Origin of the sequence: Diaphorobacter sp. LR2014-1, assembly GCF_002916785.1 — a bacterium.
In the GTDB taxonomy this organism is placed as follows: domain Bacteria; phylum Pseudomonadota; class Gammaproteobacteria; order Burkholderiales; family Burkholderiaceae_C; genus Diaphorobacter; species Diaphorobacter nitroreducens.
In genome coordinates, this window is sequence record NZ_MTBE01000004.1 from 167,447 (window position 1) to 221,499 (window position 54,053).

59 protein-coding genes and 1 riboswitch (2 of these 60 running past the window's edge) are annotated in these 54,053 nt (G+C 66.1%); of the genes, 32 read left to right on the forward strand and 27 right to left on the reverse strand.

Translation table 11 applies throughout. The features are described from left to right. From BV908_RS05550 to grpE, 5 genes are all read right to left on the reverse strand, one after another. On the reverse strand, positions 1–734 hold the 5' portion of the coding sequence (locus BV908_RS05550) for a U32 family peptidase (RefSeq protein WP_011806342.1). 169 nt of this gene lie to the left of the window's left edge; the window shows 734 of its 903 coding nt (coding positions 1–734); the start codon lies at positions 732–734; the stop codon falls past the left edge of the window. Between the two features lie 107 nt (positions 735–841). Further along, on the reverse strand, positions 842–1,888 hold the full coding sequence (locus tag BV908_RS05555) for a peptidase U32 family protein (protein ID WP_011806341.1): 1,047 nt from the start codon (positions 1,886–1,888) through the stop codon (positions 842–844). A gap of 190 nt (positions 1,889–2,078) precedes the next feature. Then, a complete protein-coding gene (gene dnaJ, locus BV908_RS05560; RefSeq protein WP_015913930.1) occupies positions 2,079–3,209 on the reverse strand; it encodes a molecular chaperone DnaJ in 1,131 nt (376 codons plus the stop codon). A gap of 95 nt (positions 3,210–3,304) precedes the next feature. Continuing rightward, complete coding sequence (dnaK, locus tag BV908_RS05565; protein WP_103737462.1) at positions 3,305–5,245, reverse strand: molecular chaperone DnaK; 1,941 nt, start codon at positions 5,243–5,245, stop codon at positions 3,305–3,307. 87 nt (positions 5,246–5,332) lie between these two features. Continuing rightward, positions 5,333–5,869: a nucleotide exchange factor GrpE gene (gene grpE, locus BV908_RS05570; RefSeq protein ID WP_011806338.1), complete on the reverse strand. Its 537-nt coding sequence runs from the start codon at positions 5,867–5,869 to the stop codon at positions 5,333–5,335. A 239-nt stretch (positions 5,870–6,108) separates the two neighbouring features. Between grpE and rpsF the strand changes: the two genes are divergently transcribed. From rpsF to dnaB, 5 genes are all read left to right on the forward strand, one after another. Next, entirely contained in the window at positions 6,109–6,486 is a 378-nt protein-coding gene (gene rpsF, locus BV908_RS05575; protein WP_011806337.1) for a 30S ribosomal protein S6, read from the forward strand. Positions 6,487–6,511: 25 nt separating this feature from the next. Next, positions 6,512–6,802, forward strand: coding sequence for a primosomal replication protein N (priB, locus tag BV908_RS05580; protein WP_047349450.1), 291 nt, complete (start codon positions 6,512–6,514; stop codon positions 6,800–6,802). An 18-nt stretch (positions 6,803–6,820) separates the two neighbouring features. Further along, positions 6,821–7,102 carry a 30S ribosomal protein S18 gene (gene rpsR, locus BV908_RS05585; RefSeq protein ID WP_011806335.1) on the forward strand — a complete coding sequence of 94 codons (282 nt, stop codon included), beginning with the start codon at positions 6,821–6,823 and terminating at the stop codon, positions 7,100–7,102. A gap of 14 nt (positions 7,103–7,116) precedes the next feature. After that, a complete protein-coding gene (gene rplI / locus BV908_RS05590) occupies positions 7,117–7,569 on the forward strand; it encodes a 50S ribosomal protein L9 (RefSeq protein WP_011806334.1) in 453 nt (150 codons plus the stop codon). A gap of 182 nt (positions 7,570–7,751) precedes the next feature. Beyond that, positions 7,752–9,170: a replicative DNA helicase gene (gene dnaB / locus BV908_RS05595; protein WP_047349451.1), complete on the forward strand. Its 1,419-nt coding sequence runs from the start codon at positions 7,752–7,754 to the stop codon at positions 9,168–9,170. A gap of 71 nt (positions 9,171–9,241) precedes the next feature. On the opposite strand, the gene BV908_RS05600 is transcribed toward dnaB, so the two are convergent. The 4 genes from BV908_RS05600 to BV908_RS05615 all read right to left on the reverse strand — a co-directional run bounded on the left by BV908_RS05600 (position 9,242) and on the right by BV908_RS05615 (position 12,554). Further along, the gene (locus tag BV908_RS05600; RefSeq protein WP_011806332.1) at positions 9,242–9,607 is read right to left on the reverse strand and encodes a hypothetical protein; all 366 of its coding nucleotides are present in this window, start codon (positions 9,605–9,607) and stop codon (positions 9,242–9,244) included. Continuing rightward, the gene (locus tag BV908_RS05605) at positions 9,607–11,370 is read right to left on the reverse strand and encodes a PhoH family protein (protein ID WP_011806331.1); all 1,764 of its coding nucleotides are present in this window, start codon (positions 11,368–11,370) and stop codon (positions 9,607–9,609) included. The genes BV908_RS05600 and BV908_RS05605 overlap by 1 nt, the downstream gene beginning before the upstream one ends. A 155-nt stretch (positions 11,371–11,525) precedes the next feature. Next, positions 11,526–12,014: a peroxiredoxin gene (locus tag BV908_RS05610; RefSeq protein ID WP_011806330.1), complete on the reverse strand. Its 489-nt coding sequence runs from the start codon at positions 12,012–12,014 to the stop codon at positions 11,526–11,528. Positions 12,015–12,179: 165 nt separating this feature from the next. Further along, positions 12,180–12,554 carry an Mth938-like domain-containing protein gene (locus tag BV908_RS05615; RefSeq protein ID WP_015913925.1) on the reverse strand — a complete coding sequence of 125 codons (375 nt, stop codon included), beginning with the start codon at positions 12,552–12,554 and terminating at the stop codon, positions 12,180–12,182. A gap of 152 nt (positions 12,555–12,706) precedes the next feature. Between BV908_RS05615 and BV908_RS05620 the strand changes: the two genes are divergently transcribed. The 6 genes from BV908_RS05620 to moaD all read left to right on the forward strand — a co-directional run bounded on the left by BV908_RS05620 (position 12,707) and on the right by moaD (position 18,949). Beyond that, positions 12,707–13,939, forward strand: a complete 1,233-nt coding sequence (locus tag BV908_RS05620; protein ID WP_011806328.1) for a pyridoxal phosphate-dependent aminotransferase — start codon at positions 12,707–12,709, stop codon at positions 13,937–13,939. A gap of 70 nt (positions 13,940–14,009) precedes the next feature. Beyond that, complete coding sequence (locus BV908_RS05625) at positions 14,010–15,371, forward strand: homoserine dehydrogenase (RefSeq protein WP_103737463.1); 1,362 nt, start codon at positions 14,010–14,012, stop codon at positions 15,369–15,371. Positions 15,372–15,386: 15 nt separating this feature from the next. Beyond that, positions 15,387–16,817 (forward strand): threonine synthase, encoded by a 1,431-nt coding sequence (gene thrC / locus BV908_RS05630; RefSeq protein ID WP_011806326.1) that lies wholly within the window; start codon positions 15,387–15,389, stop codon positions 16,815–16,817. Between the two features lie 79 nt (positions 16,818–16,896). Beyond that, positions 16,897–17,448, forward strand: a complete 552-nt coding sequence (mobB, locus tag BV908_RS05635) for a molybdopterin-guanine dinucleotide biosynthesis protein B (protein ID WP_103737464.1) — start codon at positions 16,897–16,899, stop codon at positions 17,446–17,448. Beyond that, positions 17,445–18,689 carry a gephyrin-like molybdotransferase Glp gene (gene glp, locus BV908_RS05640; protein ID WP_103737465.1) on the forward strand — a complete coding sequence of 415 codons (1,245 nt, stop codon included), beginning with the start codon at positions 17,445–17,447 and terminating at the stop codon, positions 18,687–18,689. Before mobB ends, glp begins: the two co-directional genes overlap by 4 nt. Further along, positions 18,686–18,949, forward strand: coding sequence for a molybdopterin converting factor subunit 1 (gene moaD, locus BV908_RS05645; RefSeq protein WP_047349457.1), 264 nt, complete (start codon positions 18,686–18,688; stop codon positions 18,947–18,949). The genes glp and moaD overlap by 4 nt, the downstream gene beginning before the upstream one ends. Positions 18,950–18,955: 6 nt before the next feature. Here the strand turns inward: moaD and BV908_RS05650 are convergent, their stop codons facing one another. The 3 genes from BV908_RS05650 to BV908_RS05660 form a co-directional block, all read right to left on the reverse strand. Further along, positions 18,956–19,285: a hypothetical protein gene (locus BV908_RS05650; RefSeq protein WP_103737466.1), complete on the reverse strand. Its 330-nt coding sequence runs from the start codon at positions 19,283–19,285 to the stop codon at positions 18,956–18,958. A 78-nt stretch (positions 19,286–19,363) separates the two neighbouring features. Next, on the reverse strand, positions 19,364–19,504 hold the full coding sequence (locus tag BV908_RS05655; RefSeq protein WP_088886288.1) for a DUF3149 domain-containing protein: 141 nt from the start codon (positions 19,502–19,504) through the stop codon (positions 19,364–19,366). A 112-nt stretch (positions 19,505–19,616) separates the two neighbouring features. After that, the gene (locus BV908_RS05660; protein ID WP_011806321.1) at positions 19,617–19,871 is read right to left on the reverse strand and encodes a hypothetical protein; all 255 of its coding nucleotides are present in this window, start codon (positions 19,869–19,871) and stop codon (positions 19,617–19,619) included. Between the two features lie 66 nt (positions 19,872–19,937). Here BV908_RS05660 and moaE point away from each other — a divergent pair, with 66 nt between their 5' ends. From moaE to BV908_RS05675, 3 genes are all read left to right on the forward strand, one after another. Then, entirely contained in the window at positions 19,938–20,414 is a 477-nt protein-coding gene (gene moaE, locus BV908_RS05665; RefSeq protein ID WP_015913919.1) for a molybdopterin synthase catalytic subunit MoaE, read from the forward strand. A 68-nt stretch (positions 20,415–20,482) separates the two neighbouring features. Then, positions 20,483–23,086 carry an ATP-dependent chaperone ClpB gene (clpB, locus tag BV908_RS05670; protein ID WP_103737467.1) on the forward strand — a complete coding sequence of 868 codons (2,604 nt, stop codon included), beginning with the start codon at positions 20,483–20,485 and terminating at the stop codon, positions 23,084–23,086. 64 nt (positions 23,087–23,150) lie between these two features. Further along, on the forward strand, positions 23,151–23,456 hold the full coding sequence (locus BV908_RS05675; protein ID WP_088886291.1) for a hypothetical protein: 306 nt from the start codon (positions 23,151–23,153) through the stop codon (positions 23,454–23,456). Positions 23,457–23,539: 83 nt separating this feature from the next. On the opposite strand, the gene BV908_RS05680 is transcribed toward BV908_RS05675, so the two are convergent. After that, positions 23,540–23,944 carry a GFA family protein gene (locus BV908_RS05680; protein WP_015913916.1) on the reverse strand — a complete coding sequence of 135 codons (405 nt, stop codon included), beginning with the start codon at positions 23,942–23,944 and terminating at the stop codon, positions 23,540–23,542. A gap of 115 nt (positions 23,945–24,059) precedes the next feature. Between BV908_RS05680 and BV908_RS05685 the strand changes: the two genes are divergently transcribed. The 4 genes from BV908_RS05685 (at position 24,060) to BV908_RS05700 (ending at position 28,460) form a co-directional block, all read left to right on the forward strand. After that, positions 24,060–25,496: a coniferyl aldehyde dehydrogenase gene (locus BV908_RS05685; RefSeq protein WP_103737468.1), complete on the forward strand. Its 1,437-nt coding sequence runs from the start codon at positions 24,060–24,062 to the stop codon at positions 25,494–25,496. A gap of 155 nt (positions 25,497–25,651) precedes the next feature. After that, positions 25,652–26,173: a GNAT family N-acetyltransferase gene (locus BV908_RS05690; protein ID WP_047349507.1), complete on the forward strand. Its 522-nt coding sequence runs from the start codon at positions 25,652–25,654 to the stop codon at positions 26,171–26,173. An 8-nt stretch (positions 26,174–26,181) separates the two neighbouring features. Then, positions 26,182–27,354 (forward strand): class I SAM-dependent methyltransferase, encoded by a 1,173-nt coding sequence (locus BV908_RS05695; RefSeq protein ID WP_103737469.1) that lies wholly within the window; start codon positions 26,182–26,184, stop codon positions 27,352–27,354. Between the two features lie 95 nt (positions 27,355–27,449). Then, a complete protein-coding gene (locus BV908_RS05700; protein ID WP_199856192.1) occupies positions 27,450–28,460 on the forward strand; it encodes a tRNA-dihydrouridine synthase in 1,011 nt (336 codons plus the stop codon). On the opposite strand, the gene BV908_RS05705 is transcribed toward BV908_RS05700, so the two are convergent. From BV908_RS05705 to BV908_RS22715, 8 genes are all read right to left on the reverse strand, one after another. Continuing rightward, positions 28,420–29,997, reverse strand: a complete 1,578-nt coding sequence (locus BV908_RS05705) for a phospholipase D family protein (RefSeq protein WP_246867449.1) — start codon at positions 29,995–29,997, stop codon at positions 28,420–28,422. The two genes, BV908_RS05700 and BV908_RS05705, sit on opposite strands and share 41 nt — an antisense overlap. Positions 29,998–30,024: 27 nt before the next feature. Beyond that, positions 30,025–31,137, reverse strand: a complete 1,113-nt coding sequence (gene ribD / locus BV908_RS05710; protein WP_103737471.1) for a bifunctional diaminohydroxyphosphoribosylaminopyrimidine deaminase/5-amino-6-(5-phosphoribosylamino)uracil reductase RibD — start codon at positions 31,135–31,137, stop codon at positions 30,025–30,027. Between the two features lie 40 nt (positions 31,138–31,177). Continuing rightward, positions 31,178–31,660, reverse strand: a complete 483-nt coding sequence (locus BV908_RS05715) for a type IV pilin protein (protein ID WP_103737472.1) — start codon at positions 31,658–31,660, stop codon at positions 31,178–31,180. Between the two features lie 21 nt (positions 31,661–31,681). After that, positions 31,682–35,245: a PilC/PilY family type IV pilus protein gene (locus BV908_RS05720; RefSeq protein ID WP_103737473.1), complete on the reverse strand. Its 3,564-nt coding sequence runs from the start codon at positions 35,243–35,245 to the stop codon at positions 31,682–31,684. Between the two features lie 13 nt (positions 35,246–35,258). Then, a complete protein-coding gene (locus BV908_RS05725) occupies positions 35,259–35,759 on the reverse strand; it encodes a PilX N-terminal domain-containing pilus assembly protein (RefSeq protein WP_172751352.1) in 501 nt (166 codons plus the stop codon). 67 nt (positions 35,760–35,826) lie between these two features. Continuing rightward, positions 35,827–36,855 (reverse strand): PilW family protein, encoded by a 1,029-nt coding sequence (locus BV908_RS05730; RefSeq protein WP_348639062.1) that lies wholly within the window; start codon positions 36,853–36,855, stop codon positions 35,827–35,829. Beyond that, positions 36,783–37,352, reverse strand: a complete 570-nt coding sequence (gene pilV, locus BV908_RS05735) for a type IV pilus modification protein PilV (RefSeq protein ID WP_172751354.1) — start codon at positions 37,350–37,352, stop codon at positions 36,783–36,785. Before pilV ends, BV908_RS05730 begins: the two co-directional genes overlap by 73 nt. Positions 37,353–37,363: 11 nt before the next feature. Beyond that, the gene (locus BV908_RS22715) at positions 37,364–37,918 is read right to left on the reverse strand and encodes a GspH/FimT family pseudopilin (RefSeq protein ID WP_103737477.1); all 555 of its coding nucleotides are present in this window, start codon (positions 37,916–37,918) and stop codon (positions 37,364–37,366) included. A gap of 118 nt (positions 37,919–38,036) precedes the next feature. Here BV908_RS22715 and cbiB point away from each other — a divergent pair, with 118 nt between their 5' ends. The 7 genes from cbiB to BV908_RS05775 all read left to right on the forward strand — a co-directional run bounded on the left by cbiB (position 38,037) and on the right by BV908_RS05775 (position 45,070). Further along, positions 38,037–39,023: an adenosylcobinamide-phosphate synthase CbiB gene (gene cbiB, locus BV908_RS05745; protein ID WP_103737478.1), complete on the forward strand. Its 987-nt coding sequence runs from the start codon at positions 38,037–38,039 to the stop codon at positions 39,021–39,023. After that, positions 39,016–40,020: an aminotransferase class I/II-fold pyridoxal phosphate-dependent enzyme gene (locus tag BV908_RS05750; protein ID WP_103737479.1), complete on the forward strand. Its 1,005-nt coding sequence runs from the start codon at positions 39,016–39,018 to the stop codon at positions 40,018–40,020. Before cbiB ends, BV908_RS05750 begins: the two co-directional genes overlap by 8 nt. Continuing rightward, positions 40,017–41,498, forward strand: coding sequence for a cobyric acid synthase (locus BV908_RS05755; protein WP_103737480.1), 1,482 nt, complete (start codon positions 40,017–40,019; stop codon positions 41,496–41,498). Before BV908_RS05750 ends, BV908_RS05755 begins: the two co-directional genes overlap by 4 nt. Positions 41,499–41,517: 19 nt before the next feature. After that, positions 41,518–41,711, forward strand: a riboswitch (cobalamin riboswitch). A 44-nt stretch (positions 41,712–41,755) separates the two neighbouring features. Continuing rightward, a complete protein-coding gene (gene bluB, locus BV908_RS05760; protein WP_103737481.1) occupies positions 41,756–42,517 on the forward strand; it encodes a 5,6-dimethylbenzimidazole synthase in 762 nt (253 codons plus the stop codon). A gap of 105 nt (positions 42,518–42,622) precedes the next feature. Continuing rightward, on the forward strand, positions 42,623–43,681 hold the full coding sequence (cobT, locus tag BV908_RS05765) for a nicotinate-nucleotide--dimethylbenzimidazole phosphoribosyltransferase (protein ID WP_103737482.1): 1,059 nt from the start codon (positions 42,623–42,625) through the stop codon (positions 43,679–43,681). Positions 43,682–43,847: 166 nt separating this feature from the next. Then, positions 43,848–44,222 (forward strand): DUF2334 domain-containing protein, encoded by a 375-nt coding sequence (locus tag BV908_RS05770; protein WP_246867450.1) that lies wholly within the window; start codon positions 43,848–43,850, stop codon positions 44,220–44,222. A 20-nt stretch (positions 44,223–44,242) separates the two neighbouring features. Next, on the forward strand, positions 44,243–45,070 hold the full coding sequence (locus tag BV908_RS05775) for a hypothetical protein (protein WP_103737514.1): 828 nt from the start codon (positions 44,243–44,245) through the stop codon (positions 45,068–45,070). Between the two features lie 37 nt (positions 45,071–45,107). On the opposite strand, the gene nth is transcribed toward BV908_RS05775, so the two are convergent. Further along, entirely contained in the window at positions 45,108–45,758 is a 651-nt protein-coding gene (gene nth, locus BV908_RS05780; protein ID WP_047349476.1) for an endonuclease III, read from the reverse strand. A 104-nt stretch (positions 45,759–45,862) separates the two neighbouring features. Between nth and BV908_RS05785 the strand changes: the two genes are divergently transcribed. The 5 genes from BV908_RS05785 (at position 45,863) to BV908_RS05805 (ending at position 49,080) form a co-directional block, all read left to right on the forward strand. Then, complete coding sequence (locus tag BV908_RS05785) at positions 45,863–47,065, forward strand: PLP-dependent aminotransferase family protein (protein WP_103737483.1); 1,203 nt, start codon at positions 45,863–45,865, stop codon at positions 47,063–47,065. A 5-nt stretch (positions 47,066–47,070) separates the two neighbouring features. Further along, entirely contained in the window at positions 47,071–47,286 is a 216-nt protein-coding gene (locus tag BV908_RS05790) for a SlyX family protein (protein WP_103737484.1), read from the forward strand. A gap of 76 nt (positions 47,287–47,362) precedes the next feature. Continuing rightward, entirely contained in the window at positions 47,363–48,364 is a 1,002-nt protein-coding gene (locus BV908_RS05795; RefSeq protein WP_103737485.1) for an aldo/keto reductase, read from the forward strand. A gap of 18 nt (positions 48,365–48,382) precedes the next feature. After that, complete coding sequence (locus tag BV908_RS05800; protein ID WP_011806290.1) at positions 48,383–48,829, forward strand: CopD family protein; 447 nt, start codon at positions 48,383–48,385, stop codon at positions 48,827–48,829. After that, a complete protein-coding gene (locus BV908_RS05805) occupies positions 48,829–49,080 on the forward strand; it encodes a DUF3820 family protein (RefSeq protein ID WP_103737486.1) in 252 nt (83 codons plus the stop codon). Before BV908_RS05800 ends, BV908_RS05805 begins: the two co-directional genes overlap by 1 nt. 113 nt (positions 49,081–49,193) lie before the next feature. Here BV908_RS05805 and ytfE read toward each other — a convergent pair whose 3' ends face one another. After that, entirely contained in the window at positions 49,194–49,916 is a 723-nt protein-coding gene (ytfE, locus tag BV908_RS05810; RefSeq protein ID WP_015913884.1) for an iron-sulfur cluster repair protein YtfE, read from the reverse strand. Between the two features lie 89 nt (positions 49,917–50,005). Here ytfE and BV908_RS05815 point away from each other — a divergent pair, with 89 nt between their 5' ends. Then, positions 50,006–50,506, forward strand: coding sequence for an Rrf2 family transcriptional regulator (locus BV908_RS05815; protein WP_103737487.1), 501 nt, complete (start codon positions 50,006–50,008; stop codon positions 50,504–50,506). Positions 50,507–50,560: 54 nt separating this feature from the next. On the opposite strand, the gene BV908_RS05820 is transcribed toward BV908_RS05815, so the two are convergent. Then, complete coding sequence (locus BV908_RS05820; protein ID WP_103737488.1) at positions 50,561–51,472, reverse strand: HTH-type transcriptional regulator ArgP; 912 nt, start codon at positions 51,470–51,472, stop codon at positions 50,561–50,563. A 70-nt stretch (positions 51,473–51,542) separates the two neighbouring features. On the opposite strand from BV908_RS05820, the gene BV908_RS05825 reads away from it, so the two are divergent. After that, positions 51,543–52,178, forward strand: a complete 636-nt coding sequence (locus tag BV908_RS05825; RefSeq protein WP_015913881.1) for a LysE family transporter — start codon at positions 51,543–51,545, stop codon at positions 52,176–52,178. An 80-nt stretch (positions 52,179–52,258) separates the two neighbouring features. On the opposite strand, the gene BV908_RS05830 is transcribed toward BV908_RS05825, so the two are convergent. The 3 genes from BV908_RS05830 to BV908_RS05840 all read right to left on the reverse strand — a co-directional run. Further along, positions 52,259–53,044 carry a MetQ/NlpA family ABC transporter substrate-binding protein gene (locus tag BV908_RS05830; protein ID WP_103737489.1) on the reverse strand — a complete coding sequence of 262 codons (786 nt, stop codon included), beginning with the start codon at positions 53,042–53,044 and terminating at the stop codon, positions 52,259–52,261. A 237-nt stretch (positions 53,045–53,281) separates the two neighbouring features. Beyond that, positions 53,282–53,998, reverse strand: coding sequence for a phosphoserine phosphatase SerB (gene serB, locus BV908_RS05835; RefSeq protein ID WP_103737490.1), 717 nt, complete (start codon positions 53,996–53,998; stop codon positions 53,282–53,284). 41 nt (positions 53,999–54,039) lie between these two features. Beyond that, a protein-coding gene (locus BV908_RS05840) for a hypothetical protein (protein WP_103737491.1) crosses the window boundary here: on the reverse strand, positions 54,040–54,053 show its 3' end. 661 nt of this gene lie beyond the right edge of the window; 14 of the gene's 675 nt are visible here — the last part of the coding sequence; its start codon lies beyond the right edge, outside the window; it ends in the stop codon at positions 54,040–54,042.

Here is a 54,053-nt window from a genome sequence, read left to right on the forward strand (position 1 = left end):
GATTGGGGGGACAGGCGCAGCAGTTCCACGCCCAGCGCGCGCAGCGCAGGTACGTCCTGGATGAGGTTGTGCACGCGCGCCGACTGGGTCTGGATGCCGTTGAGCACCAGGAAGCCCTCGCCTTCGCGGGTGGCCAGCAGCTGGCCGTCCGGGTGCTCGATGCAGCGAAAACCGCAGTCGTCCTTGGGCAGGTTGTGGTGGCGTGCCGTGAAGCAGCGCGCCGAGAACGCCAAGGGCATGCGGCCGTAGGCGAAGACTTCGGTCTCCAGCCCCGCGGGCTTGTGCTGCTGCAGCACGGCCAGGTCGGCCTGGCGCATCTCCAATGGCATGACCCAGCGGCTGGCGCCCAGGCCGACCATCCAGTTCAGCGAATCGGCATTGAACAGGTTGAGCTGGGGGCCGGCGACGAAGGCGCGCTTGCCTGCGAGCTGGTGCACGGCGCCCATGTCGTTCGCCTCGATGAGGAATTCCTCGTCCTGGGCGATCTTGTGCATGGCAGATACGTCGGAGGTGGACTCCAGCAGCACCATGGTGGAGAGCACCGCCTGCTTGCCGGCGTCGCGCAGCATGCGTGCGATGTCGATCCAGTCGCTCTGGCGCAGCTCGCGGCGGCGCGAGCACACGGCTTCGCCAAGGTAGACGACGTCCACCGGCGTCTCGGCCATGGCCTGGTAAAAATCAAAAACGGTATCGCGCGGCCAGTAGTACTGCAGCGGGCCCAGGGCTAGTTTCATCTTGATGCTCTCAGTTCTTCAGGGGGCCAAGCGCAGTCCCCGCCGCATAAATCGGCGTGACCCAGGCCCAGGCTGCCAGGCAACGGCACAGGGGTGTTCTTCGCACTTCATTTCCAGGGGCGGTGGTAGGCGCCCAGCGTGTGCTGCTGGCCCTCGGCCACCTGGTCCAGGCTGGCCATCCAGGCGGTCTTGGGGCTGTACAGGTGGCCTTGCGCCATGCAGTGGTCGATGGCCTCGCGCCAGACCTTGGTCACCTGGGCCACGTACGCGGGGCTGCGCTGACGGCCCTCGATCTTGAAGGCACGCACGCCCATCTTCACAAGCTTGGGCAGCAGTTCCAGCGTGTTGAGGCTGGTGGGTTCCTCCAGCGCGTAGTAGTTGCTCTCGTCGCCCACGTCGAAGCGGCCCTTGCACAGCGTGGGGTAGCCGGCGTTCTCGCCGTTGCCGTAGCGGTCGATGAGCACGCCATTCAGGCGCGACTCCAGGCCCTTGGGCGTTTCCTGCCAGCGCACGAACTTCGCGGGTGAGCACACGCCGTGCGTGTTGGGCGACTCACCGGTGGCATAGGACGACAGCGCGCAGCGCCCTTCGACCATCACGCACAGGCTGCCGAAGGCGAACACCTCGATCTCCACCGGCGTGCGGTCAATCACCTGGCGCACCTGCTCCAGCGAGAGCACGCGCGGCAGCACGGCGCGCTGGATGCCGAACTGCTGGTGGTAGAAGTTGATGGCGTCGTGGTTGGTGGCCGAGCCCTGCACCGACAGGTGCAACCGCAGCTGCGGATGGTGGCGCATGGCGTATTGCATGAGGCCGGGATCGGCCATGATCACGGCGTCGATCCCCCAGGCGGCCGCGCGGTCCAGGGCGGCGCGCCAGGGGGCGGGGTTGGCGGCCTGCGGGTAGGTGTTGAGTGCCAGCAGCACCTTGCGCCCGCGCGCATGGGCGTAGGCAATGCCGTTCTGGATGGCCGCCTCGTCAAAGTTCAGACCCGCGAAATTGCGTGCATTCGTCGCGTCGCGCAGTCCGAGGTAGACGCAGTCGGCTCCGCCGTCAACGGCCGCCTTGAGTGCAGGCAGGCTGCCGGCGGGGCAGACCAGTTCGGGTGCGGAAGGGATGTCGGGGGAAGTCGGTTGGCGGGCTGGGTCGGTCACGGGGGCGCTCTTTCGGCTGGCTTGTGCGCGGATCGTCTGATCCTGCGCAGGCTGCGTACCTTAGGTCGCGGTGAATACCCATAACCTGATTTTTGTCAACGATGGGCCGGTCGTTCCTGAATAAACAGATCGGGATTGACCAAAGCCCAGGCAAAAAAAGGCCCGCTGTCCGCGGGCCTTGTCCAGGGGGTCAGCTGAAGAAGCTCTTGAGCCGGTCGGTCCAGCTCTCGGTGGACGGCGAATGCTTGGCGCCGCCCTTCTTGAGCGACTCGTCCAGTTCCTTGAGCAGCTTGCGCTGGTGCTCGGTGAGCTTGACCGGGGTTTCCACGATGATGTGGCAGTACAGATCGCCGGGGTAGCTGGCGCGCACCCCCTTGATGCCCTTGCCCCGCAGGCGAAACTGTTTGCCGGCCTGTGTGCCTTCGGGGATATCGATGGCCGCCTTGCCCTGCAGCGTGGGCACCTCGATCTCTCCACCCAGCGCCGCGGTGATGAAGCTCACCGGAACCTGGCAGTGCAGATCGTCGCCGTCGCGCTCGAAGATGTCGTGCTTCCTGATGCGGATCTCGATGTACAGGTCGCCCGGCGGTCCGCCATTGGTGCCCGGTTCCCCGTTGCCGGTGGAGCGGATGCGCATGCCGTCGTCGATGCCGGCGGGGATCTTCACCTCCAGCGTCTTTTGTTTCTTGACCCGGCCCTGGCCGTGGCAGGCCGTGCAGGGCTCGGGAATGATCTTGCCCGTGCCGCGGCAGTGGGGGCAGGTCTGCTGCACGCTGAAGAAACCCTGGCGCATCTGCACCGTGCCAGAGCCCTGGCAGGTGCCGCAGGTCTTGGCGCTGGTGCCGGGTTTGGCGCCGCTGCCGTGGCAGGTCTCGCAGCTTTCCCAACTGGGAATGCGGATCTGCGCCTCCTTGCCCTTGGCAGCCTCTTCGAGCGTGACGTCCATGGCGTAGGACAGGTCGTTGCCGCGGTACACCTGCCGGCCGCCGCGCCCGCGCGCGCCGCCGAACATGTCGCCGAAGATGTCTCCGAAGGCTTCGGCAAAGCCACCAAAGCCCTCGGCGCCACCCATGCCGCCACGCATGTTGGGGTCTACGCCCGCGTGGCCGTACTGGTCGTAGGCGGCGCGTTTCTGTGCGTCGGACAGGATCTCGTAGGCCTCCTTGGCCTCCTTGAACTTCTCCTCGGCGGGCTTGGCAGCGTCACCCTGGTTGCGGTCAGGGTGGTACTTCATGGCGAGCTTGCGATAGGCTTTCTTGAGCTCGTCGTCCGAGGCGTTCTTGGGAACGCCAAGGACCTCGTAAAAATCTCTCTTGGACATGGGCAATCTTCAGGCCGGTTGGGAGCACGAACGCCGCGCGAACCCCGGCTGGCGGGGCCCGACGCGGCGGCTAGGCACGGGATGCGCTGGCGCGATCAGCCCTTCTTGACTTCCTTGACCTCGGCATCCACCACGTTGTCGTCCTGCGCGGCGGCGCCGGCGGAGCCACTGGCGGCAGCTTGCGCACCGGCAGCCTCGGCCCCTTGAGCGGCCTGCGCATCGCCGTACATCTTCTCGCCGAGCTTCTGGCTGGCAGCCATCAGTGCGGTGGTCTTCTCGTCGATGGCGGCCTTGTCCTCGGTCTTGAGGGCAGCTTCCAGGTCCTTCACGGCGGCCTCGATCTTTTCCTTCTCACCGGCGTCCAGCTTGTCGCCGTGCTCGGACAGGCTCTTGTTCACCGTGTGCACGGCGGCCTCACCCTGGTTGCGGGCCTGCACCAGCTCCAGCTTCTTCTTGTCGTCGGCGGCGTTGAGCTCGGCGTCCTTCACCATCTTCTGGATCTCGTCCTCGGACAGGCCGGAGTTGGCCTTGATGGTGATCTTGTTCTCCTTGCCCGTGCCCTTGTCCTTGGCGCCCACGTGCAGGATGCCGTTGGCGTCGATGTCAAAGGTCACTTCGATCTGGGGCGTGCCGCGCGACGCCGGGGGAATGCCTTCCAGGTTGAACTCGCCCAGCAGCTTGTTGGCGCTGGCAATCTCGCGCTCGCCCTGGAACACCTTGATCGTCACGGCGGGCTGGTTGTCCTCGGCCGTCGAGAAGGTCTGCGCGAACTTTGTCGGGATCGTGGTGTTCTTCGTGATCATCTTGGTCATCACGCCGCCCAGGGTCTCGATGCCCAGCGACAGCGGCGTCACGTCCAGCAGCAGCACGTCCTTGCGGTCGCCCGACAGCACCTGGCCCTGGATGGCTGCGCCCACGGCCACGGCTTCGTCGGGGTTCACGTCCTTGCGGGGTTCCTTGCCGAAGAATTCCTTGACCTTTTCCTGCACCTTGGGCATGCGGGTCATGCCGCCGACCAGGATCACGTCGTCGATGTCGGACACGGAGATGCCGGCGTCCTTGATGGCCGTGCGGCAGGGCGCGATGGTGCGCTCAATCAGGTCTTCTACCAGCGATTCCAGCTTGGCGCGGGTCAGCTTGATGTTCAGGTGCTTGGGACCCGAGGCATCGGCCGTGATGTAGGGCAGGTTGATGTCGGTCTGCGAGGAGTTCGACAGCTCGATCTTGGCCTTCTCGGCGGCTTCCTTCAGGCGCTGCAAGGCCAGCACGTCCTTGGACAGGTCCACGCCCTGTTCCTTTTTGAACTCGCCGATGATGTAATCGATGATGCGCTGGTCGAAGTCCTCGCCGCCCAGGAAAGTGTCGCCGTTGGTGGACAGCACTTCGAACTGCTTTTCGCCATCGACGTCGGCGATCTCGATGATGGACACGTCGAACGTGCCACCACCCAGGTCATACACGGCGATCTTGCGGTCGCCCTTGTCCTGCTTGTCCAGGCCGAAAGCCAGCGCGGCGGCGGTAGGCTCATTGATGATGCGCTTCACATCCAGGCCCGCGATACGGCCGGCGTCCTTGGTGGCCTGACGCTGAGCGTCGTTGAAGTATGCGGGAACCGTGATCACGGCCTCGGTCACCGGCTCGCCCAGGAAGTCCTCGGCGGTCTTCTTCATCTTGCGCAGCACTTCCGCGGAGATCTGCGGGGGGGCCAGCTTCTGGCCGCGCACTTCCACCCAGGCATCGCCGTTGTCGGCGCGGGTGATGGTGAAGGGCATCAGGTCGATGTCCTTCTGCACTTCCTTTTCCTCGAACTTGCGGCCGATCAGGCGCTTGGCGGCGTAGATCGTGTTCTTGGGGTTGGTCACGGCCTGGCGCTTGGCCGAGGCGCCGACCAGAATCTCGCCGTCTTCCTGGTACGCGACGATGGACGGCGTGGTGCGCGCGCCTTCGCTGTTCTCGATCACGCGCGTGTTGTTGCCTTCCATGATGGCCACGCAGCTGTTGGTGGTGCCCAGGTCAATACCGATGATTTTTCCCATGTTTTTCTCCGTGATGTCTGAAATGGCTGGATAGCCAGTAACTTGTGGATAACTTGCCCGTCTTCAAGCGGCGGTGCTGAGATTTATTTACTTGGGCGCGGCCACCGTGACCAGCGCAGGGCGCAGGACGCGGTCAAAGATCAGATAGCCCTTTTGCAGCACGCTCACGACGGTGTTGGCTTCCTGGTCGGCGGGCACCATGCTGATGGCCTGGTGCTGGTGCGGGTCGAACTTGGTGCCGGCCTCGGGGTTCACGATGACCACCTTGTTGCGCTCCAGCGCCGACATCAGTTGGCGCAGGGTGGCGTCCGAACCCTCGCGCAGTTGCTCGGCCGTGGCGTTCTCGATGGCCAGGGCGGCGTCCAGGCTGTCGCAGACAGGCAGCAGGCTTTCGGCGAAGCTCTCAATGCCGAACTTGCGGGCCTTGGCTACCTCATCCTCCGCACGCCGGCGGGCATTCTCGGCCTCGGCCTTGGCGCGCAAAAATTGATCGGCCAAGTCGGCGCTCTTGGCTTTGAGCTCGGCCAGTTCGCCCTGCAGGCGGTTCAGTTCGTCGGCGGCATTGGCGGACATCGCCGCTTCAATCTCTTCAGGAGAGGGAGGGGGATTCTGGTTCTCGGACATGTCGACTCGGGTTGAATTGGAATGCTTGTGCGCGCCAGTTAGGGGCGCATCCGCGGTTTTCAAGCGCGAATGGTGCAAATGGCGTTCTTTGCGTGCAACGCGGGGGCGTTGGCGTGCCGCGTGCGGGAGTGTGGACGGTGCGCAGTGTACAAAGTGAGCGCGCGTTGCTATAATCTCGCGCTTTGCCTTGCCACACCGCTACACGACGCGGCGGGTGGTGTCATCCAAAAGGAGTTTGCATGCGTCACTACGAAATCATTTTGTTGATCCATCCGGATCAGAGCGAACAGGTTCCGGCCATGCTGGAGCGCTACAAGGGCATGATCGTCGCCGGCGGCGGCCAGGTGCACCGTGTGGAAGATTGGGGTCGCCGTCAACTGGCTTACCTGATCAACAAGCTGGCCAAGGCCCACTACCTGTGCCTGAACATCGAAGCCGACCAGGCTGTGATGGCCGAACTCGAGCACGCCTTCAAGTTCAACGACGCCGTGCTGCGTCACCTGACGGTGCAGAAGAAGAAGGCCGAAACGGGCGCGTCCTCCATGATGAAGACCGTCGAGCGCGAAGAAGCACGCAAGGCCAGCCAGGCCGAGTTTGCCGCTTCGAACGAGCGCTGATCGACCAGCCTGTCAGCCAGGAGGTGTGAACAACCATTGGGTCCTGACAGCCTGTATCGCCGAGGTCCAGCCTCTGCGCTACACGCCCGCCGGCCTGCCGGCGCTGGATATACGACTCGAGCACGAGTCGCTCCAGCGGGAAGCCGGGGCGGATCGGCAGGTCAAGGCCAGCGTGAAAGCCCTCGCATTTGGCGCTCTTGCGGAGCGCCTGGCCCGGCAAGCACTGGGAAGCGTCTGGAGGTTCCAGGGCTTCTTGGCCACGGGGCGCAGCGGCAAGGGATTGGTGTTCCACATCCAGGATATTCAACAAGATTAATTTTCAAGAGGTCCGAAAATGGCCACGTTCAAGAAATTCAACAAGGACAAGCGCCCGAAGCGCAACACCCAGTCGCTGCTGTTCAAGCGCAAGCGCTTCTGCCGCTTCACGGTCGCAGGCGTCGAAGAAATCGACTACAAGGATGTCGACACCCTGCGTGACTTCATCGCCGAGAACGGCAAGATCATCCCCGCGCGCCTGACCGGCACGCGCGCGATCTACCAGCGCCAGCTCAACACCGCCATCAAGCGCGCCCGCTTCCTGGCCCTGTTGCCCTACAGCGACCAGCACAAGATCTAAGGAGCACGATTACCATGCAAATCATCCTGCTCGACAAGGTCGTGAACCTCGGTAACCTCGGCGAGATCGTCAAGGTCAAGGACGGTTACGCCCGCAACTTCCTGATCCCTACGGGCCGCGCCCGCCGCGCCACCGAAGCCGCCAAGGCCGAGTTCGAGGCCAAGCGCGCCGAACTTGAAAAGGCCGCCGCCGAGAAGCTGGCTGCCGCCCAGGCACAAGGCGAAAAGCTGGCCGGCACCACCGTCAAGCTGACGCAGAAGGCTGGCGTGGACGGCCGTCTGTTCGGCTCCGTGACCAACCATGACATCGCCGAAGAGCTGAACAAGCAAGGCTACAACGTGGTGAAGTCGCAAGTCCGCCTGCCCAACGGCCCGATCAAGGTCGTGGGCGACAACACCGTCACGGTGGCCCTGCACACCGACGTGGCCGTTGAAGTCACCGTGTCCGTCTACGGCGAAACGGCCTGATCGGTTCGCACCCCTGGCTCTGCCATACAAAGCCGCCCTTGGGCGGCTTTTGTTTTTTCACCCGCACCTGTGCACCTGCTGCCCACTGTCTTTGCACGCCTTATCCACAGAGTTGTGCAATGACGGGCGTGGCACCGCCCGCTAGCATCGTCTGCTTGCCCTCCTGAAAGCCCCTGAGTCCCATGTCTGCCGTTGTGCCCACCCTTCCTGACGGTTATACCGTCCCATCGCTGGATCGCGAGGTGGCCCAGTTGCGTGTTCCGCCCCATTCCATCGAGGCAGAGTCCAGCGTGCTGGGCGGCCTGTTGCTGGACAACATGGCGTGGGACCGCGTGGGTGACCTGCTGGTGGATGGCGATTTCTACCGCCACGAGCACCAGCAGATCTACGCCGCCATCGGCGCGCTGATCAACGCCAGCAAGCCCGCGGACGTAATCACGGTCTACGAGCATCTGCAGGGCATGGGCAAGGCCGAGGAGATCGGCGGGCTGGCCTATCTGAACAGCCTGGCGCAGTACGTGCCCAGCGCCAGCAACATCCGCCGCTACGCAGAGATCGTGCGCGAGCGCGCCATCCTGCGCAAGCTGGTGACCGCCAGCGACGACATCGCCACCAACGCCTTCAATCCCCAGGGCCGGCCGGTGGAGCGCATCCTGGACGAGGCTGAGCAGAAGATCTTCGCCATCGGCGAAGAGGGCTCGCGGATGAAGCAGGGCTTCCAGTCGCTTGACTCGCTCGTGATCGACCTGCTGGACCGCGTACAGGAGATGGCCGACAACCCCATGGACGTGACCGGCGTGCCCACGGGCTTCGCCGACCTGGACCGCATGACCAGCGGTCTGCAGGCAGGCGACCTGGTGGTGCTCGCGGCGCGCCCTTCCATGGGCAAGACCTCGTTCGCGGTGAACATTGCCGAGCATGTGGCGCTCAACGAGGGCCTGCCGGTGGCCATCTTCTCGATGGAAATGGGCGCCGCCCAGCTGGCGGTGCGTATCGTGGGCTCGATCGGGCGCGTGAACCAGGGCAACCTGCGCACCGGCAAGCTCAGCGACGAGGAGTGGCCGCGCCTGACCGAAGCCATCGAGCGGCTGCGCACCGTGAGCCTGCACATCGACGAGACGCCGGGCCTGACCCCATCCGAGCTGCGCGCCAACGCGCGCCGCCTGGCGCGCCAGTGCGGCAAGCTCGGCCTGATCGTGGTGGACTATCTGCAGCTCATGAGCGGCTCGGGCAGCAACAGCTCCGACAACCGCGCCACTGAGCTGGGCGAGATCTCGCGGGGCCTGAAGATGCTGGCCAAGGAGCTGCAGTGCCCGGTGATCGCGCTGTCGCAGCTCAACCGTTCGGTGGAGCAGCGCACCGACAAGCGTCCCATGATGAGTGACCTGCGCGAATCGGGCGCCATCGAACAGGACGCGGACATCATCATGTTCATCTACCGCGACGACTACTACAACAAGGAGTCCAAGGAGCCGAACATTGCCGAAGTCATCATCGGCAAGCAGCGTAACGGCCCCACGGGCACGGTGAAGCTGTTCTTCCAGAAGAACCAGACGCGCTTTGAGAACCTGGCGGTGGGCGCAGGTGATGATTACTATTAAGAGTCAAAAATGGCTCTGGCGCTTACTGGGTAAGCGCTAGCAGCTATTTATTTAATAGTGATTGAGCGGTCTCAACGCGACAGTGCCCAGGCGAGCAGCGCCAGCGTGCATACGCCGAGCCCGCAGACGGCGAGCAGCAGGTGCAGGCTGCGCCGGCGCAACCCATCGACGGCGCGCACCAGTTGGGCGTTCTGCTCGGCCAGCGATTTGATCAGCGCGGCGGACGCGCGCTGGTCTTCCTCCAGCTGGGCCATCCGCGCTTGCAGTACTGCCAGTTGATCGGGCGTGCTGTCGATCCGCTGCGCGGGCGCCTCGGGCGGCGGCGCCTTGCGCGTGTTGCTGATGAGTTTGCGCGCGGCCTGCATGATCTGGGGCGTGGCCTCGATCACGTCGCCCCAGGGCACAAGCTTCAGCGCGGACATCCAGCCCACGGCCATCAGAGCACCTCGCTGGCGAAGTCGGCCAGGCGCGAGCGCTCGCCGCGCGCGAGCAGGATATGCCCGCTGTGCGGCCAGCCCTTGAACCGGTCCACCGCATAGGTCAGGCCGGAGGAGCCTTCCGTGAGATAGGGCGTGTCGATCTGTGCCAGGTTGCCCATGCAGATGATTTTGGTGCCGGGGCCCGCGCGGGTGACCAGCGTCTTCATCTGCTTGGGCGTCAGATTCTGCGCCTCGTCGATGATGACGTACTTGTTCAGAAAGGTACGCCCGCGCATGAAGTTCATGCTCTTGATCTTGATGCGGCTGCGGATCAGCTCATTGGTGGCCGCGCGGCCCCACTCGCCAGCATTGCCCCCGTCGCCCTTGGCAAGAAATTCCAGGTTGTCGTCCAGCGCGCCCATCCAGGGGCCCATCTTTTCTTCCTCCGTACCGGGCAGGAAGCCGATGTCCTCGCCCACGCTCACCGTGGCGCGGGTCATGATGATCTCGGTATAGCGGCGCTCGTCCAGCACCTGGGTCAGGCCCGCGGCCAGCGCCATCAGCGTTTTGCCGGTGCCGGCCGTGCCGGTCAGCGTCACGAAGTCCACGTCGGGGTCCATGAGCAGGTTCATGGCGAAGTTCTGCTCGCGGTTGCGGGTGTTCACACCCCAGACCGTATTCTTGGACGAGCCATAGTCCTTGAGCGTCTCCAGCACCGCCGTCTTGTCCCGGATCTCGGTCACGCGCGCATACAGGCTGGGTTCGCCCGGCGCCTCGAAATACACAAACTGGTTGATCATCAGCTGCGCCACCACGGGGCCGCTGATGCGGTAGTACATGTGCACGCCGCTCTGCCAGCTTTCGACGTTCTTGCCGGCCTTGGTCCAGAAGTCCGTTGGCAGCGCAAGGCTGCCCGAATAGAGCAGGTCGCCGTCTTCCAGCGTCTTGTCGTTCTGGTAATCCTCCGCGACCAGGCCCAGGGCGCGCGCCTTCACGCGCATGTTGATGTCCTTGGACACCAGCACCACCTCGCGCGGCGCATGCAGCTTGCGCAGCGCTTCCACCACGCCCAGGATCTGGTTGTCGGCCTTGCCCTGGGGCAGGCTGGAGGGCAACTGGTAGTTCAGGGGGGCGGTCTGGAAGTACAGGCAACCGCCGGCGGCGCGCTGGCCCGTGGAATCCAGGCGCAGGCCCAAGGCCATGTCGGCGCTGCCATGGGCTGCCGCCAGCGCATCCAGCGTACGGCTGGCCTGGCGGCCGTTGCGGGCCACCTCGGTCATGCCCTTCTTGTGGCCGTCGAGTTCCTCCAGCACGATCATTGGCAGGAAGATGTCGTGTTCTTCGAAGCGGAACAGGCTCGTGGGATCGTGCAGCAGCACGTTGGTGTCGAGCACGAACATCTTCTTCGGCCCGGCAGCACGCTTCTTGCGAGGTGCAGCGTCCGGTGCGGCGCGCGGCGGGGCAGCCGGGGGCACTGCGGTGACAGGGGGTCTCATGCGCACTGCGCCCTCATCCGCAGGGCGTGCGCGCGAATGGGCGGATGCAGCAGATACCCCTGCTTTGGTCGAGCGGCCTGCACCGGATGGGATGGCGGTATCAGGTGCGGCGGCTTTCTTGGCGGCGCTGGTCTTGGTGGCCGCGCGCTTGCGAGTGGGAGCGGCCGCTGTAGCGGGCGGGGCCGCGGAAGCCTCCGCGGCCTCGTCATCCTCGAAAACCGTCATGCGATAGGCGTCTGGTTTGAGCAGGGCGGCGCGCTGGGTCGGGGCGGGGGGCAGGGGCATTGCAGGGAGCCTTGAGGAAAGTAACGTTCAAAAAGCACAAAGCCGCCTAGGAGACCGAGGCGGCTTTGGATTGCGGGGAGCGTGTTGCGTTTCTCAGCAGCATTGACCCATTATGCATGCTCCCCGTGGCGGCCCACGGTAGAGCCGTCAGGTGTTCAGGCGGCTTTCTTGACAGGGGCTTTGATCGCCTTCACGGCCTTCAATACCTCGTCCACATGGCCGGGTACCTTCAGGCCGCGCCATTCCTGCACCAGAATGCCTTCGGGATTGACGAGGAAGGTGCTGCGCTCGATGCCCTTGACCTTCTTGCCGTACATGATCTTGTTCTTCACTACGCCGAACATGTGGCACATCTTCTCTTCGGTGTCGGCGATCAGCTCGAAGGGCAGCTCCAGCTTTTCCTTGAAGTCGTCATGCGACTTCATGTTGTCGCGCGACACGCCGAAGACCACGGCACCGGCCTTCTCGAAATCCTTGAACTTGTCGCGGAACTGCATGGCCTCAGTGGTGCAGCCCGGGGTGTTGTCCTTCGGGTAGAAATACAGAATCAGAATCTGGCCCTGGTGCGAGACGTTGGAAACCTTGATTCCGCCAGTCGCGTTGGCTTCAAATTCAGGAAGGGGTTTGTTGACAACGATCGCCATGGCACTTCTATCTCTCACGAATTAGTCGAAGAAAAGCCGGGGGAGTGGGGGTGTACTCTTTTTTGGGTGGTGCCCCCGACCGCAACAGGCTATTTTACCCCGAAACCCCCTCCAGGAGAACCGGCCGCACTGGCACCCGGATACAGCGACAGGGGAAATCTGCCGTTACTCGGTTTCCAACAGCAGGGCTGCGACCACGTTGCGCCCTTCGCCTGCCAGGACGTTGTAGGTCCGGCAGGCGGCCTGGGTGTCCATGGTTTCCAGGCCGATGCGCCGCGCCATTAGTGGCTGCAACCAGGCGGGCGGTGGAAAGCGGTTGCGCAGGCCGCTGCCGAAGATCACCACCTCGGCGTCCAGTTCAGCGAGTTGCGCGAAGTGCGCGGCAGTCAGGTCCTCGAAGCGGCGGCAGTTCCAGGCGATGCGCTGGCCGCGCGCACCGATGATGACGCTCTCGGTCACCCGATCGGCGTCCACGCCGATCCAGTCCGGCCCGTAGGCGGTGATGGACTGGGTATCGGGGCGTTCGGGCTGGAATTTCATGGGCGTTGCGGAGGCTGCCCGCACCCTGCGCGGTTGTGCGGTGGCCGGGGCCTTGGGTGGAACTGTGGTCAAATTATAGGTTTGACCGAGGCGCCCTGCGCCCGGCGGGGCCGCAGCCCCACTTGCGCCCCTCTCCTCACGCCTGCCCGCACATGAAGCCCATCCGCAAATCCGCCAAACTCAACAATGTTCTCTACGATGTCCGGGGCCCCATCGTGGACGCGGCCAAGCAGATGGAGGACGAGGGCCAGAAGATCATCAAGCTGAACATCGGCAACCTGGCGCCGTTCGGCTTTGACGCGCCCGAGGAGATCCAGCAGGACATGATCCGCAACCTGCCCAACTCGGCGGGCTACTCGGACAGCAAGGGCATCTTTGCGGCACGCAAGGCCGTGATGCACTACAGCCAGCAGCAGGGCGTGGCCGGCGTGACGCTGGACGATATTTACCTGGGCAACGGCGCGAGCGACCTGATCACCATGGCCACCAACGCGCTGCTGGACGACGGCGACGAGCTGCTGGTGCCCGCACCCGACTATCCGCTGTGGACGGCGGCGGCCAGCCTGTCGGGCGGTCGGCCTGTGCACTACCTGTGCGATGAAGACAACGGCTGGATGCCGAGCCTGACGGACATCCGCGCCAAGATCACCCCGCGCACGCGCGGCATCGTGGTCATCAACCCCAACAACCCCACGGGCGCGCTGTACTCGGACGAGCTGCTCAAGGGCATCGTGCAGATCGCGCGCGAGCACAACCTGGTGCTGTTTGCCGACGAGGTGTACGACAAGGTGCTGTACGACGGCGTCAAGCACACGGCCATGGCCAGCCTGTCGACCGACGTGGTCACGCTCACGTTCAACTCGCTCTCCAAGGCCTACCGCTCCTGCGGCTACCGCGCCGGGTGGATGGTGATCTCGGGCGACAAGACGGCCGCGCGCGACTACATCGAGGGCATCAACATGCTGGCCAACATCAAGCTCGGCTCCAACGTGCCGGGCCAGTGGGCCATCCAGACCGCGCTGGGCGGCTACCAGAGCATCAACGACCTGGTCAAACCCGGCGGGCGCCTGTGCCGCCAGCGCGACCTGGCCTACGAGCTGATCACCGCCATCCCCGGCGTCACCTGCGTCAAGCCGCAGGCGGCGCTGTACATGTTCCCCCGCCTGGACCCCGAGATGTACCCCATCGCGGACGACCGCCAGTTCTTTATGGAAGTGCTGCGCGCCACGCGGGTCATGCTGGTGCAGGGCTCGGGCTTCAATTACCCCGACAACCAGCACTTTCGCATCGTGTTCTTGCCGCACGAAGACGACCTGCGCGAGGCCATCGGCCGGCTGGCGGGCTTCCTGGCCGCCTACCGGCAGCGCCACGCCAAGGCGGCGTGAACTTCATTTTTGATAGCTGCTGGCGCCCGTCAATAGGGCGCTGGGGCCTTTTTTGACGGGTAACCCTGATATGAAACCGATCCAAGTGGGCCTGCTGGGCATTGGCACCGTGGGCAGCGGCGTGTTCAACGTCCTGTCGCGCAACCAGGAAGAAATCCGCCGCCGCGCCGGCCGCGGCATCGAGATTGCTTGTGTGGCCGACCTGGACACCGCCCGCGCCCGCGCCATCGTGGGCGAGAACGCCCGCGTGGTGGGCGACGCGCGCGAAGTGATCGCCAACCCTGAGATCGACATCGTGGTCGAGCTGATCGGCGGCTACGGCATCGCCAAGCAGCTGGTGCTGGAGGCGATCGCCGCCGGCAAGCATGTCGTGACGGCCAACAAGGCCCTGCTGGCCGTGCATGGCACGGAGATCTTCAAGGCCGCGGCCGAGAAGGGTGTGGTGGTCGCCTACGAGGCGGCGGTGGCCGGCGGCATTCCGATCATCAAGGCGCTGCGCGAAGGCCTGGCGGCCAACCAGATCCAGTGGGTGGCCGGCATCATCAACGGCACCACCAACTTCATCCTGTCCGAGATGCGCGACAAGGGCCTGGACTTCGACGTGGTGCTCAAGGAAGCGCAAGCGTTGGGCTACGCCGAGGCCGACCCCACCTTCGACATCGAGGGCGTGGACGCCGCGCACAAGGCCACCATCATGAGCGCCATCGCCTTCGGCATTCCGGTGCAGTTCGACAAGGCCTACGTGGAGGGCATCACCAAGTTGTCTGCCGTCGACATCCGCTATGCCGAGCAACTGGGCTACCGCATCAAGCTGCTGGGGATCGCCAAGCGCCGCCAGGGCGACGCGACCAAGCGCACGCCCGATGGCGTGGAGCTGCGCGTGCACCCCGCGCTGGTGCCGGCCAAGCGCCTGATCGCCAATGTCGAAGGCGCGATGAACGCCGTGGTGGTGCACGGGGACGCCGTGGGCACCACGCTGTACTACGGCAAAGGCGCGGGTAGCGAGCCCACCGCCAGCGCCGTGATCGCCGACCTGGTGGACATCACCCGCCTGATCGAGGCCGACCCCGCGCACCGCGTGCCGCCGCTGGCCTTCCAAAGCCACACGCTGCGCGAGGCGGGGCAGGAGCTGCCCGTGCTGCCCATGGCCGACGTGGTCACAAGCTACTACCTGCGCATCCGCGTGGCCGACGAGGCCGGCGTGCTGGCCAAGATCACCGGCATCCTGGCCGGCGCGGGCATCAGCATCGACGCCGTGCTGCAGCGCGAGGCCGACGAAGTGGGCGGCGAAGGCAGCACGCAGACCGACCTGATCATCCTCACGCACGACACGCGCGAGGGCGACATGGACGCTGCGCTCGCCCGAATCCAGGGCCTGCCCACGGTGCTGGCCAGCATCACGCGCATCCGCAAGGAAGAGCTCAACAACTAAGAGGGGCTGCACGCCATGCTGTACCTGTCCACCCGCGGCCACGCGGACCGCAAGCATTTCTGCGACATCCTGCTCGAAGGCCTGGCGCCCGACGGCGGCCTGTACCTGCCCGAGCGCTACCCGCAGATCAGCGACGCCGAGCTGACCGCGCTGCGCACCGCCTATCACACGCAAGGCTATGCCGAGCTGGCCTTCCGCATCCTGTCGCTGTACATCGACGACATCCCGCCCGCGGACCTGAAGCGCCTGTGCGAGAAGACGTACACCGCCGAAGTGTTCGGCACGGGTGAGATCGTGCCGCTGCGCCACCTGGAAGACGGCCTGTGGATCGAGGCCCTGTCCAACGGCCCCACGCTGGCCTTCAAGGACATGGCCATGCAACTGCTGGGCAACCTGTTCGAGTACGAACTGGCCCGCCGTGGCGAGCAGCTCAACATCCTGGGCGCCACCAGCGGCGACACCGGCAGCGCGGCCGAGTACGCCATGCGCGGCAAGCAGGGCGTGCGCGTGTTCATGACCAGCCCGCACGGTCGCATGAGCCCGTTCCAGCAGGCGCAGATGTTCAGCCTGCAGGACGCGAACATCCACAACCTGGCCATCGAAGGCGTATTCGACGACTGCCAGGACATCGTCAAGGCGGTGAGCAACGACCACGCGTTCAAGGCCCAATACAAGATCGGCACCGTCAACTCGATCAACTGGGCGCGCCTGCTGGCGCAGGTGGTGTACTACTTCGCGGGCTACATCCAGGCGACGGAGACGAACGGCCAAAAGGTCAGCTTCACCGTGCCCAGCGGCAACTTCGGCAACATCTGCGCCGGCCACGTGGCGCGCCAGATGGGCCTGCCGATCGACCGCCTGATCGTTGCCACCAACGAAAACGACGTGCTCGACGAGTTCTTCCGCACAGGCGCCTACCGCGTGCGCGGCGCGGCCGACACGCACGAGACCAGCAGCCCCAGCATGGACATCAGCAAGGCCAGCAACTTCGAGCGTTTCGTGTTCGACCTGCTGGGGCGCAATGCGGAGCGCACGCGCGAGCTGTTCGCCGAGGGCGTGGCCAAACAGGGCTTCTTCGACCTGGGGAGCGACCCCGTGTTTCGAGACGCACGCGCCAAGTACGGTTTCGAGAGCGGCAAGAGCACGCACGCCGACCGCCTGGCCACCATCCGCGACACGTACGAGCGATTCGGCCAGATCATCGACACCCACACCGCCGACGGCGTGAAGGTGGCGCGCGAGCACCGTGGCGATCCCGCCGTGCCCATGATCGTGCTGGAGACGGCCCTGCCCATCAAGTTCGCCGAGACCATCCAGGAAGCCCTGGGCCGCGCGCCCGAGCGCCCGGCCAGGTTCGAGGGCATCGAGCAATTGCCCAAGCGCCTGCAGGTGCTGGCGGCCGATGCCGAGCAGGTCAAGGCCTATATCGCAGCCCATTGCGATTAGGGATCAAATCGGCCTCTGGCGCTTATCCATCAAGCGCTGGTAGCTATTAATAGATGAGTGAAACTGAAGGAGTGTCGGGATGAAGGTGGTTGGCTTTGCCGGCTATTCAGGCAGCGGCAAGACCACGCTGGTGGAGCAGCTGATTCCCGAACTGCGCCTGCATGGCCTGCGCGTGTCGGTGGTCAAGCATGCGCACCACAAGTTCGACATCGACCATGTGGGCAAGGACACCTGGCGCCACCGCGAGGCCGGCGCCTACGAAGTGGCCGTGGCCTCCGACCGGCGCATGGCGCTGATGCGCGAATTCGAGCAGGAGCACACGCCCAGCGTGCACGAACTGCTGGCCGAGCTGGATCCGCGCGTGGACTGGGTGCTGGTGGAAGGCTTCAAGGAAAGCGACCTGCCCAAGATCGAGATCTGGCGCGCCGCATCACCCGATTACCGCGAACGGCCCGCACTCTATCCGCACGATCCCTGCATCGTCGCCGTGGCCACCGACGCGCCGCTGCCGCCGGTGGCCACCGCGCTGCCGGTGCTCAACCTGGACGACCCTCACGCCGTGGTGCAATGGCTGCTGGCACAGGGCGCGCGTTTTGACTATGTGCCCGACCGGGCGGAGGCCTGCGAATGAAACCCCAAGCGCGTGCACCCCTCAAGCCACTGGACGAAGCCCTGGCCGAACTGCTGGCGCAGGCCGCCCCGCTGGCAGGCACCGACACCGTCAACACCTTCGACGCCGACGGTCGCGTGCTCGCGCAGGCCGCCACCTCGCCGCTGCAGGTGCCGCCCAACGACAACAGCTCGATGGACGGCTACGCCGTGCGCTGCGCCGACGTGCCGGCAGCGGGGGTGGAGTTGCCGGTGGCGCAGCGTATTCCCGCGGGCGCCTTCGGCGTGCCGCTGGCGGCGGGTACGGCGGCGCGCATCTTCACGGGCGCGCCGGTGCCCGAGGGGGCCGATGCCATCGTGATGCAGGAAGACTGCGAGGCGCTCGACGGGGATCGCGTGCGCGTGAATGCCGTACCGGCCCAGGGTCAGTGGATTCGGCGCGCGGGCGAGGACATCACCCGGGGTGCTGAGGTGCTGGCCGCTGGCACGCGCCTCACCCCCGCAGAGCTGGGCCTGGCTGCCAGTATCGGCTTGGGCACCCTGCAGGTGGCGCGCCGGCCCCGCGTGGCGCTTTTTTCCACGGGCGACGAACTCGTCATGCCGGGTGATGTGCCGCCCGCGCAGATGAAGCCCGGCGCCATCTACAACAGCAACCGTTTCTTCCTGCGCGCCATGCTGCTGCGCCTGGGCTGCGAGGTGAGCGACTTAGGCATCGTGCCCGACCGGCGCGAGGCCACCGTGGCCGCGCTGCGCGAGGCTGCCCAGGGACATGACCTGATCCTGACCAGCGGCGGCGTGAGTGTGGGCGAGGAAGACCACATCAAGCCGGCGGTGGAGCGCTTGGGCACGCTGCAGCTCTGGCAGATCGCCATGAAGCCGGGCAAGCCCTTCGCCTACGGCCAGATTCCCCACGCGGGCGGCAGTGCACACTTCATGGGCCTGCCGGGTAACCCCGTGTCCAGCTTCGTCACCTTCGGCCTGCTGGTGCGCCCCTTCCTGTTGCGCCTGCAGGGCGTGCGTGATATTGCTCCTAAAGCGATAGCTGCTACGGCTGGATTCGACTGGCCCCGGGCCGATAAACGCCGTGAATTCCTGCGCGTGCGCCAGGGTACCGACGGCACGCTGGAGCTGTTTCCCAACCAAAGCTCGGGCGTGCTTACCTCGGCCGCCTGGGCGGACGGCGTGGTAGACAACCCCGCCGGCCAGACCATTGCGCGCGGCGACACCGTGCGCTTCCTGCCATTTGCGGAGTTGCTGTCATGACCACGCCCTTCACGATCACGGTGCGCTACTTCGCCTCCATCCGCGAGGCCGTGGGCACGGGGCAGGAGACGGTGCAGACCGGCGCCACCACGCTGGGCGCCTTGCGCGATGAACTCATCGCCCGTGGCGAGCCCTGGGCCACCTGCCTCTCGCGCGGGCGCGCCGTGCGCGTGGCCCTCGACCAGACCATGGCGCATGACGCCACGCCGCTGGCGGCAGGCGCCGAGGCGGCGTTCTTTCCGCCCGTCACGGGCGGCTGACGGCGTTCAAGGCTGCTCCACCGCCAGGGCGGGCAGCTCGGGGCTGCGCCACCCCAGCAACTCGGCCAGGCGCAGTGTGATCCAGCGCGCCTCGGCCGGGGTCACGCCCGCGTCCGGACCGGCCAGGCCGGCGTGGATGCCCAGCAGCACCCCTTCTTCCGACCGCGCACCGCCGTGGTACAGCTGCTGCGCCTGTTCCACCAAGTGGCAGGCCAGGTCCTCGCACCACTCGTAGCGCGCCCGCACCTCGGCGGCAGGCGCCTGCAGGCGTGCGCGTGTGTCGCTGTACAGCGCGATGAAGGAGGGCGGGACCAGGATCTGGTTGTCGTCGTGCATCCGCCTATTGTCTGGCACGGCGAAAAAACACAGGCGCCGCTCTTGCCGGAGACGGCGCCCGCGCGGGTCTGGAGCGGATCAGCGCTTTTGCTGTGCCGGGGGCGCATCGTTGCGCGTGAACAGCCAGATGAAAAAGCCCCCCATGCACAGCATGAAACCGATGCCTATGGCGCTGAACAGACCCACCTCGGTGGTGAAGAGTTGCTTGAGCAGTTGCATGGCATTTTTCCTCCGTCGTTATGTGATGGAGCCATTGCAGCGCAGCCCGGCGGGAGCCCCTTTGAGACAAGTCAAAAATCCGGGTATACCCCACTATTGTCGTCAAGTACCTTCAATCAGGCACGAACAGGCGCTCAAAGCGCTGCTGGTCGCCTTCCAGCTCGAAGGTCACGAGCTGGCCCATCTTCGCGTCAGCCTTGCGGTGGGCGGAGAACAGGCTGTAGCGGCCCGCCAGGTCGAAGCTGGGCAGATCGATCAAGGCATAGGGGTGGGGCACGAAAGTCTGGAACTCAAACACCACACGGTGCGCATTGCGCGGCGAGGGGTAGAGCAGGTAGTCGTCGGTGGTGATGGTCTGCAGGGCCATGGTGTGCAAGTGTGGGGTGGGCGTTAAAGTGCCGTCAATTCCGCAATTCTGCCGCTGACCACTGCCATGCACCGCGTTTCCATCCAGACCCATGACTTCGACGTTTCCACCGAGCTGGCGGCGCTGCGTGCGCGGGACGCGCGCGTGGGGGCGGTGTGCTGCTTCGTGGGCACGGTGCGCGACCGCAACGAAGGGGACAGCGTGGCCTCCATGGAGCTGGAGCACTACCCGGGCATGACCGAGAAATCCATCGAGGCCATGGTGGATGCGGCGTTTGCACGTTTTAACCTCTATGGCGTGCGCGTGATCCACCGCGTGGGGCTGCTCGCGCCCATGGACCAGATCGTGATGGTGGCCGTGACCTCGGCGCACCGCGGCGAGAGCTTTCAGGCCTGCGAGTTCGTCATGGACTACCTCAAGACCCAGGCGCCGTTCTGGAAGAAGGAGCAGACGCCAGATGGTGCGCGCTGGGTGGATGCGCGCGTGAGCGACGATGCGGCGCTGGCGCGCTGGGGCATCGCCGCGCCGCCCCAGGTGGGCTGACTTTTATCGTCCGGCGGCTTGAAATCGAGGCCCCGGAGCCCTAGCTAGTGACAAGTTGGAGGTTTCACATGCGTCTCGATAAATTCACCACGAAGTTCCAAGAAGCGCTGTCTGATGCACAGTCGCTGGCCCTGGGACATGACAACGCCTACATAGAGCCCGTGCACATGCTGGTGGCCATGCTGCGCCAGGATGAAGGCCCGCGCGCGCTGCTGCAGCGTGCCGGCGCCAATGTGCCGGGCCTGCTGGCCGCGGCCGAGGCCGCCGTCAAGCGCCTGCCCCAGGTGCAGGGCCAGGACCAGGTGCAGGGCAGCCCCGAGCTGGGCCGTGTGCTGCAGGCCACCGAGAAGGAGGCCATCAAGCGCGGCGACCAGTTCATCGCCAGCGAATTGTTTTTGCTGGCGCTGGTCGACAGCAAGGGCGAGGCCGCGCAGCTGGCCAAGGACAACGGCGTGACCCGCAAGAGCCTGGAGGCGGCCATCGACGCCGTGCGTGGCGGCCAGAAGGTGGACAGCGCCGAAGCCGAGGGCCAGCGCGAGGCGCTGAAGAAATACACGCTGGACCTGACCGAGCGCGCCCGCCAGGGCAAGCTGGACCCGGTGATCGGCCGCGACGACGAGATCCGCCGCGTCATCCAGGTGCTGCAGCGGCGCAGCAAGAACAACCCCGTGCTGATCGGCGAGCCCGGCGTGGGCAAGACCGCCATCGTCGAGGGGCTGGCCCAGCGCATCGTCGAGGGCGAGGTGCCCGAGACGCTGAAGAACAAGCGCGTGCTGGTGCTGGACATGGCCGGCCTGCTGGCGGGTGCCAAGTACCGCGGCGAGTTCGAGGAGCGTCTGAAGTCCGTGCTGAAGGAAGTGGCGCACGAGGAAGGCCGCATCATCCTTTTCATCGACGAGATCCACACCATGGTCGGCGCCGGCAAGGCCGAAGGCGCCATGGACGCGGGCAACATGCTGAAACCCGCACTGGCGCGCGGCGAGCTGCACTGCATCGGCGCGACCACGCTGGATGAATACCGCAAGTACATCGAGAAGGATGCGGCGCTGGAGCGGCGCTTTCAGAAGGTGCTGGTGGACGAGCCCAGCGTGGAAGACACCATCGCCATCCTGCGCGGCCTGCAGGTGCGCTACGAGGCGCACCACGGCGTGGACATCACCGACCCGGCCATCGTGGCCGCGGCCGAGCTGTCGCACCGCTACATCACCGACCGTTTTTTGCCTGACAAGGCCATCGACCTGATCGACGAGGCCGCGGCCAAGATCAAGATCGAGATCGACTCCAAGCCCGAGTCGATGGACAAGCTCGAGCGGCGCATGATCCAGCTCAAGATCGAGCGCGAGGCGATGAAGAAAGAGACCGATGAGGCCTCGCAAAAACGCCTGCAGCTCATCGAGGAAGAGTTGGGCAATGTGGAGCGCGAGTACGCCGACCTGGAAGAGGTCTGGAAAGCCGAGAAGGCCAGCGCGCAGGGCTCCGAACAGATCCGCAAGGACATCGATGCCATCCGCACGCAGATCGACGACCTGAAGCGCAAGGGCGATTTCAACAAGGTCGCCGAGCTGCAGTACGGCACGCTGCCAGAACTGGAAAAGCGCCTGAAGGAAGCGCAGGACAGCGAGGCCGGCGGGACCGGCACCAAGCACAAGCTGCTGCGCACCCAGGTGGGTGCCGAGGAAATCGCCGAGGTGGTCAGCCGCGCCACCGGCATTCCCGTGGCCAAGATGATGCAGGGCGAGAAGGACAAGCTGCTGCACATGGAGGAAAAGCTGCACGAGCGCGTGGTGGGCCAGGACGAGGCGATCTCCGCCGTGGCCAATGCCATCCGCCGCTCGCGCTCGGGCCTGTCGGACCCCAACCGGCCGCTGGGCAGCTTCCTGTTCCTCGGGCCCACGGGCGTGGGCAAGACCGAGCTGTGCAAGGCGCTGGCCGGGTTCCTCTTCGACAGTGAAGAGCATCTGGTGCGCATCGACATGAGCGAGTTCATGGAAAAGCATAGCGTCGCGCGCTTGATTGGCGCGCCTCCCGGCTATGTGGGCTATGAAGAGGGCGGCTACCTGACCGAGGCCGTGCGCCGCAAGCCCTACAGCGTGCTGCTGCTGGATGAGGTGGAAAAGGCCCACCCCGACGTGTTCAACGTGCTGCTGCAGGTGCTTGACGACGGCCGCCTGACCGATGGCCAGGGGCGCACCGTGGATTTCAAGAACACGGTGATCGTGATGACCAGCAACATTGGCTCGCACCTGATCCAGGCCATGGTGGGCCAGGATGCCGAGGACATCAAGGAAGCCGTGTGGGGGGAACTCAAGGGCCATTTCCGTCCCGAATTCCTCAACCGCATCGACGAGACGGTGGTGTTCCACGGGCTGGATGCCAAGCACATCGAAGCGATTGCACGCATTCAGTTGCGTCTGCTGGAGGCGCGGCTGGCCAAAATGGACCTGACCCTGCAGGTGTCGCCGGCCGCGATGGGCGAACTGGCCAAGGTGGGGTTCGACCCGGTGTTCGGGGCGCGTCCGCTCAAGCGGGCCATCCAGCAGCGCATCGGGAACCCGCTGTCCAAGCTGCTGCTGGAGGGCCGCTACCCGCCCAAGAGCGTGATTCCGGTGGATGTCGATCCTGTGACAGACCCAGGGGTATTCCACTTCGGCGAGGCCCGCCCCGCGGGGTGAGGTCTACCATTGAACGAGGGCGCGGGCCTTTCCCGCGCTCTCATCTGCCAGAAAGGGGCATGGTTTGAACGAAATTGTGGCCGGCGCGATCCGGTGGACGTTGCGGCTCGTGGTCGTCGCCATGGGTGCGCTTTTTTTCCTGAGTCTGCTGGCCGCGGCCGCCGTTCTGGCACTCGTGTGGGGCGCACGCGCCGTGTGGGCGCGCCTCACGGGCCGCCCGGTCATGCCCTGGGCGATGCGCATGAACCCGCGCGAGGGGTGGAGCACCGTGTACCGCAGCACGGCGCGCTGGACGGCGCCCGGCCCGACGGCGCATGCCCCGCAGCGCAGCACGGACGTCACCGACGTCGTGCCGCGCGAAGTGCATTAGTTGCTATTGAAACATGAGCTGCTTGCGCTTGCTGGATGAGCGCTGGAGGCTTAAAAGGCTATAACACTCTCCACCCCGTGCATTCAGCCGTTGGGCGGCCCGTATTGCGCGATCACCTGTTGCTCGGTGAGCGTCGGCGTCTGGTTCGCGAAGGCGTAGTACGCGGGCTTCTTGTCGATGTAGATCTGGCTGGCCAGTTCGAAGTCCTGCGTCTCGAAGGCCCCGGCGGGAATGAAATACTCGCCCGTCGCCAGCAGCTTGTAGTACAGGTGCGTTCCGCAGCGCGTGCAGAAGGCCCGCTGTGCCCAATCAGAGGACGCATACACGCCGATATGCTCCTCACCCGTGAACTCCACCTCCGGCCCGCAATGCACGGCCAGCAGCGGCCCGCCACCCCAGCGGCGGCAGAAGCCGCAATGGCAGGCGCCGATTTCCTTGGCCACGGGGGACGTGAAGTGGACTGCGCCGCAAAGACAATGACCGTTCATCTCGTGTTCCTTTCAAGCGGAAGGGCAGGGGCGCATCTTACGGGGGCAGGGCGGCAACACAATGTCACGCGCGGCTCGGTCTGGCGGTGGGGTGGCGAGCCCTATCATGCACGGCATGAGCCCTGATGACATCCGCCACCTGTTCGACCTCCAGCGCCAAGCCAGCCGCGCCCACCCCGATGTGCCCTTGATGGTGCGTCGAGAGCGCTTGCTGCGGCTGTCCAAGATGCTGGACGAACATGGGCCGGTGCTGGCAGCGGCGGTGCAAGCGGACTTTGGCATGCGCTCACAGCGCCTGACGGAGGTGGCCGACCTTTTCGTGCTGCGCGCGGAACTGGGGCACACGCTCAGGCATCTGGCGCGTTGGAGTCGGCGCACCAAGGTGCGCACGCCGCTGTTCCTGCAGCCAGCGCGTGGCTGGATAGAGCGTCAGCCGCTGGGCGTGGTGGGCATCATCTCGCCGTGGAACTACCCGGTGCAGCTGGCGCTGGGGCCGGCCATTGGTGCGCTGGCCGCGGGCAACCGGGTGATGCTCAAGCCGAGTGAGCTCACGCCCCACACGTCGGCCCAACTGGCCGCGCTGGTGGCACAGTTCTTCGCGCCCGAAGAGTTCTGCGTGGTGCAGGGCGACGCGGCCAAGGCCGCGCTCGTGGCATCGCTGCCGTTCGACCATCTGGTGTTCACCGGCTCCACCGCCGTGGGCCGCAAGGTTGCGCAGGCTGCGGCCGCCAATCTCACGCCGACCACGCTGGAGCTGGGCGGCAAGTCGCCGTGCATCATCGATGCGGACTGCGACATGCAGGAGGCAGCGCTCAAGATCGCCCATGGCAAGCTGCTCAACGCGGGCCAGACCTGCATCGCACCCGACTACGTGCTGCTGCCGCGTGGCAACGAGGCGGCCTTTGCCGAGGCGTTCCGCGTGGCGGTGGCGCGGCTGTTTCCGTACTTCGAGGGCAACCCGGATTACGCCTCCATCATCAGCACGCGCCACCTCGCGCGGCTGCGCACCATGCTGCAGCAGGCCCAGACGCAAGGGGCGGAGGTACACGTGCTGCAACCCGTGCCGGGCGCACCCCCGCCACCGCCTCCGGGTATCGGCGACGGGGTAGGGCGGCAGATGGCGCCAACGCTGGTGTTCGGTGCCAGCCCGAACATGCAGCTCATGCAGGAAGAGATCTTCGGGCCCGTGCTGCCCGTGCTCAGCTACGAGCGCCTGGACGATGCCATTGCCCACATCAACGCGCACCCGCGTCCGTTGGCGCTGTATTGGTTCGGGCGCAGCGAGGCGGTGCGCGACGATGTGCTGCGGCGCACCGTGAGCGGCGGCGTCTCGGTGAACGACACGCTGATGCACATCGCGCACGACGCGCTGCCTTTTGGCGGCGTGGGTGACAGCGGCTGGGGCGCCTACCATGGCGAGGCGGGCTTTCTGCGCTTTTGCCACCAGAAGTCGGTGCTGGCGCAGTCGCGCTGGTCGCTGGGACATCTGCTATACCCGCCCTATGGCGCGCGTTTCGACCAGGTGATGGCGCTGCTGCGCCGCCTGATGTAGCGCGGCGTGGCCGTGGCATGTGCGCTATGCCACAGATGGCCGCGTTTGCGTGCAATGGTGGGGTTGGCAAGGTGGAAACTGCGGGGCATGAGAGGCGAAGCGGCATTTGCGCGAAAATGCTGGGTTTTTCGCTTTTCACCTGCTTTCGTTTTCCCATGTCCAGTATCCAGGTTCGTCCCGCCACCCTTCGCGATGCCAAAGCCATTGCCCAGGTTCATACCTCCGCCGCGTTGGAAGCTTACCGAGGGCTGCTGCCTGACGATCAGTTGAAGTCCATGTCGTCCGTCGAGAAGCGCCAAGCCTACTGGCGCGAGGCGATCGAGTATTGCGAGCCCCAGGTCCAGGTGGCCGTGGACGGCGACAAGATCGTTGGTTTCGTCGGCTTCGACCGCTCGCGTGATGAAAAGACGCGCAACACCACCGGTGAAATCTGGGCCATCTACGCGGCCCCCTCGCATTGGAACAAGGGTGTGGGCGTGGCCCTGTGGGACGCCGCGCGCGAGGGCCTGCACGAAGAGGGCTGCACCACCGTGACGGCCTGGGTGCCGCTGCGCAATGAGCGTGCCCTGCGCTTTCATGAACTTGCCGGCTTCAAGCGCGAGATGACGACCGCCAAGACCGCTGTGGTCGGCGGCGTGAAGATCGAGGAAGTGCGCCTCAAGCGCCCGATCAACTGAGCCCCGCCATGATCCACTGGAGCGAACACGGCGAGGACCGCAGCGCGCCGTGGCGCTCCGAAAGCGGCGCCAGCGCGCCGCGCCGGGTGGTGTTGGCTGACGACACGCTGGCTGCCGATGCGGCCTATCGCCTGGTATGCGAAGGCACGGGCCTGCTGTGGCGCGGCGACTTTCAGAACGCGCGCCATCTGCTGGACGCGCTCAAGCGCCGTATCGAACGTCCGCGCAAGAGCGGCAAAGGCGGTCGGAACAGCGCCGTGCCCGCGGCGGAGTTCCCGCACGCCTTTCATCTACATCGCCAGGCGCAGGCACAGCGCGCCCGCCTGCTGGGGCTGCTGCTGATCGAGCTGCAGCCCGACTGGGGCATCGCCCTGCGCCGCGCGCCCGACTGGCGCGCGGCCTGCGCCGAGGCCTGGGGCCCGGCGCTGCATGAGCCCACCGTTGTCTCGCTGCGCGAGTTGCTGGGCGCCGTGGGGGCGCACGAATGGCGCCGCAAGGGCGTGGATGTGCCCGCTCTGGGTGCACGCATTTACCCGCATTACGGCGTGTTTTCGCCCGTGCGGGGCGAGTATGTGGACCTGGTCGCCCAGGCCCCGCTGCCGCCGGGCGCGGATGCGCTCGCTTTCGAGATTGGCACCGGCACCGGCGTGCTGGCCGCGGTGCTGGCACGGCGTGGCGTGGCCCGCGTGGTGGCGACCGAGTTGGACCCGCGTGCCCTGGCCTGCGCGCGGGACAACCTGACGCGGCTGGGCCTGGAGGACCGCGTGCAGCTGCTGCAGACCGATCTGTTCCCGCCCGCGACCACCTTCGGGCGGGCGCCACTCATCGTCTGCAACCCGCCCTGGCTGCCGGCCAAGGCCAGCGCGCCCATCGAGCGCGCGGTGTATGACGAAGACAGTCGCATGCTGCGTGGTTTTCTGACGGGGCTGCCTGCGCACCTGGCGCCGCACGGCGAGGGATGGCTCATCCTGTCGGATCTGGCGGAGCATTTGCGCCTGCGCACCCGCGACGCACTGCTGGGCTGGATTGGCGCCGCGGGGTTGCGGGTGCTGGGCCGCCACGACATCCGCCCGCGCCACGCCAAGGCCACCGCCGGTGGCGATGCACTGGCCGACGCGCGCGCGGCCGAGGTCACGTCGCTGTGGCGCCTGGGTTTGGCAAGCCCGACGCAACAGTCCTGAATCGCATGCGCTCGGGCGATATGATGCTCCTGTTTTTATAGCTTACAGCGCTTGAATAGTAAGCGCTAGAGGCTTGTTTGACCCATAAACTGCTGATGAGCACGCCCGCACCACTGCTGCTCGCCCCCATGGAAGGGCTGCTCGACTTCGTGCTGCGCGACGTGCTCACACGGGTGGGCGGGGTGGACCGCTGTGTGTCCGAGTTCATCCGCGTCACCGGCAGCCTGCTGCCGGACAAGGTGTTCCTGCGTTACATACCCGAGCTGAACCACGGCGGCCGCACGCTGGCAGGGGTGCCCGTGCGGGCGCAGCTGCTGGGATCGGACCCGGTCAGCATGGCCGAGAACGCGGCCCGGCTGGCAGAGCTGGGTCCGGAAGGCATTGACCTGAATTTCGGTTGCCCCGCCAAGACGGTGAACCGCCATGGGGGTGGCGCGGCCCTGTTGCGCGAGCCCGAGCGCATCGCGGCGGTGGTGGAGGCGGTGCGCCGCGCCGTGCCCGCGCATGTACCGGTGTCCGCCAAGATGCGCCTGGGCTACGACGATGCAGCCCTGGCGCGTGAATGCGCGCAGGCCATGGCACGCGGCGGCGCCTGCGAGCTGGTGGTGCATGCGCGCACGAAGGCCGACGGCTACCGCCCGCCCGCGTACTGGGAGCAGATCCCCGCGATTCGCGAGGCGGTGGGCATTCCGGTGGTGGCCAACGGCGAGATCTGGACCGTGCAGGACGCACTGCGGTGCCGCAGCGTGTCGGGCTGCGACGCTCTCATGCTGGGCCGCGGCATCGTGGCAGACCCGGGCCTGGCACTGTCTATCCGCGCTCACGACCGCGGTGCGCCTGCACTGGGCCTGCCCTGGGAAGACCTGCTGCCGCACATGGCGCGCTTCTGGCATCTGGTGTGCGAAGACCTGGAGCCGCGCCAGCGCGCCGGCCGGCTCAAGCAGTGGCTGAACCTGCTGCGCCGCCGTTACCCGCAGGCGCAGGCCGCGTTCGACGAGGTGCGCGTGATGACCGACCAGCAGGCCATTACCGCGTGGGTGGCGCGCGTCTGCGCTGGGGCATCTGTCACAGCAGGTGGTCGGGCGCCAGCGGCCCCAGCAGCTTGAGCAACAGCCGCAAGGCCAGGCTGCTGTCGGGGTCGGTGTGCGCATCCTCCAGGCCGCTGCCCTGCGGCGCGCGCCAGACCAGGTCACCGTCGGCGCTGCGTTGCAGGTGCCACGCCCCCTCGCGCATGGCGGTGTCGATTTGCTGCGCAGCTTCGGCGGCCAGGGCGCGGCTGCGAATCAGCAGGGCGATCTCGGTGTTGTGCAACTGGGAGCGCAGATCCAGGTTCATGGAGCCGACCACCACCATGCGGCCGTCCACGACCATGACCTTCGAATGCAGCATGGAGCGCGAAGCCCCCGCCGCGCTGGCGCCCGAACTGCCAAAGGCCGAGCGCAGGCCGGCCTGCTCGCTGCGCAGCTCGTAGAGCTCCACGCCCATGGCCAGCAGCGCCTCGCGGTGGCGCGCGTAGCCCACATGGGCGATAGGCGCGTCGTTGGAGGCCAGCGAGTTGGTCAGCACGCGCACGCGCACGCCGCGCGCGCGTGCCGCCGCGAAGGCGCGCAGCATGTCGCCGCCCGGCACGAAGTAGGGCGAGATGACGAGCAGCTCGCGCCGCGTGCCCGCCATGAGGCCGAGCAGGCCGTCGATCACTGTGTCGCCGGCCCCCTGCGCCTCGTCGCCGTCCAGCGGTATCTTGGCGGGCTTGTCCGCCAGCATCGCCGCCGGCGCCCAGGTGAACCGCGCGGCGCGCAGGTCCATGGGCCGTGAGTCCCACGCATGGGCCGGCCGCTCGGGCGCGTCGTCTTCTTCGGGCAGCACCTGCGCGCGCAGGCGCTCGAGTTCCTCGCGGGTGATGAGCGACTGCACGGGGTAGGCGCGCGGGTTGTTCCAGTAGCTGTCGAAGCTGCGCGACATGTCGGCCACGATGGGGCCGGCGGCCAGCACGTCGAGGTCCACGAAGTTCTCGGCCCGCGACCTGCCGAAGTAGGCGTCGCCCAGGTTGCGTCCGCCCGTCACGCCCATCATGTTGTCGGCGACGAACAGCTTGTTGTGCATGCGCTGCTGCACGCGCGAGAAGTCGGCGACCGACCCCCACAGCCGCCCCAGGGCGGAGGCGCGCGGCCCCGCCACCGGGTTGAACATGCGCATCTCGACGTTCGGCACGAACGCCATGCCCATGACCAGGGCGTTGCGCCCGGTGCTGTGGAAGTCGTCCAGCAGGATGCGCACCCGCACCCCTCGCCGCGCGGCCGCCGCCACGGCGCGCAGCAGGTGCGCGGAGCTCTCGTCGGCATGGATCGCGTAGTACTGCAGGTCCAGCGTCTTCTGCGCCGCGTGCACCAGGGCCAGCCGGCTGCCGTAGGCCTCCTGCGGGCTGCCGAGCAGCATGAAGCCCGAGGGCGCGCGGGCGTTTGCCGCCTGGCGCAGCTCCTGGACCCATTGCGCCAATGCCGTGGGCTGCGCCGTGGTGTCGAGGGCGGTGGAGACGGGCCTGTCCACCTCCTGGGGCAGGCCGGCGCAGCCCGCGCAGAGCAACGCCAGCCACGCGATGGCGCACCAGCGCCGCAGGGCGCCTGCGGCGGGGCTGCGAGGCATGGCGGCGGCGTGCATGGGGCGGCTGCGTCAGAAATCGGCCCGCCCGGCCACGCGGGCGACCAGCCGCAGGTCCGGCCCCATCTGCTGCACGCCGTGGAACTCCATGCGCAGGCCGTCCGCGAGGGCCTGCAGCGGCCCCCAGCTCGCCAGCCCGTGCGCGCCGCTGCCCAGCAGCAGGGGGGCCTGGTACAGCAGTAGTTCGTCGACCAGACCCTCGCGCAGGAAGGAGCCGTTGAGCTTGTGGCCAGCCTCCAGGTGCAGCTCGTTCACGCCGCCCGCGCCCAGGTCGCGCAGCATGGCGGGCAGGTCCACCTTGCCGTGCGCGTTGGGCAGCACGGTGACCGTGGCGCCGCGCGAGCGCAGCGCCTGCGCCCTGTCGGGGAAGCCGTCGGCGGTGTAGACGAGCACGCGCCGCCCGGGCACGTCGAACAGGCGCGCGCCGGGCGGCGTCTGCAGCCGGCTGTCCACGACCACCAGGTGCGGCTGGCGCGGCGTGGCCACCTCGCGCACGTTCAGCAGCGGGTCGTCCTCCAGCACCGTGCCGATGCCGGTCAGCACCGCGCAGGCGCGCGCGCGCCAGGCATGGCCGTCGGCGCGCGCGGCGGGCCCGGTGATCCACTGGCTGGCGCCATTGGCCAGCGCCGTCACCCCGTCCAGCGAGGCCGCGGCCTTCATGCGCACCCAGGGCGTGCCGCGCACCATGCGGCTGAAGAAGCCGATGTTGAGCTCGCGCGACTGCTGCGCGCCCGGCCCCACCTGCACGTCGACGCCCGCGGCCCGCAGCCGCGCGAAGCCCTGGCCCGCCACCAGCGGGTTGGGGTCCGCGATGGACGCCACCACGCGCCCTATGCCGGCCTGGACCAGCGCGTCGCAGCACGGCCCCGTGCGCCCCTGGTGCGCGCAGGGCTCCAGCGTCACGTAGGCCGTCGCGCCGCGCACGTCATGGCCGCGTGCTTGCGCGTCGCGCAGCGCCATCACCTCGGCATGCGGGCCGCCGGCCTGCTGGGTGAAGCCCTGGCCCAGCACGGCGCCACCATCGTCGGCGATGACGCAGCCCACGCGCGGATTGGGGTTGGAAAGAAAAAGCGCCTGGGCGGCGAGCCCAAGCGCCTGGGTGATGAAGGGGGAGGCGTCTGTCATGGCGCTGGCGATGGTAGCGCGCCGGTGCGCCCACGTAGCCTCAGCGCCAGCAGGTGGCTGCAGTCATGCCGGCTGCGCCGCCGCCAATGGTGCGTCGCCCCACGTTGCTGATGCGCAAGGTGCCGCATTTGTCACCTGCCATGGCACCTCCGGCACGCGGAACGGCTTCCAAGGTGAAGCTGCGGGCTTGCAAGGTGTCGGCTTGAAAACGGATCGTGTAGTCCTCCTGGCCGGAGGCGGTGCCCTTGGGTACGGTGGTCAATGCTGCGGGGAGGGTGATGGCTGTGCCAGCAGCGTCATTTGCTTTGTCGTAACGGTCGTTTTGTGAATAAAACCGCTGCATATACTGCGATACCTCCATTAGTTGAGCACGTGCTTCTGCACGTTTGGATTTTCGGATCGACTCTTGATAGCTTGGAAGTGCAATTGCTGAGAGAATGGCCACGATAGCCACCACGATCATGATTTCTATTAAAGTGAAGCCGTGGATGTTTTTTCGTGAATATATTATCGTGATTTTCATTTTGATCGATGATGTGTAGGGTCACTTGGGTGGGGAAACAAGGCTCCGCCATTGGCGGCGGATGGCATCGGCACCAAGATTCACCTTGATGCCGCCGGTGGCCTCTGCGCCAATAATAACGGCCGTCCTTTGCTTGTCCACCGGCGTCTGCATGACTACCTTGTTGGCGCCCGTACCTTCGAGGTCAACAATATGACTGTCCATGGTGCCGTCGATATTTGCATCGAAGGGCGGCGGTGTTGAACTGGACATAAATGGGTCGAGCATGTATCCTCGGCGAACCATCAAGGCGGCCTGGCAGGAGTCACTGATATTCGAGAGCGTCACCGTTTGCATGAGGATGCGGTCATAAAGTATTTGAGGATCGTCTACCACACGCTCGCCGCTACCAATGATCAGGGGCAGTCTCCAACCGCGCTTTTCCTTGTAATCAACGCTAGTGATGTTGATTTTCCGGTAGACGTAAACGTTCGAACCTGGCATGGGTGTGGTTTCTACGTTCTGTGTAACGAGTAGTGCAGAATCGGCCAGCGCATCGGCTGCAGTTCCAGGGCCACTGCCGATGGTGACCTTGTCCCATATTCCGTACATGGTTCGTTTGTCGTTGTCGGTCTGGTCCTTTTGGTCGAACAGCTTTCCCGTTCCAAAAAGCACCATGACCCCGCCTTTGGGAAAGGCACGGAAACCTGGCTTAGCAGTAATGGGTTCTGGCTTGCCATCCGCGTTGGTTGCCTTGAAAAGGGGTTTGCCTGCAAATGCAACTTTCCAATCACCTGTGGGATTGGTGGAGGACAGATCGAATTTCCAGAGATTGCCTTGTAGGTCGCCCGCATAGGCGGCCACGATGCGTTGCTGCCCGTCGCGCACCACGCCTACGCCCCCAAGGCCGTTGGGCGCCGTGGTGGAGCCTGCCCCTGTGTCGATGACCTTGATCAGAGCGCCGGTCAGAGCATTGACGATGAACAGCTGAGCCTTGCCGCTCGCGCTTTCGTAGCCGTTGCCAAAAATGGTGACCCAGGTGCCATCGCGTGTCACGCCGGTTTCAGGCTTACTGAGTACATAGCCCATTTCGCTGAAGCCGGTGGTCTGATCGTTAACTTCCCAAAGGATGTCGCCAGCGCCAGGGGCTGAAGCTGTATCGGATAAGGTTGCGGGCGGGGTGTCGCCGCTGATCCAGTCCGCTGTGGGCATGCGAATGGTATAGAGGTATTTGCCCCCTGCGCCGCCAAAGCCTTGTACCAGATTGCGCCAGCGCGCGGCGGATCGGTCGTACACATCGGATTCGTAGGCGGGGCCATCCACATAATAGCGGTGGGTATAGTCGGTATTGGCGAGCTGTTTCACGACGCCCAGCAGCGAACGCGGCATGAACGCAAAAGACTCTACGCCACTGGTTTCGTTGAACATGTGGAGCATGCCATCATTGGCGCCGACCACCAACTGGCCGCTGCGCAGTTGTTTGGTTTTTATGAAGCGGCGGTAGGTTTCGGCGCCGTAATCAGTTCCGCCCGATATTGGAGGGAGATAGTCGTAATAAGAATTGACGAGATCATGCACCAGGGCAGGTGTGGAGTTGACAATATCTCCCAATGGCGTCTTGCGTTGACGGTAGACGCTGCCCTCGCCGCTGCTGCTGCCACGTAGGTAATCCACCAATGCCTCTCCACCCGTGGTGGAGCCCCAGAGTGCAGTTTTCATGTTGCTGCTCAATGAGATCCACCTGAACGGAACGCCCTTGGTGGCTGCGGCTTCTGGGTCGTAGGTATAGATATTGCGGTTGCCATACGATGGCAAGACGCTGGATGCGGTCCATGCGATGCCTGTTTCCTTGCCGTTTTGATCAATACTGATTGCCTTGATATCGCCACTCCATCCGGGTGTGGAGAAGAACGGGACGTACATCTTTGTGCTGCTGCCTGTTGCGGGCAGTTCGGTGGTGGATAGGCCCACGCCAGCCTCGCTGCCGCTCATCGCGGCAATATCGTCCAAAATAGATTTAATTGCAGCGGCGTACTCTTGCGAATTGCGGGCGCTCAGGGCACGCCCGCGGCTGTTGATGGCTGCGTGCCATAGGTCGTCCACGGCGGCTGAGGTACCACCAGAGGTGCCGGGGCTGGGCCAGGATTTGCTGCCGCTACTCAACGCATCCAGATCGCCAGGGTTATTGAGGGTCCCGTTTACGCCGAAGGCAATCGTGAAGTTGACCATGTGCTGCCAGAAGGCAGGGTTTTCACGGCCCGCTACCGTGATCGGCTTGACGGTGTTTTCAAGATCGGTGCGCAGATCACGGTTCCAGTAATACATGGCCACGTCGGCCAGAGTATTTGACGAACTGTCCTTGTAGGGGGGCATGGGGCTATAGGTATAGGTCTGGCCTGATCCTGCCGGACCGTTGATCGTGGGTCCTTTCGTGCCGTCCACGTTTTGGGTGGCGCCAGAAGTGGATGCAGCGGCGCCGTTCCACATGCCGTCGGTCATCAGCAGGTGGATCGAGCGGCGGCAACTGGCATGTGCGGTTTTGTCGTCCGTTCCAGGGTCGGCGCCCCAGGGGCCTCTGTTGTCGGCGCGGGAGAAATACTTGCCCACATCGTCCATGGCTTGGCGCAGGGGCGTGCCGCCCGAGGGTTGGGTGCGCTTGGCGAGCCAGTCGTAGAAAGCGGTCTTGTTCGCGTCGGAGAAACCGCGCACCCCGCTTTCCAGAGTGGTGGTGCTGACGCCGTCGATCAACGAGGCACTGGAAGTGTTGATACGACCGTAACCGACCCGGTAATTCTTGGGTACAGCGGCAAAGGCCTCAGCGGTACCGCCGATGGCGGTCAGGGCACGGGTGCGGTAGTAGGTGTACCAGTTGGCGAAGTTCTGAATCTCCTCCATATACGTGCAGTTGGGTCCCGTGCAGTCCGTACGGCCTTCCGCCTTGGGGTAAGCGTTGTTGCCGCTCTCGATTTTCACCAGCGTGAAGTCGGTCGTCTTGCTGCCCGTGCCCGTCATGGTGTAGTAGCGGGCGAGGTGTGCAGTCTGGTCGCCGTTATAGCAAGTGGTGAGGCTGATGCACCAGTTAGAGGTGACGGTCTGTACCCCTTCCAGGTTCTGTGTCGGGGCTGCGCCGGCTAGCACGGGCGCGGCATTGGTTGGGGCGTTCGGATAGCGTGTTCCGTCACCCTTCAGCCAGGGCTTGTACTGGATGGTTGGGTTGTAATAGAGCGGGTTATAGGCGCTGGAGCGCATCTGGCGCGACAGCAAGTTGGCACTGGCCGTCCACGATGTTTTCTTACTCGCGACGACGTTGACATCGTCATACACGGCGGTGCCTTGTCGGTTGGCCGTGCTGACTGCGTCGCGCTTCGGTATGGCTTCCAGCGCATTGGAGCCGTTTGTGCAGAGGCTGTCAGGTAGGCATTCCCACCACATGGAGCCGGAATCGTCCAGGGTGAACACCATGTTCGGCGGTACGCCGCCCCCGCCGACTTGCAAGGGCTGGGTGAGCATTTGCGCCGAGGCGTTCGGTGCCAGCAGCAGGCTTACGGCCATGCCGATGGCGGCCATGAACGCTTGACGGAGATGAGGGGGCAGGGCGGTGGTCATGACTCGTGGCCTCTTATCGGATCAAAAAGGATTGCAACCACACTTCGCCACCTGAGATGGCTCGGTTGCTGCTGTCGCGCTCGTAGTCGGCGCTGAAGCCGACGGCGGTTACCAAGTGGGGGCGCATGAAGCTGACGGCGCGCGGGTCTTCGCCGGGGGCGGGTGGCAAAGACATGCGTTCGATGATGCAGCGGGGCAGCACGGGCAATGGGCGCATCCCTGTGGCCGCCAGTTGGCTGGCCGGGACCTCTACCGAGATGCTGTTGTTGAACCAGTTGGCGCGTGTCTGCCAGGCTGTGGGCATGCCGCTTTGGTCGAGGGATTCGGGCAGGATGGTGATGGCTTGGTTGGTCCTGACCTGGTCTTCGCAATAGCGCAGAGCCGTTTCGGCTGCCTGGGCGGCAATTTCGTTGGATCGAATATTCTTGGAAACCTGTTCCCCGAGGATGCTGGAGCGCATGGCGTACAGCCCGACCAGCGACAGGATGGCCAGAAAGATCAGTGAAATCGCCAAGACGGCGCCTTGCTGGTGCCGGGATGGACGGATGGGGCGGTGGTGGCGCATGGTGCTCAGGGAGGCGTCAGGGGGCAGGAGGGGTGGGCACGGGCGGCGTCAGAAAGCCGCTGCGATTGCGCAGTGCGTAAAACGAGGTGAAGGCGCGGCGGGCAAAACCGTTGGCAGAGGCCACGGAATTGCCATCGCAGTCGATGTAGTTGCCTGCTCCGGCCTGGTCCTTGCCCTGGCTGAGCATCACGGTGCACAGCCGGACATTGACCACGCGGGACCAGCGCTCGTCCACCGAGCCGGCGAGGGCATCGACCTGCGCGGCCGTGGCGTAGTGCGTCACTTCGCGGGTGGTGCTGTCGAGGGCGACGCCATAGCGTAGTTGTACGTCTTCGACCCACTGAATGAGTGGCTGCGGGGTGAAACTGTTGCCATTACCGCTGCAGAACAGCTCTGGAGTTCCACTGCCCCCCACCTTGGCCGTGAAGCGCGACTCAATGAGCCGGTAGTTGCGGCTGGGGTCGATAGCCGACGGAGTGCCGGTGGTGACGGCGCTTTGCAAGCAGTCGGATGGATCGTTGTCCGCGCCGATGGGTACCGTATTGGATGCATCGCCGTCAAAGCGGATGGCGAAAGCGGCTGGAAGGCTGGTGTCGGCAGTCTGACATGCGAGTGCGTCGAAGGGCTGTTTCTCGTCCATAAAGCCATGGTCGCAACCGCGGATGCCGGCGCCCGTGAAATCGCGGTCTGGTGCCGTCGCCCGGATACCGCCATAAATGGCCCCGCCCGGCAGCGTCAAGGCCCGTGGCGTGCTGTAGCCAGCCATGCGCAGGTTGCCGCCCAGCAGGCCGAAGGTGATGGCGGCATCTTCGCTCATGCGCGAAATGGCAGAGGTCTGGCGTCCGGTGCGGGTGGTGCCCTGGTATACGGTGGCCAGCGCGAGCAGGATGACCAGCCCTATGGTGATGGAAATCAATAGTTCCACCAGGGTTCGGCCGTGCTGACCACGGGGCGTTGAACGGCAGGCGTGGCTCATATGCTGACCCGGTAGTAAATGCAGATGGGTGCGTCGCCGGCGTAGCCTGCCAGGGCCGCGTCGGGGCATGGGCTTCCTCCGGTGGCGGCGACGGAGAGGGTGGAGGCGTTGTCGAAGTCCAGGCCGGGTTCTTGCCACATGATCCAGATGTCCACGGACAGGCCATTGGCATCGAGCGCTACGTAGGAGCCGCCGCCAGGCAGGCGGCGGCGCAGGCTGTTGGTCCATTCGGCACGATCTATGCTGGCCAGTTCCGCAGGTGTGCAGGCCTGCGGCGCCGCGCAGGAAGGTACGGTGACGCTGGCGCTGGCGCCGCTGTAGGCGTCGGTCATGTCGTAGGCCTTGCTGGCGACGCCGGACACGTTGCCACGCATGCGGTCGGCGTATTCGTTGACCAGTTGCAGGGCTGTGCTCTGGAACTGCGACATCTTGACCGCCTGCAGCGAAGCGGCCGTCAGGCCCGCGACGCCCAGCAGACCGAAGGACATGATGAGAATCGTGACCAGCACTTCCAGCAAGGACGAACCGTGCTGGCTGCGCAGGGGCGTGGAACGTTGGTGGTTCATCAAATGGCTCATTACTGGCACAGGTCGGTGTCGTTGTCGATCAAGCGGGCACGGCCGGTCATCGCGACGCATACGCGCCGCTGCTGGTTGGAGGTCAGGGAGGCGGAATTGAACGTGAATTGAGAGTTGCCCGTACTCAGCAAGCCTGTGCTGCGGAACTGGAGCTTGATAAATTTGTTCTGCTCGATGCCGCCGCTGTCCGTCAGCGCGCCCTGCACCCGCAGCAGCACGTCGCCTTGGCTGGGCTGGTACTGTGTGCCGGTGCCACTGCGCTCCATGAAGACGATCCAGCCGCTTTGCCAGCCGGTGCCGCTGCTGGCGCATGTGGGAGGATCGGCGGTTTCGGCGTTGGTGCTGCGGCATATGACGACGGGCGTGTTGCGTTTGATGGCCTCGGCGCGCGCCAGGGTGATGCTGCCGACGAGCGCGTTGACATGGCCGGCGACCGCGTTGCGTTCGGCCATGGCTCTCATCGACGGGATACCTATGAGCAACAGGATGGCGGTGATGGCAATGACCACCATGATCTCGATGAGCGTGAAACCTGCATTGCCTGCTTTTTTCATGGATTGCAGGATAGGGGGTAGTAGAAATATGTGTGACTATTGGTTACCGAGTGGTTGGGCCTGGCGGATGAACGGTGGCCTGGGGGATATGTGCCTCGCATCGCCCTAGGCTTCGTACATGCCCGTCTGGTCATTCGATAGCGCCGATTCGGCCGCCACGGCCGCTGCCCTGCTGCTGGCCCTGGCCATCGACCGCTGGTGGGGCGAGCCGCCCGCCGCCCTGCACCCCGTGGTGTGGATGGGGCGGGCGCTGGGCGCGTGCGGCGCGCGCGTGGCGCCGGAGCGGGCCACGGGGCGCGATCTATGGTCTTTTTGGCTTGCGGCCCTTGCCTGGTGCTCGCTGGCAGCTATTGTTTTGGTAGCATCCTGCGCGCTGCAATGGGCCGCCCTGGCTCATCTGCCGGCCTGGGGCGCGGCGCTGGCGCTGGGGCTGCTGCTCAAGCCGCTGCTGGCCTGGCGCATGCTGCGCGCCGAGGTGCTGGCGGTGGAGGCGGCGCTGGGCGAGTCGCTGCAGGCCGGGCGCGAGCGCCTGTCCTGGCTGGTGAGCCGCGACGTGCAACGGCTCGACGCGACGGCCGTGCGCGAGAGCGCCATCGAGTCGCTGGCCGAGAACCTCAGCGACTCGGTGGTCGCACCCCTGTTCTGGTTCGTGCTGCTGGGCCTGCCGGGCGCGGCGCTGTACCGCTTCGCCAACACGGCCGACGCGATGTGGGGATACCCCGGCATGCGCGGTGGGCGCTACTGGAAATGGGCGGGCAAGTGGGCGGCGCGTGCGGACGATGTGCTGTCCTGGCTGCCCGCGCGCATCACGGCGGTGCTGTTGTGGGGTGTGTCGCGTGGCAACGGCGCCCGCTTGACTGATCTGCGCGCGCAGTCGCGTCTCACGCCGTCGCCCAACGGCGGGTGGCCCATGGGGGCGATGGCGCTGGCGTTGGGGGTGCGCCTGTCCAAACCAGGTGTGTACGTGTTGAACGCCCCCGGGCGTGCGCCCCAGGCCGCGGACACGCAGCGTGCGGTGCGTTTGGCATCAAAAACACTGCTAGCGCTTGTGGTGCTTGCGGTAGCAGCTCTGTTATTGATAGCTATAGTGCACACCCATGTCTGACCATGCGCCACAGCACGGCGGCCCGGATGCGCTGGGCGTGCCGCTGCATGACTTCTCCACCAACGCCAACGCCTGCGGTCCTTGTCCGCAGGCCATCGCGGCACTCCGGCAGAGTGACTTCACCCACTACCCCGACCCGGCCTACACCGCGCTGCGCGCGCAGATCGCCACGTTCCACGGCGTGGCGGTGCAGCGCGTGGTGCTCGCCGCCAGCGCCAGCGAGTTCATTCATCGCATCACCGCGCACGCGGCACGCAGCGGCGTGCGCCAGGTCGTTGTGCCCGCGCATGGCTACGGCGACTACACCTGCGCGGCCCAGGTGTGGGAGCTGGACTGCCGCCACACACCTTCTTCTGAGCCGGCGCTGCACTGGGCGTGCGAACCCGCCAGCCCGTTGGGAACGACCGATGCTGCACTGACGGCGTGGTGCGCCCCGGCCCCTGTCGGCGTGTTGCGCATACTGGACTGCGCCTATGCACCCCTGCGCCTGGAGGGAGCCGCCACCGTAGCGCCTGATGCCGCCTGGCAGATGTGGACGCCCAACAAGGCGCTGGGCCTGACCGGCGTGCGCGCGGCCTATGCCATTGCGCCGAGTGCCGCGGTCGCCGATGGCAATGTCGCCGCTGTGCAGGCGCTGGCGGCCTCCTGGCCAGTCGGTACCGACGGTGTTGCCCTGTTGGCGGCCTGGGTCCGGCCGGATACGCAGGCATGGCTCGCGCAATCGCTGGCGACCCTGCGCGAATGGAAGGCCGCGCAACTGGCGCTGTGCGCGGCCCTGGGCTGGGCCGTTGCGCCGGGCAGTCTCGCCAACTTCTTCACGGCATGTCCGCCGGTGCAGGATGTGGGGACCTTCCTGCAATGGCTGCGCGCGCGTGGCGTCAAGCTGCGCGACTGCACCTCGTTTGGCCTGCCCGGGCATGTGCGCCTGGGCGTGCTGCCACCGCAGTCGCAGCGGGCGCTGGAGGTATCGTGGCGCCTCTACAAGGAATCGCAATGAACAAGACCCGACCCGGGCCGGCGCGCTGCGTCATGGTGCTGGGCACCACCAGCGGCGCGGGCAAGAGCTGGCTGGCCACCGCGCTGTGCCGCTACTACAGCAACCAGGGCCTGAAGGTGGCGCCTTTCAAGGCGCAGAACATGAGCAACAACGCGCGCGTGGTGGCTGCACCGGGCGAGCAGTTCGGCGAGATTGGCAGCGCCCAGTATTTCCAGGCGCTGGCAGCGCGGGCCGTGCCCGACGTGCGCATGAACCCGCTGCTGCTCAAGCCCGAAGCGGACACGAAGAGCCAGGTGGTGCTGCTGGGTCAGGTGAGCGATGAGCTTTCGCAACTGCCATGGCGCGGCCGCAGCCAGCGTGTGTGGCCGCAGATCGCGGCGGCGCTGGACGCACTGCGGGCCGAGAACGACGTGGTGGTCATCGAAGGCGCGGGCTCGCCGGCAGAGATCAATCTGCACGCCAGCGACGTGGTCAACATGCGCGTGGCGCGCCATGCTGAGGCGCGTTGCCTGCTGGTGACGGATATCGACCGCGGCGGCGCCTTTGCCCACCTGTTTGGCACATGGGCGTTGCTGCCCGAGGAAGAACGCGCGCTCATCGCTGGCTTCGTGCTCAACAAGTTCCGTGGCGACGAGGCACTGCTGGCGCCCGCGCCGCAAATGCTGCAGGACAAGACCGGCGTGCCCGTCGTCGCCACTATTCCGATGCAGTGGAACCACGGCCTGCCCGAGGAGGACGGCGTGTTCGACATGCGCTCCACCGCCGTCGGTGCCGTGCATACGCGCATCGCCGTGGTGGCGTATCCGCGCATCAGCAATCTGGACGAATTCCAGCCGCTCAAAAATGTGCCGGGTGTGCGTTTGTCCTGGGCGCGCAGCCCCGCGGATGTGGAGGGCGCCGACTGGATCGTCCTGCCCGGCAGCAAGGCCACGGCGGCTGACCTGGCCTGGCTGCGCGCACAGGGGTTGGACGCGGCGATTGCTGCGCATGCGGCACGCGGTGGCCGTGTGCTGGGAGTCTGCGGTGGGCTACAGATGCTCGGCGAGGCGTTGATCGACACCGTGGGGGTGGACGGCAATGGCCCCGGCCTGGGCCTGCTGCCGTTGGTGACGAGCTTCGAGGCCACCAAAACCGTGCGGCCCACGCGCCAGTGCTTCGGCGCCGTACAAGGCGCCTGGCGGCATCTCGCCGGCGTGGCTGTGCAAGGCTACGAAATCCACCATGGCCAGACTGCTCAGCACCCGGCCATGGCAGCCAGCGGCGATGTGGCGCGCGAACTCATTCCCGGGTTGGCGTGGCAGAACCCCGGGGGCAATGTGCTGGGCCTGTACCTGCACGGCCTGTTCGAGGACGCAGCCGTGCTGCGGGCACTGTTCGGTGCCGACGCTCCGACACTGGATGCGGTGTTTGAGGGGCTGGCCGCCGGCATCGCACGGCACTTCGAGCCCAGGGCGTTGGATGCCCTCGCTGCGCAGTAAAGGACGATAACTGCGGTTGTTATCATCCCCGTCCTCAGGTGCCCGCTGCCGCAAGGCAAAGGGAGAATCGGGAAGGCGGTTGGAGTCCGCCGCGTGCCCAACGCTGTAAGGAAGATGACCCCCCGCTCAATGCCACTGGCCGCCAAGGCCGGGAAGGCGCGGCGGGTCAGATGAATCCAAGCCAGAAGACCGGCCTGAACGTTCATCGCGCTGCAAGGCCAGGCAGCGTGCGACCTATTCACGCACAGGGGACTGCCATGAATACCGCGCAGGCGCAAGCCACGCAAAGCGTTCACGCCTTTACGCAAGAGGCCCGCGACGCCATTTACCGCACCATCTTTTCACGCCGTGATGTGCGCGGGCAGTTTCTGCCCACCCCGGTACCGGACGAGGTGCTCAGCCGCATCCTGACCGCGGCGCACTATGCGCCTTCCGTAGGCTTCATGCAGCCATGGAACTTCCTGGTGGTGCGATCGCAGGACACCAAGCGCCGGGTGCATGATGCCTTCGCCAAGGCCCATGCCGAAGCGGCCGGTATGTTCGAGGGCGACAAGCGCGCGGTGTACCAGCGTCTCAAGCTCGAGGGCATTCTGGAGTCGCCCATCGGCCTCTGCATCACGTGCGACCGCGAGCGCACCGGTCCGGTGGTGGTAGGGCGTACCCACATGAAAACCATGGACCTGTACAGCAGCGTCTGTGCCGTGCAAAACCTGTGGCTCGCCGCGCGCGCCGAGGGGCTTGGGGTGGGGTGGGTGAGCATCTTTCACCAGGCTGACCTGCAGCAGGCGCTGGGTATTCCCAAGAGCATCACCCCCATCGCCTACCTGTGTGTCGGCTACGTCAGCCACTTCCACGCCAAGCCCGAACTGGAAACCGCTGGCTGGCTGCCACGCCTGCCCGTGGAAGACCTGGTGTACTTCGAGCAATGGGGGCAGCGCGACGACCAGCAGCCCCTCATCGCGCATCTGCGGTGCGACCAGGCTGCGGCGCAGTGCAGTCGCCAGACCGCACCGGCATAAGCCAGCCACAACGCATGGGGCCCGCCGCGCAATACGGCCACCTCTTGATGCGCGCCCCGTGAGTCGGGGTTGCGCTGGACCTTTTTTTGACAATCGAAACACGCCATGATCATCGACCTGCCTTTCGTTGCTGACCTCACCGATCTGCCACTGACGCAGGCCCTGCAACACAAGCTGGACAACAAGACCAAGCCACTGGGTGCGTTGGGGCGCCTGGAGCAACTCGCCCTCCGTCTGGGCCAGATCCAAGGTACCGAATCACCCATGCTGCAGGCGCCGCAGATGCTGGTGTGCGCGGGCGACCATGGCCTGGCGGCCAAGGGCGTATCGGCCTATCCGAGCGACGTGACCTGGCAGATGGTCGAGAACTTTCTGGCAGGCGGCGCAGCCGTGAGCGTGCTGGCGCGCCAGCACGGCCTTCAGCTCACCGTGGCCGACTGTGGCGTGGCGCGCGAAGTACCCGCACGCGACGCCGTCCCCGGTGCGCCCCGTCTGGTGCACTGCCGTGTGGCGGCGGGCACGCAGGACGCGAGCGTCGGCCCTGCGATGACCGAGGCGCAGTGCGCCCAGGCGCTGCGCAACGGCATGGATATCGTGCGCGCCATGCCCGGCAACGCGCTGCTGCTGGGCGAGATGGGCATCGGCAACACGTCCGTGGCGTCGCTGTTGTTGGCGCGTCTGGCAGGCGTGCCGCTGGCCGAGTGCACGGGTGCCGGTACGGGACTGGATGCGGCAGGCATCGCGCGCAAGCAGGCCGTGCTGGAGCAGGCGCTGGCGGCCAACGCCGGTGCTACGCAGCCCTTGGAGGCCCTGGCCGCCCTGGGTGGTTTTGAAGTCGCCACGCTCACCGGCGCCGTGCTGCAGGCCGCCGCCGAGCGTCGTGTGATCGTGGTCGACGGCTTCATCACCTGCGCGGCTGTGCTGGTGGCCGCGCGCCTGGCGCCTGCCGTGCTGCAGCGCTGTGTGTTTGCCCATCGCTCCGGCGAACGGGGCCATGGCCACATGCTGCAGGCTTTGCAGGCGCAGCCGCTGCTGGACCTGGGGCTGCGCCTGGGAGAAGGCTCAGGTGCCGCTCTGGCTTGGCCGTTGCTGGAGTCGGCATGCCGCGTGCTGCGCGAGATGGCGAGTTTTCAAGCGGCCGGGGTGGACGGAGCGATGCGCTAAGTGTCTTGCCGGCACTTGCCATCTTCAGGATGGGCGCATGAGGAATTCGACGGGGCTGTGCAACCAGAAGCCGTCCTATCACACACTGGATAAATAGTTAAATACTATCGATCGAATTTGCCAATTGATGAAAAAGTAGTAAGAATCTTCTCTACCAAGTGACCTATTGAAACCCTGGTACTACACGTCCGACCAGCCCGACCTCAAGGCCGGGGACTACATGGTGGACCAGTTCTTCCCCTTCGTCATCGAGCGCGACCGCTACGGCCTGCGCGTGCTGCCGGAGAACCTGGGCAACCTGCAGTATTTCGAGTTCGGGGCGGACGAGGAACTGACATCCAAGGAGGTGCTGGAAAACGCGCGCTACCAGAAGGTCGTGCGTGACGGCTTTGCCTCGTTCTTCTTCCACCCCTTCCTGGCGGTTGAGTCCCAGGCGCAGAAGTATGACGGGCGCGGTTATACGCACCTGAAGGAAATCGTGGATGGCCTGACGGCCATGGGCTACACGTGGACCTCACCCAGCCGCCAGCGCAAGCGCTGACCCTGACACGGCGCGCGGCCATGGCGGCCATGCTGCCGTGCGCGGTGTCTTTGCCGCCGTCGTCCGGCGCGCCATTGCGCCACCTCGGCGGCATGGTGTGGCAGCCCAGCCTGCGCACGCTGCGCCCCCAGGGCAACTGGGCGCAACTGGGCATTCGCCGCCTGTTGGTGCAATGGACGGCGGTGGATTCACAGGCTTTTGTGCCGGGCACCGGCCTGCCTCCGATCGCGGCTGAGCTACCCGACTGGGAGCGCATCGCCGCCGAGCCCTGGGCCCAGGAGGTGATCGTGGGCCTGGCGGCCATGCATGGCGAGGCGCAGGCACGTGCCTCGGTGGCGCTGCTGGTGGAGCAGGCGCACGCCCTGGTGCCCATCGTGCAGCGGCTCCCGCTGAAGCTGGGTGGCTGGTATTTCCCCCTGGAGGTGGATCCCACCTGGCTGCCGGGGCCAGAGTGGTCCCAGGGCCTGGCGCAGTTGCCACGCCCGCTGTGGATCAGCGCCTATGACAGTGCCAACCTCGGCCCGCACGCGCTGGCGGACTGGATCGAGCGCTGGCTGCCGGGCGACGTAGGGGTGTTCTTCCAGGACGGCGTGGGCGTGCATGCGCGCAGTCCGGAGGTTGCGCTGAAGTACTTGCAGGTGCTGACCTACCGCCTGGGTCAGGCGCGCGTGCAGATGATTGCCGAAGCTTTTCGCCCCGCGCCAGAAGGCGGGTTCCGCAGCGCCACGGCGGCGGAGTTCCTGCCGCAGATCGATGCCTACAAGGGGTGGGAGGTGCTGGCCTTCGACGGCCCGCACTACCTGGGAGAGCCGCTGGTGGCTGAGCTGGTGGCGCAGGGCGTGCGCTGATGCCGGCGGCTGCCGCGGCAGCACCCCGCAAGGTTGATCAACCCGCGTTGAACGGCGCCGGCGTCTTCGGCTCGTAGTCGCACCAGGGTGCGACCACGCATTCCCAGCAGCGCGGTTTGCGTGCCTGGCACACGTAGCGGCCCAGCAGAATCAACCAGTGGTGGGCGTCCACCAGATACTGCGGTGGCACGCGCTGCAGCAGCTGCATCTCCACGGCCAACGGGTTCTTGCCGGGCGCCAGGCCGGTGCGGTTGCCCACGCGGAAGATGTGCGTGTCCACCGCCATGGTGGGCTGGCCGAACGCCACGTTCAGCACCACGTTGGCGGTCTTGCGGCCCACGCCGGGCAGGGCTTGCAGCGCCTCGCGCGTGCGCGGCACCTGGCCGCCGTGCTGCTCCACCAGGATGCGGCAGGTCTGCATCAGGTTCTTCGCCTTCGTGCGGTACAGGCCGATGGTCTTGATGTAACCCTCCAGGCCGTCCAGGCCCAGCTCCAGAACGGCCTGCGGCGTATTGGCGACGGGAAACAGCCGGCGCGTGGCCTTGTTCACACCCACGTCGGTGGCCTGCGCCGACAGCAGCACGGCGGCCAGCAGCTCGAATACGTTGGTGTATTCCAGCTCGGTGTTGGGCTGCGGGTTGGCGGCCTGCAGCGCCGCGAAGAAGGGCTCGATGTCCTGGGGCTTCATGGGCGGCGATTGTCGCCGGCTGAGGGGCGCGCCGCAGGAAAGCTGCGCGGCAATTGGCGACAATGGGGGCTACCGTCTTTCACCCATCCACCCGATTGCCGTCCATGCCGCTTGCCTTTGCCGACCGCCTGAATAACGTTGAAACCTCCGCCATCCGCGAACTGTTCAAGCTGCTGGGCAAGCCCGGCATCATCAGTTTTGCGGGCGGCTTCCCGGACAGCGCCATGTTCGACGTGGCCGGCATCCGCGCCGCCAGCGAGCGCGTGCTGGCCGAGGAGCCCGGCGCCGCGCTGCAGTACGGCGCCACCGAGGGATACCAGCCGCTGCGCGAGCAACTGGCCACCTTCATGCAAGGCAAGGGCGTGGCGGGGCTGGCGCCCGAGCAGCTCATCGTCACCACGGGCAGCCAGCAGGCGCTGGACCTGCTCGGCAAGACCATGATCGACCCCGGTGACAAGGTGATCGTCGAGGGCCCCACCTTCCTCGCGACCATCCAGTGCTTTCGCCTCTATGGCGCCGAGGTGATCAGCGCGCCCGTGGACGGCGAGGGCGTGCAGCCCGATGCGCTGGAGCGGCTGATCGTCGAGCACCGTCCCAAGCTGGTCTACCTGATTCCTACCTTTGGCAACCCCAGCGGCGCCACCTTGAGCCTGGAGCGCCGCAAGCGCGTGCTGGAACTGGCCGCGCGGCACCAGGTGCTGGTGGTGGAGGACGACCCCTATGGCGACCTGTACTTCGGCGAGGCGCCGCCGGCCAGCCTGCTGGCGCTCTCGGCCCAGGTGCCGGGCAGTCGGGAGTGGCTGGCGCACTGCGGCAGCCTGAGCAAGGTGCTGTCCCCCGGCCTGCGCGTGGGCTGGCTGATCGCACCGCCCGAGCTGTTGGCGCGCGCCGTGATGTGCAAGCAGTTCAGCGATGCACATACCAGCACCTTTGCCCAGGCCACGGCCGCGCAGTACCTCAAGAGCGGCGCCATGCCCGCGACGCTGGCCCATGTGCGCGCCGTGTATGCCGAGCGCGCGCAGGCCATGGGCGATGCGCTGCGTGCGGAACTGGGCGACGCGGTGGAGTTCGTGCAGCCGCGCGGCGGCCTGTTCCTGTGGGTGCGCCTGACAGGGGCGCGCGGGCTGGAGCGTGATGCCGGCGCATTGGCCAAACGCGCGATCGACAAGGGCGTGGCCTTCGTGCCCGGCACGCCGTTCTTCAGCCAGAACCCCGATGCGGCCACGCTGCGCCTGTCGTTCGCCACGGCCGATGTGGCCAAGATCCGCGAAGGCGTGGCGCGCCTCGGGCAGGCGCTCAAGGGTTGAAGGCGATGGTGGACGCACGCACGCAGGAGCGGGTGGAAGCGCTGGAGGTCAAGGCCGCCTTCACCGAAGACCTGCTGGACCAGCTCAACCTGACCATCTACCGCCAGCAGCAACAGATCGACGAGTTGGCGCGCATCGTGGCGCAGTTGCGCCAGCAGGTGCCCGAGGGGGGCGGCGCCACCGTGCGCAGCCTGCGCGACGAACTGCCGCCGCATTACTGAGGTTTACGTCAAATTGGCCGCTAGCGCTCGTCCATCAAGCGTTAGCAGCTCTTATTTATATAGCGAAGGCTGCCCCATGCAATACCGCTTTCTTGGCAAGAGCCAGCTCCAGGTGTCCACGCTGTGCCTGGGCACGATGATGTTCGGCGACCAGACGGATAAGGCCGAGGCCGCTTCCATCGTGGCCCACGCGCGTGCGCATGGCGTGAACTACATGGACACGGCCGACGTGTACACCAAGGGCGCGTCGGAGCGCATGCTGGGCACGCTGCTGCAGGGCCAGCGCCACGACTGGGTGCTGGCCACCAAGCTGGGCAACAAGATGTCCGAGCGGCCCAACGAGGGCCGCTACTCGCGCGCCTGGATGCTGCGCGAGGTGGAAGCCAGCCTGACGCGGCTGCAGACGGACCATGTGGACATCCTCTACCTGCACCGCGACTACGAGGGCATGGACCTGGAGGAGCCGCTGTTCGCCATCGATGCGCTGCTGCGCGCGGGCAAGATCCGCTACTGGGGCGTGTCCAATTTCCGCGGCTGGCGCATTGCCGAGCTGGTGCACGGTGCGCGCCGCATCGGCATGCCCGGCCCCGTGGTGTGCCAGCCGTACTACAACCTGCTCAACCGCATGCCCGAGGTGGAGATCCTGCCGGCCTGCCAGCATTACGGGCTGGGCGTGACGCCCTACAGCCCTGTGGCGCGCGGTGTGTTGACCGGCAAGTACCTGCCCGGCCAGCCACCCCAGCAAGGCACACGTGCCGGGCGCGGCGACCGCCGCATGGGCGAGACCGAGTTCCGCGAGGAGTCGCTCCAGATCGCCCAGCAGCTCAAGCTGCATGCCAAGGCCCGGGGCATCACGCTTGCGCAGTTCGCCACGGCCTGGGTGCTGGCGCACCGCGGCGTCAGCTCCGTCATCGCCGGGCCGCGCACGCTGGCGCAGTGGCAGGACTACCTGCCGGCGCTCGACTATGCGGTCACGCCCGAGGACGAGGCGCTCGTCGACACCCTGGTGGCCCCCGGCCATCCGTCGACGCCGGGCTTCACCGACCCGGCCTATCCGCTGCAGGCGCGCCGCGCCTGACGCCCGAGGACCGGCGCCATGTATCCCTACGTCTTTGCATTGCACCTGCTGGCCGCCACCGTCTGGACCGGCGGCCATCTGGTGCTGGCATTCACCGTGCTGCCGCGCGCGCTGCGCCAGCGGTCGCCCCAGGCGCTGCTGGACTTCGAGCAGGGCTACGAACACGTGGGCATGCCCGCGCTGCTCATCCAGGTCGCCACCGGGCTGTGGATGGCCTTGCAACTCGTGCCCGACTGGGGGCAGTGGTTCAGCCCTGATGCGCCGCTGGAACGCGCCGTATCGCTCAAGCTCGCGCTGCTGGCCGCCACGCTGTTGGTGGCCGCCCATGCGCGGTTGCGCGTCATTCCCACGCTGAGCGCACGCACGCTGCCGCTGATGGCGTGGCACGTGGCGGCCGTCACGCTGCTGTCGGTGGGCTTCGTGCTCACGGGCATCGCGTTCCGCTACGGTGGACTGGGGATGTGATGGAAGGGGCGGGTCCCGCGGTGCAGGGCTGCGATGCGCGGCGCCTGCAGTTGCTGCTGACGCGCGAGATGCCGTTTGGCAAACACCGTGGCACGGTGATTGCCGATCTGCCCGCCAACTACCTGCATTGGTTCGCCCGCGAGGGGTTTCCGCGCGGCGAGATCGGCCAGCTTCTCGCGCTGATGTACGAGCTGGACCATAACGGCTTGCGCGATCTGCTGGCCCCGCTGCGCGCTGCGCCAGGGCGGTGAGCGGCAGTCGCGGGCCGCTTTCACGCTTTTTACGCAAGGGCGCGGAGCGCCGCCATGCGGGCTCCGTCCGCGCCTACCGGCTCACGCCCGTTGGCGCGCGCCGCTGACGGGCATCAGCCGCCGCTGCACGAACATGCCGAGCCGCTGCCGCAGCCCTGCGAGGCGCCGGCCTCGAACTGCGGGAACAGCACGTTGTTCTCCAGGTGGATGTGGTTCACCAGGTCGTCGCTGAGCTGCGCGAGGCCCGCATACAGCGCGCGCCAGGTGTTGCAGGCGCCCATGGGCGGGGTGATGTCGTTGGTCAGGCGCGCGATCTGCTCCAGTGCCTCGCCGTGGTCCACGTGCTCGCTGCGCATCATGCCGATGGGCTGGGTCACGAAGGCGTTGCCGCCGCTGCGCAGCATGGGGAACAGGATGGCTTCCTCCTTGTGCATGTGGGTCAGCAGCTCCTGCTGCATCTCTTCCAGCGCGTCGGCCAGGCCGTGCGGGGTGTTGGGGTTGTCGCGGTGCACGGCTTCCACGCGGCGCGCCATGCGCACCAGCTCGGGCAACTGGGCGCGGTGCACCTCGTGGTAGCGCGCGACGATGTGGTCGATCAGTTCCGTGGGTGTGCCCGCGTCGGGCAGCTCGTTGGGGCGTTGCAGGGCGGAAAGCTCATCCACCACGGCCTGCAGGTCCAGGCCTTTGTCCGCGGCCGCCTGCTCCAGCGGCACTTGGCCGCCGCAGCAGAAGTCCAGCTTCAGGCGGCGGAACACGGCGGTCGCGCCAGGCAGTTCAACGGCAATCTGGCCGATGGCCTGACGGGGGTCGAGGGAGGGAGAGGTGGCGGTATTCATGGGGCTTCCTTAAAGGTTCACTTGTGATGAATATTTTATTCATTAAAATCCACATAGAGTGAATCTTTGTGTGAACCCTTGGTGCAACCATGCGACTGACCCAGTGGACCGACTACACGCTGCGCGTGCTCATGTACTGCGCCGCCTGCCAGGAGCGCGAGCAGCCCGTGACCATCAGCGAGGTGGCCGAGGCACACGGCATCTCGCGCAGCCATCTCACGAAGATCGTGCAGCAACTCGCGGCCCAGGGGCTGCTGGACACCACGCGCGGGCGTGGTGGCGGCATGCGCCTGATGAAGCCCGCCAGCGAGATCAACCTGGGCCAGATCGTGCGCATGACGGAGACCGACTTCGACATGGTCGAGTGTTTCAATGCCGAGTTGAACCAATGCCGCATGAGCAGCCACTGCCGTCTGCAAGCCGTGCTGTCCGACGCCACGCGGGCCTACCTTGCGGTGCTGGACAGCCTCACCGTGGCCGATCTGGTCACCCCGTCCATCGCTGCGCAGCGGCAGGGCGGGGCGGCGCTGGTGCAGTCCATGCGCTGGGTGCCAGGGTTGCCCATCACCCGCCCCGAGACATTGGCGTAAAAACGGGCTCCAGCGCTTTACCTGCAAGCGCGAACCGCTCTACTTTTTGATGATTCAGGCCGCCAGCGGCGGCTCCAGCCACTGGCGCGCCGCCGCCATTACGCACCGGGTGAGGCGCTCCAGCGCCACCTGCGCCGTGCGCGGGTGGGCCCAGTACAGCGGCACGTCCATGGCGGTGTTCGGCAGCAACTGCACCAGACGGCCCTCGGCCAGTTGCTGGCCGATCAGCGTCAGCGGGTGCATGCCCCACCCCATGCCCACCTCGCAGGCGCGCACGTAGCCAAAGTTGGACGGCAGGAAGTGCCTGGGTGCATGCGTGCGCGACGTGAGGCCGTGCGCCTGCATCCATTGGTCTTGCAGCCGGTCCTTGCGGTCGAAGGTCATGATCGGCGCGCGCGCCAGCGTGGCCGCCGTCACACCGTCGGCAAAGTGCCGCGCAATGAACCCGGGGCTGGCGGCGGCCACATAGCGCATGGTGCCCAGCGGCCAGGTGTTGCAACCGGCGATGGCCGTGCCCGTGGCGGTGACGGCGGCGATCACCTCGCCCTGGCGCAGCCGCTCGCCCGTGTGCTCCTGGTCGTCGATGCGCAGGTCCAGCAGTTCGTTGCCGCCCGCGGTGAAGGCGGCCATGGCGTCCATGAACCAGGTGGACAGCGAATCCGCGTTGACGGCCAGCTTGAGCGTTGGTGCCGGCGCGGGCATGTCGGGCAGCAGGTCGGGGTTGGTACGGCGCAACTGGTTTTCCAGCAGCGCCACCTGTTCCAGGTGCAGGCACAGCCGGCGGCCGGCGTCGGTGCCGGTGCAGGGGCTGCCGCGCTGCACCAGCACCTGTCCCACGCGCTCCTCCAACTGCTTGATGCGCTGCGAAACGGCCGATGGCGTTACGTGCAGGCGGCGCGCTGCCCGCTCGAAGCTGCCTTCGCGCACCACGGCGGCCAATGCTTCCAGTCCAGCGTAGTCCAACATTCAGTTTTACTTAATATCGGTTAGAAGTTTGAAGTGTACTTAAATGAATGCGCGGCCTACCATCGGGCGCATGTTCACTCAACACGCCGCCGCTTCCTCCTGGCTCACGGGCTTCACCGTGTGCCTGTCGCTCATCGTCTCCATCGGAGCGCAGAACCTGTACGTGCTGCGTCAGGCGGTGCAGGGTCAACACGTGCGCGCCTGCGTGGCGTGGTGCGTGGCCAGCGATGCGCTGCTGGTGGCGCTGGGCGTGGCCGGCATGGCGCAGGTGCTGGGCCGTTCGCCCACGCTGGCGCATGCGCTGCAACTGGGCGGTGCGCTGTTCCTGTTGGCCTACGGCTTGTTTGCCTGGCATCGCGCTTTCTTTGCACCGGATGCGGGGCTGAACGCCTCGGGTGGCGAACGCGTGGCGCGCGGGGTGCTGGGTGTGCTCAGCGGCCTGGCCGTCATCACGCTGCTCAACCCGCATGTGTACCTGGACACGGTGGTGCTGATCGGCTCCATCGGTGCGCGCCAGGATGGTTGGCTCAAGTGGGTGTTCGTGCTGGGGGCGGCGTCGGCCAGCCTGACCTGGTTCGTGGTGCTGGCTTTCGCCGGGCGGCGCCTGCAGGGCGTGTTTGCCAACCCGCGCGCCTGGCGCGTGCTGGACACGCTGACGGGCGCGATGATGTTCGTGCTGGCCTGGTGGGTGTGGCAGGGTGCCTGACGTCGTGCCCCCACCCATGAAAAAAGCGCTGCCGCGGCAGCGCTTTTTTTTGTACAGCGTTGCCGCTGCGCGGTGGGCGGTCAGAACGCGGGGACCACGGCGCCCTTGTACTTGTCCTGGATGAACTTCTTCACCTCGGGCGTGTGCAGCGCCTTGATCAGCTTGGCGATGTTGGGGTCGTTGGCGCGGTCGGCACGGGCCGCCACGATGTTGGTGTAGGGCGAGTCGGCGCCTTCGATGAACAGCGCATCCTTGGTGGGGTTGAGCTTGGCTTCGATCGCGTAGTTGGTGTTGATCAGGGCCAGGTCCACATCGGCCAGCGCACGCGGCAGCAGCGGGGCTTCGAGCTCCTTGAACTTCAGCTTCTTGGGGTTCTTCACCACGTCCAGCGGGGTGGGCGTGAGGCTCTTGGGGTCCTTGAGTTCGATCAGGCCCTGCTTGGCCAGCAGGATCAGCGCCCGGCCGCCGTTGGACGGGTCGTTGGGGATGGCCACCGTGGCGCCGTCCTTCAAGTCCTTCACGTTCTTGATCTTGCTGGAGTAGGCGCCGAAGGGCTCCACGTGGATCTTGCCGTTGGGCACGGCCACCAGGCTGCTCTTGCGGTCCTTGTTGTAGCTGTCCAGGTAGGGCTGGTGCTGGAAGAAGTTGGCGTCCAGCTGCTTGTCCTCGACGGCGGCGTTGGGCTGCACGTAATCGCTGAATTCCTTGACCTGCAGGTCCAGGCCCTGGGCCTTGAGCTGGGGCTTCACGAAGTTCAGGATCTCCGCGTGCGGCACGGCCGTGGCGGCCACCTTGAGCACGTCGGCGGCTTGCGCGCCCAGCGCGGCAGCGGCCAGGGCAATGGCAGACAGGGTTTTCTTCAGCATGGAGAACGGTTTCCTTGTAGCGGTGACTTGAGAGCACCGCCCTGTGCAAGAGGGCGATGACCAGGGTGTGAAGTGTAAGCGGGACGACTCAGCCGCAAGTCGTTTTTATTTTCATATTCATATATGAAGTAGGTTCTTTATCTTTTGTTATTGTGATAAAAAACCGCACTAGCGCCCATTTGACAAGCGCTAGAAGCTATGAATATGGGAGCGTGAATGGGGCTGCGGTATGGGTGCTCAGCGCAGCACTTCCAGCAGCCGGTCCAGTCCACCCTGGTTGATGGCCACGCGGGCCTGTGCGCGCACGGCGGGCTTGGCGTGGTAGGCCACCGACAGCCCGGCCGCGCCCATCATGGGCAGGTCGTTGGCCCCGTCGCCCACGGCAATGGTCTGGCGCGCGTCGATGCCCATGAGCGAGGCGACCTCCAGCAGCGTGCGCCGCTTTTCCGCGCCATCGCAGATGTCGCCCCAGGCCTGGTCCACCATGCGGCCGGTGAGCAGGCCGTTCTCGATCTCCAGCACGTTGGAGCGTGCGAAGTCGATCCCCAGGTGCGCCTTCACGCGGTCGGAGAAGAAAGTGAACCCACCCGAAACGAGCAGCGTGGCCAGCCCCGCAGCCTTGGCGGCGGCGATGAGTTCGGCCGCGCCGGGGTTGAAGCGCAAGCGCTCGGTGAACACGCGCTCCAGGTGGTCCGTGCCCACGCCCTTGAGCAGCGCCACGCGCTGGCGCAGGCTTTCCTTGTAGTCGGCGATCAGGCCCTGCATGGCGGCCTCGGTGATGGCAGCCACCTCGGCCTTGCGGCCGGCGGCGTCGGCGATCTCGTCCACGCATTCGATGCTGATGAGCGTGGAGTCCATGTCGAAGGCGATGAGCTTGTAGTCGGCCAGCCGCAGCGGCGGCGTGATGCCCTGCACGACGAGACCGGGGGCAAATTCAAAAGGAGTCTGGGACATGGAAGCGGAGTAGAGCGGATGCGAAAAAGAGGGATTGTCGTTCAGGGCTTGGGCA

Excerpts from the sequence above, each read along its gene's own strand:
- dnaJ (WP_015913930.1), bottom strand. The coding sequence starts at position 3,209 with ATGTCCAAGAGAGATTTTTACGAGGTCCTTGGCGTTCCCAAGAACGCC.
- dnaK (WP_103737462.1), bottom strand. The coding sequence starts at position 5,245 with ATGGGAAAAATCATCGGTATTGACCTGGGCACCACCAACAGCTGCGTG.
- grpE (WP_011806338.1), bottom strand. The coding sequence starts at position 5,869 with ATGTCCGAGAACCAGAATCCCCCTCCCTCTCCTGAAGAGATTGAAGCG.
- rpsF (WP_011806337.1), top strand. The coding sequence starts at position 6,109 with ATGCGTCACTACGAAATCATTTTGTTGATCCATCCGGATCAGAGCGAA.
- rpsR (WP_011806335.1), top strand. The coding sequence starts at position 6,821 with ATGGCCACGTTCAAGAAATTCAACAAGGACAAGCGCCCGAAGCGCAAC.
- rplI (WP_011806334.1), top strand. The coding sequence starts at position 7,117 with ATGCAAATCATCCTGCTCGACAAGGTCGTGAACCTCGGTAACCTCGGC.
- dnaB (WP_047349451.1), top strand. The coding sequence starts at position 7,752 with ATGTCTGCCGTTGTGCCCACCCTTCCTGACGGTTATACCGTCCCATCG.
- BV908_RS05600 (WP_011806332.1), bottom strand. The coding sequence starts at position 9,607 with ATGGCCGTGGGCTGGATGTCCGCGCTGAAGCTTGTGCCCTGGGGCGAC.
- BV908_RS05605 (WP_011806331.1), bottom strand. The coding sequence starts at position 11,370 with ATGCCCCTGCCCCCCGCCCCGACCCAGCGCGCCGCCCTGCTCAAACCA.
- BV908_RS05610 (WP_011806330.1), bottom strand. The coding sequence starts at position 12,014 with ATGGCGATCGTTGTCAACAAACCCCTTCCTGAATTTGAAGCCAACGCG.
- BV908_RS05615 (WP_015913925.1), bottom strand. The coding sequence starts at position 12,554 with ATGAAATTCCAGCCCGAACGCCCCGATACCCAGTCCATCACCGCCTAC.
- BV908_RS05620 (WP_011806328.1), top strand. The coding sequence starts at position 12,707 with ATGAAGCCCATCCGCAAATCCGCCAAACTCAACAATGTTCTCTACGAT.
- BV908_RS05625 (WP_103737463.1), top strand. The coding sequence starts at position 14,010 with ATGAAACCGATCCAAGTGGGCCTGCTGGGCATTGGCACCGTGGGCAGC.
- thrC (WP_011806326.1), top strand. The coding sequence starts at position 15,387 with ATGCTGTACCTGTCCACCCGCGGCCACGCGGACCGCAAGCATTTCTGC.
- mobB (WP_103737464.1), top strand. The coding sequence starts at position 16,897 with ATGAAGGTGGTTGGCTTTGCCGGCTATTCAGGCAGCGGCAAGACCACG.
- glp (WP_103737465.1), top strand. The coding sequence starts at position 17,445 with ATGAAACCCCAAGCGCGTGCACCCCTCAAGCCACTGGACGAAGCCCTG.
- moaD (WP_047349457.1), top strand. The coding sequence starts at position 18,686 with ATGACCACGCCCTTCACGATCACGGTGCGCTACTTCGCCTCCATCCGC.
- BV908_RS05650 (WP_103737466.1), bottom strand. The coding sequence starts at position 19,285 with ATGCACGACGACAACCAGATCCTGGTCCCGCCCTCCTTCATCGCGCTG.
- BV908_RS05655 (WP_088886288.1), bottom strand. The coding sequence starts at position 19,504 with ATGCAACTGCTCAAGCAACTCTTCACCACCGAGGTGGGTCTGTTCAGC.
- BV908_RS05660 (WP_011806321.1), bottom strand. The coding sequence starts at position 19,871 with ATGGCCCTGCAGACCATCACCACCGACGACTACCTGCTCTACCCCTCG.
- moaE (WP_015913919.1), top strand. The coding sequence starts at position 19,938 with ATGCACCGCGTTTCCATCCAGACCCATGACTTCGACGTTTCCACCGAG.
- clpB (WP_103737467.1), top strand. The coding sequence starts at position 20,483 with ATGCGTCTCGATAAATTCACCACGAAGTTCCAAGAAGCGCTGTCTGAT.
- BV908_RS05680 (WP_015913916.1), bottom strand. The coding sequence starts at position 23,944 with ATGAACGGTCATTGTCTTTGCGGCGCAGTCCACTTCACGTCCCCCGTG.
- BV908_RS05685 (WP_103737468.1), top strand. The coding sequence starts at position 24,060 with ATGAGCCCTGATGACATCCGCCACCTGTTCGACCTCCAGCGCCAAGCC.
- BV908_RS05690 (WP_047349507.1), top strand. The coding sequence starts at position 25,652 with ATGTCCAGTATCCAGGTTCGTCCCGCCACCCTTCGCGATGCCAAAGCC.
- BV908_RS05695 (WP_103737469.1), top strand. The coding sequence starts at position 26,182 with ATGATCCACTGGAGCGAACACGGCGAGGACCGCAGCGCGCCGTGGCGC.
- BV908_RS05700 (WP_199856192.1), top strand. The coding sequence starts at position 27,450 with ATGAGCACGCCCGCACCACTGCTGCTCGCCCCCATGGAAGGGCTGCTC.
- BV908_RS05705 (WP_246867449.1), bottom strand. The coding sequence starts at position 29,997 with ATGCCTCGCAGCCCCGCCGCAGGCGCCCTGCGGCGCTGGTGCGCCATC.
- ribD (WP_103737471.1), bottom strand. The coding sequence starts at position 31,137 with ATGACAGACGCCTCCCCCTTCATCACCCAGGCGCTTGGGCTCGCCGCC.
- BV908_RS05715 (WP_103737472.1), bottom strand. The coding sequence starts at position 31,660 with ATGAAAATCACGATAATATATTCACGAAAAAACATCCACGGCTTCACT.
- BV908_RS05720 (WP_103737473.1), bottom strand. The coding sequence starts at position 35,245 with ATGACCACCGCCCTGCCCCCTCATCTCCGTCAAGCGTTCATGGCCGCC.
- BV908_RS05730 (WP_348639062.1), bottom strand. The coding sequence starts at position 36,855 with ATGCCCCGACGCGGCCCTGGCAGGCTACGCCGGCGACGCACCCATCTG.
- pilV (WP_172751354.1), bottom strand. The coding sequence starts at position 37,352 with ATGAACCACCAACGTTCCACGCCCCTGCGCAGCCAGCACGGTTCGTCC.
- BV908_RS22715 (WP_103737477.1), bottom strand. The coding sequence starts at position 37,918 with ATGAAAAAAGCAGGCAATGCAGGTTTCACGCTCATCGAGATCATGGTG.
- cbiB (WP_103737478.1), top strand. The coding sequence starts at position 38,037 with ATGCCCGTCTGGTCATTCGATAGCGCCGATTCGGCCGCCACGGCCGCT.
- BV908_RS05750 (WP_103737479.1), top strand. The coding sequence starts at position 39,016 with ATGTCTGACCATGCGCCACAGCACGGCGGCCCGGATGCGCTGGGCGTG.
- BV908_RS05755 (WP_103737480.1), top strand. The coding sequence starts at position 40,017 with ATGAACAAGACCCGACCCGGGCCGGCGCGCTGCGTCATGGTGCTGGGC.
- bluB (WP_103737481.1), top strand. The coding sequence starts at position 41,756 with ATGAATACCGCGCAGGCGCAAGCCACGCAAAGCGTTCACGCCTTTACG.
- cobT (WP_103737482.1), top strand. The coding sequence starts at position 42,623 with ATGATCATCGACCTGCCTTTCGTTGCTGACCTCACCGATCTGCCACTG.
- BV908_RS05775 (WP_103737514.1), top strand. The coding sequence starts at position 44,243 with ATGGCGGCCATGCTGCCGTGCGCGGTGTCTTTGCCGCCGTCGTCCGGC.
- nth (WP_047349476.1), bottom strand. The coding sequence starts at position 45,758 with ATGAAGCCCCAGGACATCGAGCCCTTCTTCGCGGCGCTGCAGGCCGCC.
- BV908_RS05785 (WP_103737483.1), top strand. The coding sequence starts at position 45,863 with ATGCCGCTTGCCTTTGCCGACCGCCTGAATAACGTTGAAACCTCCGCC.
- BV908_RS05790 (WP_103737484.1), top strand. The coding sequence starts at position 47,071 with ATGGTGGACGCACGCACGCAGGAGCGGGTGGAAGCGCTGGAGGTCAAG.
- BV908_RS05795 (WP_103737485.1), top strand. The coding sequence starts at position 47,363 with ATGCAATACCGCTTTCTTGGCAAGAGCCAGCTCCAGGTGTCCACGCTG.
- BV908_RS05800 (WP_011806290.1), top strand. The coding sequence starts at position 48,383 with ATGTATCCCTACGTCTTTGCATTGCACCTGCTGGCCGCCACCGTCTGG.
- BV908_RS05805 (WP_103737486.1), top strand. The coding sequence starts at position 48,829 with ATGGAAGGGGCGGGTCCCGCGGTGCAGGGCTGCGATGCGCGGCGCCTG.
- ytfE (WP_015913884.1), bottom strand. The coding sequence starts at position 49,916 with ATGAATACCGCCACCTCTCCCTCCCTCGACCCCCGTCAGGCCATCGGC.
- BV908_RS05815 (WP_103737487.1), top strand. The coding sequence starts at position 50,006 with ATGCGACTGACCCAGTGGACCGACTACACGCTGCGCGTGCTCATGTAC.
- BV908_RS05820 (WP_103737488.1), bottom strand. The coding sequence starts at position 51,472 with ATGTTGGACTACGCTGGACTGGAAGCATTGGCCGCCGTGGTGCGCGAA.
- BV908_RS05825 (WP_015913881.1), top strand. The coding sequence starts at position 51,543 with ATGTTCACTCAACACGCCGCCGCTTCCTCCTGGCTCACGGGCTTCACC.
- BV908_RS05830 (WP_103737489.1), bottom strand. The coding sequence starts at position 53,044 with ATGCTGAAGAAAACCCTGTCTGCCATTGCCCTGGCCGCTGCCGCGCTG.
- serB (WP_103737490.1), bottom strand. The coding sequence starts at position 53,998 with ATGTCCCAGACTCCTTTTGAATTTGCCCCCGGTCTCGTCGTGCAGGGC.